The following is a 53,322-nucleotide window of genomic DNA, read 5'->3' as shown; positions in this document are numbered from 1 at the left end:
CGTCGCCAAGGGCTGATTTCGGTTTTTCCTGTTCTTTACAAATCTTCAAATAGAAAAGCGGAAAGTCAGTTGATGTCGCTGGTCATGAACCTGACGTAGGCGAAGGCAAAGGGCAGGAATAGCATGACCAGCAGTATCGCCAGGTTGTTGAAGCCGTAGGTGAAGGAGTCTCCAAGGGGGAGGTAGTAGTTGAGGAATCTGTCGCCTCCGAAGATGTACTGAACGAGCTGGGCGTAGTGGTGTGCGGGGTTCAGGAAGTGGAGCCTCGCCATCCATGTGTTCACGGTTTCCCGCCAGACCTCATGGGCGCTCGTCCCCCAAGGCGGCTCTGGTCCTGCAAGCTTTGGTGCCACGATCTCCACCACAATGCCGTAGAAGACCGTGAGGAAAATCGCCAGACCAACTGTGGCGAGCATCGAGGTCTCAGGCTTTTTGAAGAGCGTTGAGAACAGCACTCCAATTGAGAGGAATACCAGCGTGTAAAGCATCGTCGCCAGGATCGCCAGGAACCCTCTAAGGAGCGAGTCCCCATCAACGGGTATTCCCAGTATGAGCATCACGGCGATGATGGCAACGTATACCACCAGGTTCGTCAGTACTATCAGGGCCCCCATTCCAAGGAACTTGCCGTTGATGACCTCGTCCCTGTAAACTGGGTGGCCCAGGAGAACCTTGGCCGTTCCGGTTTCAACCTCCCGGTTTATTGCGTCCGATCCGAGGGCGGCTCCGAGGACCGCCCCAATGACGGTGATTATCATCATGTTTATCATGAAGAGCATCGCAAGGGGGGTCATGTAAACCTCACCCGTGGTTCCCCACAGGCCGAACTCGTTGGATTCGACGCCTGGAACGCCCATCTGAATCAGGTAGTCCTTGATGCCGTAGACCGCGAGGCCAAAAATAAGGAGATAGAGGCCCATGATGACGATGAACCTCTTGCTCTTCACCGAGGTGTATAGCTCCTTGAGAGCTATGTTCCAGGCGGGGTTCATCTCCTACCGACCCTCCTCATCAGCCATATCACGATGCCGAAGACGACCACGAGCAGGATGATTCCGAGATAAGCGCTGCTTGAGCCCTGCGTAACCCTGACCGTTATCACGGTTTCTGCCTTTGCCTGGTCACCGGTGGCGGTTACGGTGATGGTGTAGGTCCCCGCGGGGGCTGACTTGGGAACCTTGATCCTCAACTCAAACTGGCTGGGACCCTCGCTGACCACAACGTTTCCCTTTCTGGTCGGTCCTACGCGCGGTATGCTGCTGGGAACCGCCTCAACTTCCCATCCGCTGGGGGCCTGGGCGGTTATCTTGATGTTGGTGACCGTGGTCCCCATGCTGTCAATCCACACCGTGGTGGCCGTTGAGCCCCCTGCCTTGACCGTGAGCGCCGGATAATCAGCGTTGAGGGAGAGTGCGGCAGGGTTCTCGACTTTGATTATGACTGGGATTTCAACCTTGGTGCTCTTCCCGGTGATGATGAGCCTGGCATTTATATCTCCGGACACTGCGTTGAACGGGGCTATAACAACGAGGTACGCGCTGGCACTCTCTCCGGGGCCTGCTTTCATTGTGCCGATAGGCGTTGCGCCGGTGGGATCCCGGCTGATCACGTAGCTCCACTCGGGTTCGAGACCCTCCAGCGTGACATGGTACTCGTCCTCTTTGGAGCCGAGGTTGGTTATCGTTATCTCCGTGCTGGCACTCGCCCCCGCTGTCACTGTAAGAACGTCGTTCTTGAGCCTGGCCTCGAAGTAGTAGGGCGCCTTTGTTAGGGCTATATTGAGGGTCTTCTCCTCGCCGTCCCCCAGTTTTACAGCTTCCTCTATTGGGACCGCCCCAGGAGCGCCGGCGGCGATTCTATACTCTCCCGCTGGGAGCTCAACGGTAACGCTGCCAACTGCCGACGTCGTAACGTTCTTTCCGCCGATGCTGACCCATCCCTTCAATGGATTCCCGCTCCCGTCGGTCAGGATCACCGTCAGCTTCGCGGGCTGGCCGAGGTACGTCTTGTATACGTGAACCGTCAGGCCGTATTCCTTCCCGTTTATGGTGAAGCTCAGCCTGTGGTCGCCAAGGGTCGCGTTCCTGGGTATCTCGATGAACAGGGTGGCGCTGAAGGTTCCCGAAACGGTAAAGCTCCTGAGCCTGTACTGGCCGTCCGTCAGGTACATCGTCCATCCTGCCGGGACGTCAGTTGCCTGGAACTCCACGGCGCCGCTTCCCGTGAAGGTTATTGGAACCGCGAGTTTCTGCCCCGCCTCTGCGTCTAGGCCCAGATACGGAATTGAGACACCGATGGCAGCGGCCTCTATCTGAACGCTTCCCGGAAGGTCTCCAATGGAGAATCTGAGGGTTCCGCTACCGGCAGGCTCAATGTGAAGGCTGACCGTTACCGAACCCTTGGGGGGAAGCGTTATCTCCTCGACCTCGATACCACCGTACAGGAAGCTTGCCCTCCACCCTTCCGGCATCGAGGTGACCCTGAGGGGCAGTCTGAGCTCCGAGTTCGAGGCGCTGGTTATCGTTATCGGCACATCAACGGGCCCGGAGACCCTTATCTTCCCGTAAGGGTAGAACACCGAGTATTCCATGCTGACCGTTTCCGAGGCGGGTTCCGCGGCGTATACTTTTATCTCCTTTCCATCGTACTCCAGGGCTATGAGGTCAACGATGGCACTTCCGTTAACCTCCAGAGTCCTCGCAACACCGTTCACGGAGACGTCTACGGTCCTGTTGCCCGCTGCGATAACGCGGACAACGTTCCCATTGAAAACTGCCTTGGCACCGACTTCGGGTTTTAGGGACGTAACGAACTCTGGCTTCACGGACACGACTATGAAGCCTCCCTGCGCGGTGTAGCTCCCCATGAGTATCCTGAGGCCGTCACGCTCTATTTCGGTTCCAAAGGCGAAGGGCTTCAGTTCCAGTATCCTGCTTCCGTTCCTCAGCATCAGGTAGTAGCTCCCGTCGGCGGCCTGGACCACCGTTATCGTGTAGTTCCCAACCGCGATCGTCTGCCCCACGGAGATCCTGTCCTCGAACACCGTCACGTAAGGCTGAGCCGCAACGAGTGAGGACAGAAGAACGAAGGAAAGCAGAACCACCAGGAGTTTTCTCATTCCCCATCCCTCCCGTAGATAGTCCGGAGGAAAACGTCCTCCAGGCTGGGTTCTTCAACATCGAGCTTCAGGATCGTGAGGCCTTTTTCGGAGAGGTACTTGGAGAGGTCTTCCCTTATGTCGGTTCTGGCAAATATTATGGCCCTGTTCGGTCCGACCGGCTCGACCCTCGTTATCTCGGAATGCTCTATCTCCGGCAGCGGCTCCTTGGTCTCAACCTTTATCTCGTAGCCCTCAAGCTCCATGAACTGCCTCTTTATCTCCCCGAGGGTTCCGACGGCCTTCAGCTTCCCTTTCACTATTATACCGACCCTGTCGCTGAGCTCCTCGACCTCGCTGAGCACGTGGGATGAAAAGAAGACGGTTCTGCCCTCGGCCTTTGCCTCCCTGATGAGCCTCTTGACGAGGTGAGCTCCCTCGGGGTCGAGGCCGCTCGTCGGCTCGTCGAGGATGAGCAGTTCGGGGTCGTTTATAAACGTCTGGGCTATCAGAAGTCTCTGCTTCATACCCTTGGAGAAGGTCTTCGCCTTTCTATAGCGAACCTCCCAGAGGCCGACCATCTTCAGGAGTTCGGTTATTCGCTTCTCCTTCTCAGCGTTCGACATCCTGTAAAAGTTTGCGAAGAACTCCAGGTTTTTCCATGCTGTCAGCTCGCCGTATATCGTAGCATTTTCCGGGAGGTACCCTATGCGCTCTTTTACCCCGATAGGGTTCCTGGACATGTCCATTCCCAGTATTTCCACCCTTCCCGTATCGGGGATTATGATGCCCAGCATGCTGAGTATTGTGGTCGTTTTTCCGGCACCGTTTGGCCCTAAAAAGCCGAACACCTCTCCCCTCTGAACCTCAAAACTTAGGCCGTTAACTGCCCGGAACTTTCCATACGATTTGGTAAGGTTTTCAACCAGTATTGCCTGAGTGGGCATATCATGCACCCCTCTATGAAGTAAGATCCTGATAATCTCAGGTGTAAGTGGGAGTCATGGTTTTAAACTTTACCGTCCCCATTAGAATGGGGAGCCACATGGGTGAGCTGACGCACGTTGATGAAAAGGGTGTTAAGATGGTAGAGGTTGGCCATAAGACGGAAGTTTTTAGGAAGGCCACCGCCAGGGGCAGGATAAAGCTGAAGCCCGAAACCATTGAGCTGATAAAGTCCGGGAAGACGAAGAAGGGCAACGTTATAGCCACCGCCCAGATAGCGGGAATCCTGGCCGTTAAGAAAACGCCCGAGCTGGTTCCGCTCTGCCACCCGATACCGCTCACAGGCGTTGACATCTCCTTCGAGTTCGGCGAGGACTACATAGAGGCGACCTGCGAGGTCAGGGCATATTACAAGACCGGCGTTGAAATGGAAGCTTTAACCGGCGTCACAGTTGCACTTCTGACGATATGGGACATGGTCAAGGCCGTTGAGAAGGACGAAAACGGTCAGTATCCGTCCACGAGGATTGAAGAGATTAGAGTCGTGGAGAAGGTCAAAGCTCACCCCTCGCAGTAGCCAAGCAGAAGATATTCGAAAAGCTTAGCTACCTCGTTGAGAACGAAACCCACGAATATCCAGGCAAAGCTGATGATGGGGTTGTCCCCGACCATTTTCATTATTTCAAAGATCACGAAGGCCCATATGACAAAGGGAGGAAGCTCAAGGAGCAGCCTCTCCTTCCATGAGATTCTGCTGAGGATTAACCGTTTCAGCCCGTTTTCATCACGGGCTATAAACTTCTTTGGGCTTTTCCAGTCCTTTCCTTCAAGGGGTTTCCCATGCCTTGCGATGAACGTTTTTCCCTTGAACTTCATGAGGTAGACGTACTCACCGTAGCTTGAAGACATGAAGGATTCAATCTCAAGTTCCGGGTCGAGTTCGTTAGACAGCAGAGTGATGTGAGCCCCTCTCCGTTTAAATGCCTCGACTATCTTGTCGGGTTCAAACTTCTGGAGTTCAAGAACCGCGACGTGGTAACTGGGATGAAGTATTCTCCCGATCACCATCTACCTCACCCGATGACATTGTCCAGATGTTACTCCATAAGCTTATAAAATTTGCCGTTCTCGGGCTTCAGGTAACTTTTTTTAGTCCTTTGCCCATTTCCTTAGCGATGACGCTCAAGCTGAACCCCGAGGCTAAAGCGATATACCGCGCAATCAGGGAGGAGATAAAGAGGTGGCTAGTCCTCCCTGGGAGTTCGGTCTTTCTCGATAGGTTTGAACCCACCTCCGAGCGGGATGAAATTCTTCGCAGGCGGGACTATTTCCGGAAAAACCTCCCCAAAATCCGGGCCGAGCTGAGGGAGCAGATAGCCAAAGTCAAGCCGATAAAATTCCGCCGCGATTACCTCCACGACAGGATCCTTATAGTTGACGAAAGCGAACTCGAAAGGGCCCAGAGCCTGGGACTCTGCGAGGTCTCGACGGGTTTAGAGGAGGCGGAGGGCTATCAGCTGGTGCTCAGCACCGTTGGCTACGGGATTGACGTCGAGCTAACGCCGTCCCAGATAGCACCGGAACTCTACATCATGCCCCTATGGGAGAATAAGGAAACCCTTGAGGCCCTAGCCAAAATCGGCGAGCTAACCGGCGAAGGCAGCGTCGCCTCAGAAATCCTCCGGGAGCTGAACGAACTTGGGGAGGTCATGGGAAAGCGGAAGCTCCTCGATGGCCTGGAGGAGCTAATAGCCGAGAAAGAGCGCGAGCTCAACGAGGAAATAGCAGAGAAACTTGAGAAGTTCAGCCTGACGCTGAGCGGGAAGGAATTGCTCGACTTCCTCGGAGAGCTCAAGGCCGGGAACTACGAGGCCATATTCAGGCACTTTGGAGAGGTTGAGGGTGAAATTATTGACTTAATCAACGAAACCGAGAACGAGCTGAGCGAAATGCTCGGCATAACCGTTGAGCTCTTCTCCCGCGAGGAGCTGTATCCTGTGGCCGTGCCTCCGGAGAGGGTGGAGATGCTCCGCGAGGAGCTCGATAGGGAGCTTAAGGTCGAACTGTACATCAGGAGCAGGGAGGTGCTTGAGAGGATAATGCCACTTCTCCCCAAGCTCAAGGAGGAACTCGGCAGGGTTTATGAGCTTGACTTCCTGCTGGCGGTGAAAGACTTCACCGAGGGCTTTTCCTTTCCGGAGCTCTGGAAGGGTGGAATAGCGTTTATCAACGGGAGGCACCTCTTCATAGAAAACCCCCAGCCGGTCAGCTATGCAGTCGGAAAAACGCCCGATGAGTTCTCAGTCCCGGGAGCCGGAGATATAGGCGGCGAGAGGGTGGTTATCCTCACCGGTGCCAACAGCGGCGGAAAGACGAGCCTCCTGGAGCTGATGACCCAGATAACGATCCTCTTCCATATGGGCCTTCCCGTGCCGGCCGAGAAGGCCTGGGTTGAGCCCCTCGATGAGCTGTTCTTCTTCAGGAGGAAGAGGAGCGCCTACGGTGCTGGGGCCTTTGAGACCGCCCTCCGCTCATTCGTCCGTGCGTTGAAGGGTTCGGGCAGAAAGCTCATCCTCATAGACGAGTTCGAGGCCATAACCGAGCCGGGCGCGGCGGTGAAGATAATCGGTGAGCTCCTCAAAATTGCCCACGAGAAGGGCTTTTACGTTGTCATAGTCTCCCACCTGGGAGAGGATTTGAAGAAAGAACTCCCCTTTGCCAGAGTCGATGGAATAGAAGCCAAAGGCCTTGATGAGAACCTCAACCTCATCGTGGACAGGCAGCCGGTCTTCGGAAAGCTCGGGCGTAGCACCCCCGAGCTAATAGTGGAGAGCCTCGCGAGGAGGAAGCGCGGGAAGGAGAGGGAGATATTCGAGAGGATCCTCAGAGCCTTCAGGCAGGAGTGAGTTCTGCACTCGTCCCTGAGCGGTGACGGAATGCATGCATATCGTCCTCACGTGGGGACAAGGTTTATAAAGAAACGACGCGCAGGGGTATCATGGAGGACAGAATATTAACTTCCCTGGTAGCAACGAGCCGGCGGTTGATGGCGTGGGCGAAAAAATTTCCAAAGAAGCGCTTTCTTTACCCGGAACTAAAAAGGATAGACGAGGAATACTACGTCGGCATCAAGGGACTTCGGGGCGTTGGCAAAACGGTTCTAATGCTCCAGCTTGCCATGGAAACGAAGAAGAGCATATATTTCTCTGCGGATTCCACGCTTATAAAGCCCTTTTCCCTCTACGAGGTTGTCAAGGCTCTCTCCAGCCTCGGATACAGGAACGTCTTCATCGACGAAATCCATAGAAAACCCGACTGGGCGGAAGACGTAAAAACTCTGTACGACGAGCATGAAGTCAGGATATTCTTTTCAGGGTCATCTGCCGTTGATATCCTTCACTCCGGAGCGGACCTGTCCCGTAGGGTCGTGCTGAAGGAACTGCCGCCGGCATCGTTTAGGGAGTGGCTGAACATTCGAAAGGGTATGGATATCCCCGTCCACTCAATGGAAGAAGTGATTTCCAGACCGTTTGACATGACAGAGATGTACATGGAACTTCACGCCCTCTGGACGGAGTACATGGAGCGGGGTGGTGCCCTCTACCCGGAGAGCGGGTTCTACGATGCCCTCGAAAACTCCATCAGAAAGGTTATACTCGAGGACCTATCCGCGCTGAGGGAAATCAGCGTGAAGTACGAGACAGATGCATACCACCTGCTCTATCTCGTGGCTAAATCTGCTCCCTTTGAGGTGAATTATTCCTCAATAGCCAAGGAGCTGGGCGTCTCAAAGAACATGGCCATAAGGCTCGTTGAGGACCTCTCCAAGGCAGGTTTGCTATACACCCTCCAGCCCTGCGGTAGCGTAAGAAAGGAGCCAAAGCTCTACCTTACAGTTCCACTCAGAATGTTCTTTGCCAAAAAGGGCTTCAGCATTCACCGGGGTGCCTTGAGGGAGGAGTTCTTCGTGAACCACGTGAGGTGGATCTCCCAGCCGTGCTACCTAAAGGGAAAGCGGGGTGAAAAAACCGCGGACTTTAAAGTTGGAGACTGGATAATAGAAGTTAGTGGTGAGAAGAAGAGGAGATATCAGAGGCCGGATTACATAGCCGTGGACGGACTGCTGACCGGAAACGGCAGGATTCCGCTCTTCCTTTTTGGCTTGATATATTGAACTTACCCGACCCAGCTCCTCTCCCTGTACCTTCCCCTGCTCTCGATTTCTTCTATCTTTTCTCTGATTTCTCCAGCCCTCTCTTCACCGCGAACCTCTGCGTAGCCCTCCAGAACCGCCTCAAACCCCTCCTCGAACCACGTGTAGTGCGTGCTCTCCATGGCCCGCTTTAGGAGATGCAGATCGACGCCCTGGGCCTCCAGGGTGGGGTCAAAGTCCGCCAAACCGAAGTCTATCAGGTAAATCCTTCCTCCGCGGAGTATCATGTTGGAGGTCGTTAAGTCACCGTGAACTATCCCCGCCTCGTGAAGTTTTCCAACCTGCCTGCCTATCTCGCGGCAGAGGGAAAGCCTTTCCTCCACTGGAACCTCCTCGAGGTGCTCCTTCAGCCTCTTTCCGTCGATGAACTCCATTGCGATTACCATGTCCCTCAGATTGACCTCGTAAACGTGAGGACAGTTCACGCCGAACTCTTTGGCACGGTGGAGGACCCGGGCTTCTCTCACCGTCCTCTCCTTCCTCAGCTTCTCATCTATCTCCCTTATGCGGTAGCGCTTCGGAATTCTGTGCTTGATGATGACTCTTTCCTTGGGGAGCAGGTCCGCGCCGAAGTACTCGCCGAATTCTACGAGGTATATCTTGGCCTCCGCACCCTGCTTTATCAGCTCCATGAAATCACCCCTGGTTAAGCGCGAAATCCTCAATCAGCATTGAGTAGTCCTTTATTGCAACCCTTATCTCAACGACGTTCTCCATTTTGATAACAATCACTCCCCCTCTATCCCGTACAACTAAAACGGCCTTATCAACGTTTCCATTGTCTAGAATTCTGCGCGCGTATTGGAGCTTTTCGGCATTGGAGTATAGCATATCATCCAGAATAGAGGCGGCGTTGTCAACGTCCACACTTATAACGCCGTAGTCCTCTATGACGTCAAGAATGCTCAGGACTTTCTCTGGGGTCAACGGGTATATCACAGGTTCCATCACTCCCACCAGCGGTGCCTTGGTTCTAAAGGTTTTAGCCCTTTCCTCCGCATCTTCGGTCGGTTCCTGTCTATTGTTCAAATTTATCCGGATTTTTTGAAATTTTTGAACAAAAACTTTTTATAGAGCGCTGACGAAGCGTTTCTGCAAAAAGCAATTTGGTAGGAGGAATGTTAAATGGCACAGCTCAGCGGACAGCCGGTTGTTATTCTGCCCGAGGGAACCCAGAGGTACGTTGGAAGGGACGCCCAGAGGCTCAACATTCTCGCCGCGAGGATAATCGCGGAGACTGTTAGAACGACCCTTGGACCCAAGGGAATGGACAAGATGCTTGTGGACAGCCTCGGTGACGTCGTTGTCACCAACGATGGAGCCACTATACTCGACAGGATCGACCTCCAGCACCCCGCTGCCAAGATGATGGTTGAGGTTGCCAAGACCCAGGACAAAGAAGCCGGTGACGGTACCACCACCGCCGTCGTCATCGCCGGTGAGCTTCTCAGGAAGGCCGAAGAACTGCTCGACCAGAACATTCACCCGAGCATCATCGTTAAGGGCTACACCATGGCCGCCGAGAAGGCCCAGGAAATACTCGAGGATATCGCCATAGAGGTCACCCCGGACGACGAGGAGACCCTCATGAAGATAGCCATGACGTCCATAACTGGCAAGAACGCCGAGAGCCACAAGGAGCTCTTTGCCAGGCTCGCCGTTGACGCCGTCAGGCAGGTCGCCGAGAAGAAGGACGGGAAGTACGTTGTTGACATCGACAACATCAAGATCGAGAAGAAGGCTGGCGAGAGCGTCGAGGAGAGCGAGCTCGTTCGCGGCGTCGTCATCGACAAGGAGCGCGTCCACCCCAGGATGCCGAAGAGGGTCGAGAACGCCAAGATAGCGCTCATCAACGAGGCCCTTGAGGTCAAGAAGACCGAGACCGACGCGAAGATAAACATCACCAGCCCGGACCAGCTCATGAGCTTCCTTGAGCAGGAGGAGAAGATGCTCAAGGAGATGGTCGACCAGATCGCCGCCACCGGTGCGAACGTCCTCTTTGTCCAGAAGGCCATCGATGACCTCGCCCAGCACTACCTCGCCAAGTACGGAATCCTCGCCGTCAGGCGTGTCAAGAAGAGCGACATGGAGAAGCTCGCGAAAGCTACTGGCGCTAAGGTCGTTACCAACGTTAAGGACCTCACTGCCGAGGACCTCGGCCACGCCGACCTCGTCGAGGAGCGCAAGATCGCCGGCGAGAGCATGATCTTCGTTGAGGGCTGCAAGAACCCGAAGGCCGTCACCATACTCATCAGGGGCGGCACCGAGCACGTCATCGACGAGGTTGAGCGCGCCCTTGAGGACGCCATCAAGGTCGTCAAGGACGTCATGGAGGACGGCTACATCCTCCCGGCCGGCGGTGCTCCGGAGATCGAGCTGGCTATAAGGCTCGACGAGTACGCCAAGCAGGTTGGCGGCAAGGAGGCCCTCGCTATAGAGAACTTCGCCGAGGCCCTCAAGATAATCCCGAAGACCCTCGCCGAGAACGCCGGTCTTGACACCGTTGAAATGCTTGTCAAGGCCATCAGCGAGCACAAGAACAGGGGCAGGGCCATAGGCATCGACGTCTTCGCCGGCGAGCCGGCTGACATGCTCGCCAAGGGCATCATCGAGCCGTTGAGGGTTAAGAAGCAGGCCATCAAGAGCGCCAGCGAGGCCGCGATAATGATACTTCGCATTGACGACGTCATCGCCGCCAAGATAAGCAAGCCCGAGGGCGGCCAGGGCGGTGGAATGCCCGGCGGTATGGGCGGAATGGGCGGCATGGACATGGGCATGTGATGCCCCTTTTTTATTCTACTTTCCAGAAGACGATATCCAACTGACTGCCAGATTCTCGGCGGGTGGTGGCATGTACGCTGTGAAGAAGAGCAGAGCTGGTTACATCTTTGACCTTCCTCGCGAGAGGATAGCCTTTCTATTCAAAGATGACGGAACCTACATCATGTACCACGACGAGAGGGTTCTCTGCTATTCCCTTGAGCCCCTGCCCGTAACCATCGAGGAAGTTGAGAACTTCGAGAGAACGAGCGAGCTTCCGGCGCTTATCAGAGAGATAAAGTCCGGCCGCTTTCCGGAGTCCTGCGTCGTTAAGGAGCTCCCGCCCGTAGATGAGGACCTCATGCCCTTCAACCCAGACAGGAAGTGCGTCGTGGCCTTCACCGGCTTCCAGGATACCGTCATAGACTACATGGAGTGCGGTGGCAAGACCTTTGCGGTGGCAAGGCTTGTAGATGACCCTTCAAATGCCTGCAGGTTTGTTGGGAAAGGCAACTACAAAGTTGCGGCCGTTAACCTGAGAAAAGGTAAAAACTGCCTTGGCAGGGAGGAGTTCTTGTCTAGGCTGAGGGAATGCACCGAAAGCTTTTAGTACCAATCGGTTATTTTAACTTCTCTGGGGGGTGAAAAGATGGGACTGCTGATGTGGCTGAGAACCGGCCTGCTCATGGCCATACTGACGGGATTGCTAATGGCCATCGGCTACGTCTTCGGCGGGCCGAACGTAGCCTTCCTAATGTTCCTGTTCTCGCTGGCCTTCAACTTCATAACCTACTGGTACAGCGATAGAATCGTCCTGAGCTGGTACCGCGCGAGGATCGTGGATGAGTTTGAGGCCCCTGAGCTCTACGCGATAGTCAGAAAGCTTGCCGAGAACGCCGGCTTGCCGATGCCTAAAGTTGCAATAATCCCGAGCGAGACGCCTAACGCCTTCGCCACGGGGAGGGATCCGAAGCACGCCGTCGTGGCAGTCACGACCGGACTTCTCAGGCTTCTCGACAGGGATGAACTTGAAGGTGTCATAGGCCATGAGCTGACCCACGTAAAGAACAGGGACATCCTCATAGGGACGATAGCTGCCGCAATGGCCGGGGCCATAATCCAGCTCGCCTACTGGGCAAGGTGGATAGCCATCTTCGGCGGCTTCGGCAGGGACGAGGACGACGCCGGCAACGTGCTTGTTGCTATACTGATAGCGGTCCTGGCCCCAATAGCGGCGATGCTGATACAGGCCGCGGTGAGCCGTTCACGGGAGTTCTTAGCCGATGAAGGTGGAGCAAAGATAAGCGGCAAGCCCCACGCGCTGGCCAGCGCGCTGATGAAGATAGAGGGGGCGGTTCGCTACAGACCGATGAGGGAAGGGAACCCAGCAACGGCCCACATGTTCATCGTGAACCCGTTCAGAGGTGTCAGCGTCGCGGAGCTCTTCTCGACACACCCGCCAACGGAGAAGAGAATCGAAAGGCTCAGGAAGATCGCCGAGGAGATGGGAATCTACTTCTGAGGTTCTTTTCTGTTTCTATCTTGCCTTTGCCGATAGGTGGATATTGCGGAGTTCTGGAATCCCATAATTATCTAATTCTGCAATTAAATCATCGACAGGCATTTAAGCGTTCGGGCGGACTCTTAAGCGGTGACGACCATGAAGGCCGTTAAAGCCACCATTCTCTACGACGGTCTGGGGAACGTTCTCAGGGATGTGTACGTCGTTTTTGATAGGAACATAGTTGATGTAACGAAGGAAAAGCCGAAGGAAGCCGAAGTTATAGCCGAGGGCGTTGTTACACCCGCGTTCATAGACGGCCATAGCCACATAGGAATGGAGCGCTACGGAGAGCCCTACCAGGAGGGCGAAGCCAACGAGCAGATGGACGTGGTTCTTCCGCTCGTTGATGCCCTCTACTCGATCTACATGGACGACAAGGCCTTCAAACACTCGATAGAGTTCGGTGTTCTCTACTCGTCAGTTCTGCCGGGAAGCGGAAACATAATCGGCGGAAAGGCGGTCTTCATAAGGAACTACGGACGCGACATCGAGGAGGCTTTCATCCAGTACGCCGGCGTCAAAGCGGCTTTCGGCTACAACCCGCGTTCCACCAAGGAGTGGAAGGGGACGAGGCCAAGCACGAGGATGGGTGCAATAGGGATACTCCTCAGCTGGCTCATAAAGACCAGGAACACCATAGCGCTCCTTGAGAAGGGCAAGAAGGAGCCGGAGGAGGTCGAGCCTACGGTTGAGGCCCTCATACCAGTCCTCAAGGGCGAAGTCCCGCTCCGCGTCCACGTCCACAAGGAGGACGACATCGCGGCGCTCCTCATGATAAAGAGGAAGTTCGGACTGCGGATTACAATCGAGCATGCCGGCGACGTCCACAGCAGGGAGACTTTCGAGAAGATAAAGAGGGAAGGCGTTCCAATCGTTTACGGCCCCTTTGACAGCCTGCCTTACAAAGTCGAACTCAAGCACGAGGACTGGAAGAACGCCCGCTACCTGCTCGAGGTCAAGCCCCTCTTTGGCCTCATGAGCGACCACCCCGTCACGCTCCAGGCCAACCTCTACCTCCAGCTCAGGCACTTCATAAGGCTCGGCATGAGCAAGGGGGAGGCTATAAGGGTCATCACCCACAACAACGCGAAAATCCTCGGCGTTGACGACAGGCTCGGAAGCATAGAGAAGGGCAAGTGGGCTTCCCTTGTCGTCTGGAACGGCGACCCCTTCAGCCTTGAGAACTATCCGACGCACGTCTTCGCGGAGGGCGAGCTGATTCACGAGGCGGAGCTTTAGTCTTCCAGCTTTTCATACTTTTCCACGAGCTTTATAACAATCTCATACAGCTCATCAATTCTGCTGAGGCCCTCCCTCACAGCATCGAGGTTAAGTCTGTCGTACTTGTGAACAATGGCATTTCTAAGTCCGTTGTACGCCCTCAAAAGTCCGGCTTCATCTTCGGAGATAACTTTTGCTTTTCTAAGCCGATCGATGTTTGTATAATCATCTTCAACGGTCATGCCCAAGTCCTTAACAAGCATTGCTGCAAGATCCATAGTTATATCGACACAGAGCTGAAGGGAGTAGAAGAGGGCCCTCTGGGTAACATCGTCCTTCATTTCATGGCTCTTTATGAACTCGTATTCCTCCTCAAACCGCTCAAGCTTCTCTAAGTACCTGTGCCTTCTCACGGGCACGCCTCCTGAGTCTTATCTTCTCCCTCACGCTCTCAAACCGGTTCTCCTTTATCCTGTGCTCCATGTCCCTCCACAGCTTTCGGAAGCGGTAGAAGTACTCTGACAGTTCAACCTCGTCGCCGTAAATTACTTTGTGGTTCCCGATAACCTCAATCTGGATGTAGAGGGGAAGCTCCTCGAAGACTTTGATATCGTACTTTCCACCGAGTTTTTGGAGAACTTCCCCATATACGCCGGGCTTTGGCTTAACGAGGCATACATCGATGTCGCTTCTGCTTGTAGCCTCTCCCTTAGCGTGAGATCCGTAGAGGAGAATCCCCATGCATGAGTCTTTGAACTCTCGGAAGTCCCTGCGGAGCCCTGCCATGAGTTTCATTGAACCACCAGAGAGGTTGGGATGAGGAAAAGATAAGCCTTTCGTCAGCTCACCTTAAACTCAAACCCCCTCGCGAAGGTATAGGCTTCCCTAAGCTCCGGTCTCTCTTTGAGGAAGCGGAGGATGTACTGGCCGCAGTTCGAGCCGATGAGATTCTCTCTGGTGTCGCCGACGGAGATGATGACTTCGTAGCCGAGCCTTCTGAGGTCATCAACAAACTTCCTGTGCTTCATCGGAAGGCCTGTCTCAAGGTCAACGTCGTTGGTGAGCTTGTTCTTTAGGGCACTCACCGTCGGGTTGAGCGGCGTTATTTTGATGAGGAAGTATTCCCTTGGGAAGTACTCGGCTATGACTTCAGCATCGGCCTCGTTCTCCCTCGCAAGGGCGAAGTTGAGCGTAATCTTCTTACCGCCCTCGTCGTAGAAAGCTTTACCGTACTCGGCTATCCTCTCGAAGTCCCACTTTCTAACGGGGATTATCTCGTCCCTCTGCTCAGGACTGGTGGAGTGTATCGAGAACTGCAGCTGGAAGTTGGTCGGGAAGGCCTCCTTCTTCAGCTCCAGCAGTGCCTCGAAGAACTTATCGGTTCCTATCGGGGCAACGGTGGAGAGCGACGGGTGGAAGTTCTCGTAACGCTCGCCCAAAAGCCGCATCGCCTCTATCACTGCCATGTTGAAGCTCGGCTCGCCCATTCTTGCGAATTGCACCTTGAATTTCCTGGTTTTTGGCTTCCCGTTCCAGCGCTTCTGGATTGGATACTCTATCTGCTCCATCAGTTCATCGAGGTCCAGCCTTCCCTTGTAGAAGAAGCCCGCGTCACACATCTTGCAGCCGACCGGACAGCCGTTGAGCGATGAAACTATGAGAACCCACTTTTCTTGCGGATTGTAGGTCGGAATCGATTCGACGAACTCGACGATGTTCCCCTTGGAAGTCTTTCCTATATAAACCACCGCAACGTTGGGGTCGCCAACCTCACTCAGTATCTCCATACCTCTCCCTCCTCCATATCACCATCGCGGTTTTGATTCCATCGGCTATGGCCAGGGCCGTTTGCCTGTAGATTCCGTTCTTAACGTCCCCGACCAGGAAAAGGTTATCGTCCTCGATGTCCTGAACCAGCTCGATGTTTGGAACCCTGCCGATGGCCCCGAGCACTAACTCTACCTCAAAGTCGCCAGCGCTCGTTCTGGCTAAAAGCTTTCCCTTCCCGTTTATGGGCCTTATTTCCCGAACTTGTCCCATCAGCGTCCTGATGTTTGAGCGCTTTTTCACAAGCCCCTGGAGATAGGGCAAGGCCTTCGGCTCGCTCCTCATTAGGATTATTACCTCGTCGCTGGTCTCGCTCATCGTCAGCGCGTAGTCAAAGGCCACATCGCCGCCGCCGATTATGAGAACCCTTCCGTAGTGCCGCCTCGGGACTTCAGAGACGTGGTAGACTATCCCCTCGAAGGGAAGCTTTCTCGGCCTCGTCCCCGTCGCAACCACGAGGTACTTGAAGCGGTAAGTTCCTTCCTCTGTTTCGACTTCAAACAGCTCGCCGGTCTTTCTCACGGCCTTGACTTCCTCGTAGAGGATTTTCAGGCCATACCTCCTCACGTACTCCTCAAGGATTTCGACGACTTTCTCGCCCTTGATTCCGTCTGGGAAGAACATCGTGTTCTCCACGGAGTAGGCGTTCCTTATGAGCCCACCTATCCGGCCGCGCTCAAATATCACGCTCCCTATCCCGTAGCGCTTGAGCTGGACGGCCGCTGCAATGCCCCCTATTCCCGCCCCGATTATTCCGACGAGAGCCATTCAAGCACCTCCTTTAACAGGGGCGTAACCGCGAAGCCGTGGGAGAGGTTTCTGAGCGTTGCCTCATGGAAGAGCCTGTTCTGGGTCAGCGTCCCATCGACGGGGAAGACGACGTTGAAGCCCCTGACGAAGGCCTCTCTGGCAGTGGTTTCACAGCAGAGGTGGGTCATGACGCCGGTTACGATGACCGTCTCGACTCCAAGCCCCCTCAGCAGGCCCTCGAGGTTAGTGCCGTGAAAGGCGTCGTAGGTCTTCTTCTCAATGACGGTTCCGGCGAAGGGCTTGAACTCTTCGAGAAGTTCGTTCAACGGGTCGTTATTCGGCATGTCTCCGCCCCACCAGCGGGTCATGATGTCGTTCTGGTGGAAATGACGGGTGAAGATTAGCGGAACGCCGAGCCTCTCCGCTTCCACGTAGAACTCCACCAGCTTCGGAATGAAGCGCGGCGCCGAGGGCAGGAACGCCCTGCTCTCTGGCCTGAGGAAATACGCCTGAAGGTCTATCGCCAGAACCGCCGCCTTCCGGAACGGCCTAATCTTTCTCCATTTGCTCGGCCTGAAGTACCTCTCCCCCATCTCCGCTATGAATTCCCCGGTTAGGTAGTCCTCCTTCATGGGTGTGGGAAGGGAGGGCGGCCTTAAATGTCTATCCCCCTCGTCATCGCGCCGTCTATGACCACCGTCGAGCCGAGCATGTATTCCGCTCCCTCGCTCAGGAGAAAAGCCACGAGCGAGCCGAGTTCTTCCCACCTCCCAGTCCTGTGGAGGGGCGTTCTGGCCAGAACCTCCCGCTCCCAGGTTTCCTCAAAGGGTTCTCCCCTAGACTCGGCAACGGCCTTAAGGTTCTCCCTCGCTCCCGGCGTGTCAAAGCTACCAAGGAGGATGGAGTAGGCCCTTATTCCGTGCTTTCCGTAGGTTCTCGAAACGCTCTTAGCTAACTGAACAAGGCCGGCTCTCGTAACATCCGCCAGAACCAGTGGCGGCATTGGCTCCTTTATCGAGACTGAGTTGAGGTAAACGAGAATGCCCTTCCTTTTTCTCTCGAGCCACGCCTGAACGAGGAGGGTCGTTAGATAACCAGGGGCTACCGTGTGGAGGGCAGAAGCTTCTATCCAGTCTGTGTAGCTCGCCTCGTGAAGGAGGCACGGCTCACAGCGGACGTTTCCCGCGTTCCATACGAGGGCATCAACCTCACCCAAAAGCTCCCAGCTTTTTTTGACGAGGTTCTCAAGGTCTTTCTGGTCGAAGAGGTTTGTCCTGACGGAATAAACCTCACCGTAGCTCGAAAGCTCATCCAGGGCTTTCTTTAGGTTCCCCTCGCTCCGCGAGCTTATGACGACCCTTGCGTTCCTCTTCAGCAGCTCCTTTGCAATGTTGAAGCCTATGCCTCGCGATGATGCCGTGACTATGACCCCGAGGCCGTTCAGATCTATCTTCACCGGCATGTGGGAGAGTTGGGGAATGGAAATAAAACGCTTTCCCAAAACTTTATACGTCCACCCTCGTAGTGCCAACCATGACCGAGCCGAAGGACATCGTGCTAAAGGAGAGCGAAGAGGTCGAGGGCCTTCCAATCGAGGGGCCCTGGCCCGACGAGGTTTCGAGCCTTGAGGAGGTTTTGGATTATTACGAGCGCATAGGCTTTCAGGCGGCGCACCTCGGAAGGGCGATAGAGATATGGCGGAAGGTAGAGGAGAAGCGCGCTAAGGGGGGTGAAGTCAGGGTCTTCCTCGGCTACACTTCCAACATAATCTCTTCCGGCTTAAGGGAGCTAATCGCGTGGCTCGTCAAGGAAGGCAAGGTAGACGTCATTGTAACTACCGCCGGCGGAATAGAAGAGGACTTCATAAAGGCCCTTAAGCCCTTTGTCCTCGGCGACTGGCATGTGAACGACGTCCTGATGCGCGAGAAGGGAATCAACAGAATCGGCAACATCTTCGTGCCCAATGACCGCTACATCGAGTTCGAGAAGTACATGATCCCCTTCTTCGAGCGGGTTCTTGAGATGGAAAGGAAGCGCGGTAAACCTCTGACGGCGAGCGAGTTTATCCACGAGATGGGTCGTTACATGGACGAGAAGCTGGGGAAGGAGAAGGAGCGCTCGGTAATCTACTGGGCCTACAGGCGGAACGTCCCGATATTCTGTCCCGCTATAACCGACGGCTCGATAGGGGACATGCTCTACTTCTTCAAGGAGGAGCGCGGTGACAGGGAGCTTGTCATAGACATCGCCAACGATATAGTCAAGCTCAACAACCTCGCGGTTACCGCCGAGGAGACCGCCTCGATAATTCTCGGAGGATCTCTACCCAAGCACGCGATTATCAACGCCAACCTCTTCAGGGGTGGAACGGACTACGCGATTTACATCACCACTGCCATCCCCTGGGACGGCTCTCTGAGCGGTGCTCCACCGAGCGAAGGTGTCAGCTGGGGCAAGATAAGGGCTAAGGCCGACTACGTTGAAATCTGGGCAGATGCAACGCTCGTCTTCCCGCTGCTGGTGTGGAAGGTGATGAGGGGATAGGGTTATATCTAATGAACCCCAAATTAAGAGCGGTGGGAGTATGGAAGAGGTAACCCTTCGCGTGAAACTACCCGGTAAGGTTAGTGAGGAGACCAAACGGACCATTGAAAGAGAGCTTGAGCTTGAAGCCCTTCGAATCTACCTTGAATTAAAATTAAAGAAAAAACGTAAGAAACTTCCCGTTGAGAGCTACATGGGAATACTCGGAAAGGCTTCCGTTGAGGAGCTTGACACCTACGCTCTGGAGGCTGAGGGCTTTGAGGACATACATTGACGCCAACATCATCTACAACTTTCTTTTCACGACGTCCTTAACTCCAAGAGCGAGGGACATACTGACTTCAGAAGACGAGCTGGTCATTTCTCCGATTTCAATCAACGAAGCAGTTTACGTCTCTTTTAGGAAGCTCGCCAAAGAGAAACACGGAATTTCTAACATCTACGATGTAAAGCGATTCGTCAAGACTACAGATGGTTTAAAACTGATTGAAACGGCGTTTTCCATGGTCTTAGGTCTCATCGGGGATGCTGGGATTTATATCCTCCCCGATGAAGATAGAGCCGAAATAATAAAAGAGGTTGCCGCCATGTACGGCCTCCTGCCAAGCGATGCAACGATTCTCGCGACCTGCATAAAGCACGGCATTCCAAGGATAGCGACTTTTGATTCTGACTTTGAGGGCATTAACGCGATTGAGGTCATTAGATAGATTGCATCCTCACTGCAAGCTCTTTTTAAATCCCTTTGCAGGGTGAATGCAAATCAATCAATGATAATCACCGTCATGATAATTGTGATTATCAATATCTTACTTCACAAAAGTCTCAAAATCCTCTCCTCCCCACCCGGCAGCACCAGCGGCCTCGACAGGTGCTTCCTCGCGTCTGGCGGCACTTCGTAGATTTTCATCTCCAGCTCGCGCGGGACTTCAACCGGAATGAGCTTCTTCGGCATCTTATAGCCGCAGCGCTTGCACTTCAAATAGTCGCCCTTGCTCTTCATCGTTCCCCCGCACTTTGGACACTTGGGCTTCTGATATTCGATTTTGGAGACGAGCTTCACCGGATAGAACTTTTCGAGGTTGAGCGTCAGAACGCCCTCGTGCTCCTTAACACCGCCGGCTGCGATAATTTCATCTCCTGGCAAAAGCTTCCTGACCCAGTTCCGGAACTTCTTCGTCGGCTCGAAGGCCGCGACACGGATTCTACCGGTTTCATCTTTAAGCTCGAAGAAGACGTGCCTCCCGCGCTCCCAGTAAGGGCTTGCAATCCTGCCCCTAACTACCGCGCTGTCGTAGAGCTTCAGCTCGCCGATTTTCTTTGGGGTAAGGTGGTCGTCGGTGTTCTGGTTCGTCTTGTAGAGCTGGTAAAAGGCGACAGGCTCCTCGAACTCAACCCTCTCGAAGGTCTGGAGGACTTTCCCGGCATCAATCCCGCGGATTCCAACGAGAACGGGGTCTTTGCCGTGTGGCGTTATGAGGACGCTCCTCTTGTATGGGTCAACGTTGTCGTAGGTGAAGGGGTAGCTCCAGCGGTCGGCGGCGAAAACACTCTTCGCATCGACCTTTCTCGGCGTCCCCCAGTTCTCGGGCTCGCGGTAGGCCAACAGCTCGTAGGTGAAGCGTTCGAGCGGGTAGCCGATTGAAGCTAAGGCGCCAATTATTCCCCTGCCGAGCTTGAACTTGAAGACCTCCGCCCCGACATCTTTCGCGACCCTTTCGGCATCTTCGATCTTAACGTGCTCCCTCAGAGCTTTAAGCGAAAACTCGCGGAGCTCTTCTGGAATATCCCCCTCCAAGAAGACAACTCCCGGGTTGGTGTTCTCGTGGGTGAAATCTGCCAGCTGGTTTACGTAGAAAAGGACGGTATCTTTGATTTCTGGGATCAACTCCTCCTCGACCTCGAAGGTCATCGCGACCGCTCCGTTTCCCCTCGTTTTGTAGGGGATGTTCGGGTTGAGTCTGATAAGCCTCGGCAGGTCTATGGGCTCCGCTAGACTGGAAAGCTCCCTGTAAAGGAGGGCACCGAGGTATGTGGTGCACATGCCGTTGGGTGAGTCGGTGTCGTCGATTCCGATGTGGAGGAGCATGGTTGAAGAAATGGGAAGGGGTTTAAAAATCAACCGCCGAAGAGCCAGAGCACCGCGTCCGGAAAGCGCCTCGACCAGTAGTACTCGTTGTGTGTGGCTCCTTCGTCCTCGATGACGAGAAGGTTTTCGCCCTCCACGTAGCCCTTTTCCGTCAGTACATTCACCATCTTTCTGTTGGTCTCTATCATTCCGGCCGGGTCACTGCCCTCAAGGGTCCCCCAGTCGATGTAGATTTTCTCCGGGCCCTCCGGGGCGTTCCTCACGAAGTCGTAGATCTCCGGGTTGAACCAGAAGGCTGAACTCATGGCCCCAACGTAGCGGAAGGTCTCCGGGTATGCGAAGCCAGCGTAGATCGAGATGAGTCCTCCAAGGGAGGAGCCCATTATCCCCGTCTCGTTCGGGATGGTTCTGTAATGGGAGTCGATGTAGGGCTTAAGCGTTTCGACGATGAAGCGGACGTAGGCGTCTCCCTCCCCGCCCCTTCCGTAGTCCTCGTTCCTCCACGGCGAGTACTCGTCTATCCTCCTCTCGCCGCCGTTGTCTATGCCGACAACTATGATCGAGAAGTTTCTCTCCCGGAAGAGTTTCTCCAGGGCCTCGTCCACCCCCCATTCGCCGGCGAAGGAGGTTGCCCGGTCAAAGAGATTCTGGCCGTCGTGCATGTAGAGGACGGGGTATCTTCTGTCGCTCTTCCCGTAATCTGGCGGCAAGTATATCCAGATTCTCCTCGTCTCCTTGAGCTGAGGCATGAACATCTTGAAAGTCGTCACGTTCCCGACTATCGTGTGCATGCCGACCCCTACTTCCTCCACGTAATCGCGCCAGTGATAAACCGTGAACTCGTACCTCCCGCTTTCCTCCAGCACCAGGGCCCTGTTCGGAATCTCCTCACCGTTTCTGCCCTTCTCAACGGTCTCCCACGAGCCGCGGGTGAACTTGAACTCGATCCTGGTCCCTTTCTTGAACTCCAGCGTTATCTCCCACTTCCCGTCGTCGCGCTTCCTGAGCCTGTAGTTTTCATCACCCGGATTCCAGCCGTTGAAGTCACCTGCGATATAAACCGCGTCATTTCCCGGTGTGTAATCGGGGACTGAGACGATGAACGTGACCTTGACCACCCCATAGGTTTCCGCAGCGGTGGAGGTCGTTTCATTGTCCCTCTTGGGCACTTCAGTGCTTGGTGTTTCTGTTGTTGAAGCGGAGTTCGTTGGCACTGGGGTGGTCTGTGAAGAACCGATCGTCTCACTGGTCTGGAAAGCGGTACTCTCGTTGGACTGTCCTGAGGCCGTCTGTGTGGCTCCACCGCTGTTGAGACATCCCGCGGAGAGGATGAGCATTCCCGCGAGCAGCACAACGAGGAGTCGGATTCGACCGTTTCCAGCCATTATTCCACCTCCGGGCGGCTTTCATGTCCCCTACTTGGAGTGGTTTTCGGTGTTCTCCCGGAACCGCTCGTAGCAGAGCACATCAACGAAGCCTTCCCCTGGGACGTACTGGTGTTTCTTCCAGCGGCCGGCGAGGGTGAAGCCGTTCTTCTCAAGAACCCTTATCGATGCGATGTTTGTCTCGAAGACGTGGGCATAGACCTTCCGCAGGTTGAGCCACTCGAAGGCGTATTCAAGGGCAAGCTTTACGGCCTCGCTGGCATAGCCATGGCCCCAGTGCCTTTTGGCCAGGAAGTATCCCAGCTCGGCGCGTCCGTTGTGGTGGTCTATCCTGTGCAGTCCCACAAGTCCAACGAGGGAGCGCGAGGAGTTCTCCATGATCGCAAATACCTTTTCGTGCTTCTTCTCCCGCCTCAGAGCCTCATACCACTCCAGCTCATCCTCGTAGAAAAATATCTCCTCCGGGAACGAGAGGTACTTCCTGACGTCGCGGTCGTTGTACCAGAGCCAGACCTGCCGCAGGTCGTCCTTCAGAAGCATGCCTATCGACACGAGACTTCCCCTGAGTATGATCGGCCTCATAGCGACACCTTAACTTTATATAAGTTGTTTGCGTATTTAAGGGTGATGGACAGGGAAAGGCTCATACGGACGGTTGAGGCGATACTAAGGGGCACGGGGTATAAAACGGCGCGTATGGAGTTTAAGGGCTCGTGCTTTGACATAGTGGCGAGCAGGTTATTCCTCCTGCTCTTCATAAAGGTGGCCACCAACATAGACACCGTCACCGGGGAGCAGGCGGAGGATCTAAAGAGGCTGGCCCGCTTCTTCAAGGCTTCGCCCCTGATCGTCGGCCTAAAGACGAAAAACGCCGAGCTTGAGGAGGGCGTCGTTTACGAGAGGTTTGGAATCTACGCCCTCAGACCCGAGACCCTCTACGATGTTCTTGTCGAGAACGAGATGCCGGCAATATTCGCCGAGCGCGGCGGCTTTTATGTGAGGATAAACGGCGGTCTGTTGAGGAAGCTGAGGGAGAGGTACGGGTACTCAATAAACGAGCTGGCGCAGCTCCTCGGCATCTCCAGGAAGAGCCTCACCAACTATGAGCGCGGTGAGCAGGCGGTCTCGCTTGAGGTCGCCATCCGCCTTGAGGAGCTCTTCGACGAGCCCCTTGCAGAGCCTATCGACGTTCTCCACTCGACCGTTGAGGCCAACCTCGACGTTACTCCTGAGACACCGCTTGAGAGGGAGATATTCGACCGCCTCAAGGAACTTGGCCTCGGCGTTGTCAAGGTCAAGAAGGCTCCCTTCAACGCCGTCTCTAGGGAGGACGAGTTCAGGATCCTGACGGGCATAGACGAGCGCAAGACCCGCTCCACAGTCAAGCGCGCCGAGATGGTGGCGGAGGTCGGCAGGATAATAAACAGCGACGGTGTCTTCATACTCGAGAAGACCAGGACCGAGGTCGTTGGAGAGGTTCCCCTTATACCGAAGGACAGCCTCGACGAGGTGAGGGACGCCGACGAACTCATAGACCTCATAGAGGAGCTGAAGAAGGAAATAAAGAAGCAGCTCTTCGGCTGATCGCGTTCCGGCGCCCCTTCAGCTGAACAGCACCTTTCTCCAGGTCTCCCGCAGCTTGGGTACGTACTCTCCCGGTGACGCTATTAGGACGGCCCAGCGCGGCGTCTGGCGCCTTTTCAGGGCGTTGGCGAGCGGAGTAACCTTTGTCAGTGGTTGAAGGTCGCCATTGTCAAGGAGAACGTTTATCTCCGTTGCCTTAAGCCTCGGCTCGCTGAGCATGAGGTCCGCTATGCTGAACTCCAGGATTACTTCCCCTTCCCTGGCACCAACCGCATCGGCGAGTGCCCTTTCTATCTCCTGCCTCCTTTTGACGTTCCTGTACGCCGTCAGCAGCTCCCTCTTTTCCTCGGTACTCAGTTCGTCGGCGTTTGCCAGAACCGCGGCCTTGTAAAGCTCCCTGTACTTCACGCGCCGCACCATCTCTGCGGGGAAGCCCTCGAGATCCTCAAGCTCCACAAGAACGCGGCAGTCGGTCATCTTCCAGAAGTCCCAGAGGTGGCCCTCCTCAAGGGCGAACTCCAGGGCCCTAGTAAGCATACCCTCCGCTATCTTCACGGTGTGGTGGAAGTAAACGCGGGAGTACATGAGGGAGCGGGCGACCATCATGCCCTCAACTGCCTCGATGCCCTTCTCATCGACAACGAGCTCGCCGTCGTGAATCCTGAGAACCTTCATGAGCCTCTCCAGGTCGATTATGCCGTGGGCGACGCCGGTGTAGTGCGCGTCCCTGATGAGGTAGTCTAACTGATCAACGTCAACATCGCCGTGCAGCATCTGGCCGAGATAACGCTTTTCGTGTTTGCCGAGGATGAGGTTGGCCACGTCCGCCGGTTCGAAGTCATAGCCGTAATCTCCAATTATCTCGGGAATCCTGCCGCCGTTCTCGCTCTCGGTTATGTTGACCCTGCCGAGAACTATATCCTGTCCGAGCCGCATGTGGTCGTGCTCTTTAACGTAGTGCTTGTATATGGTCTCGAACGTGTGGCTGAAAGGCCCGTGTCCGATGTCATGGAGCAGGGCCCCAACCTGGAGGAGCATGCTTTCATCCTTGCTCAGCCCAACTTCCGCGGCGAGTCTTCGGGCTATGCTCCACGCGCCGAGGGAGTGCTCGAACCTGCTGTGGTTGGCACCGGGGTAAACGAGGTACGCGAGGCCGAGCTGTCTTATATTCCTGAGGCGCTGGAACTCGGGGGTTTTGACGAGGTCAAGGATGAGTCCCGTGAGCTTCATGCTGCCGTGGATACCGTCGTGAATAATTTTCCCATTCATCGCTATCACCGCTGAAAATTTGAGAACAGGCTTAAATAAATTTTCGGCATTGTGACAACGACGGAATAAAATAGTGGGAGGGGAGGCTCAGAGGTCTTTTCCCACTATATATATCCTCTTGGTTTTTCCGAGCCTCTTCGGGAGGTCCGCCCTGAGCTTCTCCAGCGGAACCGCCACTATCTCCAGTTCCGCCTGCTGGGACTCTTCCACCTCGTACCGGACGGGATTGTTGGCCTCATAGAGCAGTTCCCTGACTTCTTCCTCTATCCCCGCGGGCTTCTTCTCCCCGTATGCGATGCGTATCGTTGCCTTTGGTTTCGGGTTTTCGGGCGAGAGCGGGTGGTATATTATCACGAAATCAAGGAGGTCCGGATGGTCGTACACTATCTCCATCACCTGATCGATGTGGAGCTTCGCTCCAGCGAGGGTCACGACGTCCTTGATGCGGATGATGTTCCTGACCTCACCGTTCTCGATCCTCGCCAGGTCCCCAATGTCGTAGTTGAAGAGCGGCAGTCCGGTGAGTTCACCGTTCCTCATCACCTTGGTTATGTAGATGCGCTTGTAGTCGTCGTAGCCGTCCCCGCTGTCCTTGAGGACCACTATGGATTCCCCAAAGTTAAACTTCGTGGCCTTCTTCCTTGTGATGACGCGGTAGCCGGTTACCGCATCCTCCGTTGAACCGAAGTTATCTATTATCACTGCGTTCTCAAACAGCTCCAGAGTTGCCCTTGCGAGCTCGGGAGTCAGGGTTTCGCCGCCGACGACTATGGTCTGTATGTCCTTCTTTATGGACTCGGGCAGAGTAAGGCCGAGGTTGTACGCCGTCGCTGTGAGGCAGAAGATGGAGGTTGGCTTTATGTCCTGAAGCTCCCGCAGGAGCATCTCTCTGTCCAGGAGGTACTGAATGGGCACCTGATAGTAGGCGGTTTTTGCATTGATGGCCTCAAACCCGCCAAAAGCAAACATGCCGGATGACGAGGGAAGCGGAGGGAAGAACGACGCGATTCTGTCGCCTCTATCCATGTACTCCCGTATCCACGGCTCGAGCTGGCGCCCGCTCCTCATGCGGTCGTCCCGGGTGTAAGGCACCCTCTTGGGACGGCCAGTGGTCCCGCTGGTCCTCATCACGGTATAGAAAATCTTGGGATCCCGGATGTAGTCGGGCCATATCTCGGAGGTTCGGTACAGGTCGTGGGGTTCGATGGTCACCCGGTCGGTCAATTCTGCCAGGTCTTTGGGCGTTATTTCCTCTGCGTTCACCCCCGAGAACCTTTCTTTCCAGAATTCCGTCGTTTCCAGGGCCTTTTCCAGTGTGTACCTGAAATCTTCTACCCCGCTCCTGTCAACCCTGCCAACTATTAATCCCATTGAACATCCACCCAATTACACATGCACTTTTTCCTATTTAATGTTTGGCATTTATTTAATTACATTGAAACGGTATTGGATTTGAAAAAGCTTTTATACTGTTTGGTTAAAACATTCAGTATGAACTATGAAATCCTGTTGGAGAACCTGCAGGAACACCCACTGGGTGTTAAGGAAACCTGGATACGGGAATACCTGAGGGAGATATTTGAATTTCATTTTGAGAGAACTCCCTACTGGAGGAACGTCACTGAGAGGCTGAAGCCAGACCTCGATGAAATCTTTCAGGGAACTATCACTGAGGTCTTTGAGGAGATATTCAACCTGGGCCTTACGGTGGACGAGGATTACCTCCGTGCCAACTGGCTTGAATTTGTTCCCGAAGGGTACCGCGGTAGAATACGCTTCTACCAGTCCTCCGGAACTACACGTGAGAGGGCCATCGGGCACTGGGACGCCCGCTACATGGATGCCCTTCACGCGTACCTGCGTGCAGCCCTGGATGAGATCTACGGGCTGGCGGACGTTTATCACGATGACCACCAGATGCGTGCCATCTCCCACGGCCCCTACGGCTGGTACCAGGACGAGATAAGTCAGCTCGTCTGGAGCTACGGGGGGATTCTTTACTTCATAGGCATGGAAACCGATGGCCTGAAAAAAGTCCTCCGCGAGAAAGGCCCCGAGGCTGTGCTGAAGATCCTGGATCCACTGGTGAGGTACACAAAGCGCGTCATGGAGACAGACAGGATAAACACAGTCCGCTCAGCTCCCCCGTTGATGTCCCTCTTTGAACCATATAGCGAGTCCATTGAGACTGCGATAATAAGTGGAGTCGGGATAAACAGGGATTTCCTGGAGTACGTCTCTAACACCTTCGATGGCACAAAACTCATTCCCCTCTATGGATACTATCTCTTTGGAGACCTGGTTGGAATCTCCCGCCACGGGGAGTTCTGGTACTACCCCAACTACCCCACAACCCTCATGTTCCCCATGAAACTGGTGGATGGGGTGCACAGGATAGTCCGGTATGGGGAGAGGGGAAGAGTAGCATTTATAATCGCCAGACCTGAAGTTTTAGTTGTCAAATTCGAGGATGAGACAGCACTTCGAGTTCCACCGGAGGGACCGTTTAAATGGGATGGGTTCGGTGAGCCCAGCAGATAGATGAGGTGAGGTTGTTGGACGGCATCCAGGCACTCCTGCTAGTAGAGGCCGCACTGGTGCTGATCGCGGATGCGGTGGCCGCGACGTGGATATTCAGAATATACCTACGCAACAGAAGGAAATCTGCCCTGGCGTTCTCGATAGCGTGGGTATTCGATTTCCTAACGATCCTCTTTACGATGCAGCAGAGCGTTACCATCCAGCTGGCGGGACTCCTGTGCCTCTCGACGTTCGCAGGCTTCATTTTCTATGGCTCTGTGAAGTTCCTTGAGGAGGAGTCCATAAACGCCAGGCACAGAACCCTTACCATCCTTTCCGTTATGCCCGTTGCGTTCATGGTGTACATGCTGGGCGTGTACTTCTACACGGGGGATGCCTCCTGGACGGCCACGAGCGCGGCGGCACTTGGGATAAGCGGGGTCTTTGTGGTGGCGGGTGGACTGCTCCTGATGGGAGTTGAGGAGATTTATAAGAGTGCTATCAGATACCTCTCCATCAGCATACTTCTGTTCGGGGTTCACCTCGTCCCAGCAGCCCTCTTTGGCCTCTACTCCTGGTACGAAGCGATAGGCTTCACGTTCTCATCGATACTCATTGTCTTCATGGTGTGGGCGATGGTCAAGCTGACGTCATCCAAGACATTCATGCCCTCAAAAGAAACGGCCCCCCAGCAGCCGGACCTCAAACCGGGTACACTCCTTGTCGGGATAAACGAATACAAGAAGCTCAAGGAGAAACTCCGCGACATGCCCGTGCTGGCCTTCGTCAGGGACGTCTCGGATATACCCGAGGGATGGGAGTGCTACTTCGTGACCACCATACCCTTCCAGGGCACTTTCAAGAACACAATAAACCCCACCAACCTCGCTAGGATGACCGAGATAGCCTACCAGTACCTCGAGACGTTTGCCAAGTCGGGAAAGCATGGTATCATAGTGATTGACTGTTTTGAGTACCTCACGGTGTACAACTCATGGGATAGTCTCATGAAGTTCATTTCAAAACTGAGGGACTTCACCATCGTGAACAACGGCACTTTGGTGGTTGTCCTGGAAAAGGAGAGTCTGGAGCCGAGGCTTTACTTCCAGCTAAGGAAGCTGACAGAGTGAGGCAGCTTTATATACCCTCTTTTTCAACGTGTTAATGCCCCCGCGCGAGGACTCCGGGGACGAATGAACCGGAGTGCGATGCGGGGGCCACAGCCCGGTCTTACAGCGAGGTCCCCGCGGGAGGGCCTTCCGCGTTACGGAGCACGATGGCCGCGGGAAACCCAGACCGGGCACAGACGGCCCGCCTGGGTTAGCCCGCCCGAGCCCGCCGTCTGGCATCGATGAGGGTGGGAGTTACGGGCGGGCCATAGCATCGTAACATCCCGTGGAGTAAGGTTTATTAGGTTCGTGTGGTAGTTCTACCGGGGATTTAGGTGGTAAGACAGAAAAAGGATCCTTGGGACGATGAAGAAGAAAAAATCAGGGCCGTTCTCCCATGGGGAAAGTCAGATTTTCTCAGTGATGTTATCGAGGAAAGAAGAAAGGAGCGCAGTGAAGCCCTTGAGATAGTGGAGAACCTCGTTGATCCAGACGACTTCCCGGATGATGTTAAGCTCATAATAAAAAAGCCGGATAAAAATGAGCTGATCGGGGAGTAGTGGTGTTTAGTACAGCACAACCTCAACCGTCTCCCCTTCTAGGTACCCCTCGCTGTCCTCTGGAATTTCTATGTACCCGTTGCTCTCCACGAGCGAGCTTATTATCCCGCTGCCCTTCTTCTTAATCGGCCTTGCCCTGCCGTTCTCGTACCACACCTTCACGAACTCGCGCCTTCCGAGCTGACTGGAAATTCTCTCAGTGAGCGTTGCTTTAACGCGAACCTCGTAGTTCTTAGCACCGACGAGCTTTGCCAGGGCGTGCTTGACGTAGAGGTGGAACTGGGCAAAGACAGCCACAGGATAACCGCTCATTATGAAGACCCTCTCGCCGTAGCCTATTGGCCTTCCGGGCTTTATCGTCGTGCCGTGAAACATGAGCCTGACAAAGCGGTGGGCGAAGTCCTTATCGCCGAAGGCAGAGCCGCCGGTGACGAGGACGAGATCGTTCTCATTCTTGGCCCTATCTATTGCGTCTCTTATGGCTTCCTCGTCATCGGGAAGGACGCCGTAGAAGACTGGCTCACCGAAATACTGCCTTACAAGTCCCTTTAGCATCACCGAGTTGCTTTCGAGGATTTTGCCTGCCTTCAGCGCGTCCTCATCAAACTCCTCAATCAGCTCGTCGCCGGTAACTATTATCCCGACGCGGGGCTTTCTCTTGACCTTAACGGTTCTAAAACCGATGCTCTTAAGCAGGGCCAGGTCCTGCGGCCTTAGAACCTGCCCCTTCCGCAGGATTATTTCCCCCTTCTTTACGTCCTCGCCGGCGAAGGCCACGTTTTGTCCGGGAGCAACGGGGCGAAGGACCCTTATAATGTCCCCCTCACGCTCGGCCATCTCCTGCATCAGGACGGCGTTTGCTCCTACTGGCATCTTTGAGCCGGTCATAAGCTTTACCACCGTTCCGGGTTCAACTCTTGCCTTGCTCTCCTCGCCGGCAACTATTTCATCAACCACCTTAAGCTCGACCGGGCTGTATTCCCTCGCATGGAATGTGTCCTCTGCCCTTAAAGCGTAGCCATCAACGGCGGAGCGGTCAAAGGGTGGGCTGTCAATTGGGGAAACGATATCCTCAGCTAAAACCCTTCCGAGAGCCTCGCTCAGGGGAAGCTCTTCAATTTCGTTAAGCTCACTCAGGTCATCGAGGAGTAACCTTAGAGCTTCGCGGTAGGGTATTAAGCGCTTGAACTCCATCATTTTCAAACCCCCATTGTTTTTAGAAAATCGACCCTCTTGAAGTCGGAATCAAACGTGGCTATTTTTTCGATGCCATAGTTCTTGCAGGTTAGAGCTATTTGAGCGTCGGAAGGCATCAAGCGATACTTTTTCATGATACTCCTGAGTTCACTTGTGCCCTGGAAATCCTGAAGCACGACAATGTCGCCCTCTCTGATTAGGCCATCTAATGCTTCCACAACTGGCTCAAATTTGGCCCACCCATTTTTCCTTATGAACTTTCGCAGACTGTGCTTGCCTTTTATTCCAAACTTTTCACGCCCGAACGCCATTGCAAGTGCCCCGAGTGATTCGCGATAGACTATTGTCGAGGTCACGTTGGTCGAAGAAGCACTTAGAACGATTTCTGCAAAATCTGCCTTTGGCCCGTTCAGAAGGTACTCGACTATAATAGAGGTATCGATAAAAACGACGTCTTTCAAATCTCCTCAGCCTCCTCAATGGCCCACTGTATCGTCTTTTCATCAAACGTCCCGAGGATTCCCCTGAACTTACGGATGCCTTTGAGCTTTCCCTCTCCCTGCTCCGCCAAGGCACCTTTCGTCTTATTGAGGTTCTCCACACTCGTCACCTCTCAACCTTTTTTAGACCCTAAGAGGATTTAAGTTTACTCCCTCCCGTGCTTGAGGACGTGGCCGGCCTCCTTGAGGATGATCTTTACTCCCGTCTTCGCCGCGCCGAGGCTTCCCGGCAGGCAGAAGATTGCCATCGCCCTTCCCGAGCTCCTGATTATGCCGGCGGTTGCCCTCGTCATGACCGCAGCAGTTCCAATCTCCTCGTAGCTGAGAAGCCTGAAAATCTCACCGAATCCCGTCAGCTCCTTATCAAACAATGGCCTAATGCTCTCTATCGTAACGTCCCTGCTCGCTATTCCGGTTCCGCCGGAGGTAACGACAACTTCAGCTCCCCTCTCAAAGGCCTCGACAACGGCGCCAATTATCTCTATCTTCTCGTCGGGGACGATTTTGTAGAGCACCCTCTCATGCCCGGCCTTTTTAAGCTCCTCAACGAGGAACTTCCCGCTCTTATCCTCCTTCTCGCCCCTGCTCGCGGTGTCGCTCACAGTTATGACCGCGAACTTGAACTTCTTTGGAGCCCTTCTCTTGTGTTCCTCCGCTCCCATATTACCACCCGATTAAGCTTGTTTCTGAACTTAATAACCTTTCAGCAAACAGAAGCGTTTAACGGGAAGGGTTATATTCTGAGAAGCCGATGAGGGAGTCATGGAGTTTGAGCACCTTATACGTCCCTTCAACGAGCCGATGCTGGCTCTAAGCAACGCGCCCTACAGGGGAGGATTAACCAAAGCCAACGGCTTCTTCTTCATGATGGTGCACAAGGATTATGCGGGGGATTACAAAGCTGACTGCCATGCCTTTGAGATGGAACATGGGCTCAAAAACTTCGTCGGCTTCATGACGGCCGCTGACGTGGGGAAGGTTTTATCGGTGGCGAAGAACGGGAGCGTTAGGGCCTACATCACGGCTGGGATAACGAACCCTGCAATAGCGGGCGAAGTCCCTCCTCCCTGGAAACTGGGAACTATAAACCTTGCCCTTGTCATCGAGGACGGCCTGACCGTCGGTGCTATGGCCAACGCGATAATGACGGCAACGGAGGCGAAAACATACACCCTTCTAAAGCTCGGTTACAACGCCACCGGAACGACGAGCGACGGCATCGGCGTCTTCGCTTTCGAAGGCGAAATCGAGTGGGCGGGAACGGCAACGGAGCTGGGGATAAACATCGGGAAAGCCGTTAGGGAGGCACTTGAGGAGAGTTTGAGGAAGTGGGAAGCGACAAAGGTTAAATAGCTTCAGCCCCTATTAACGCTGGTGAGAGAATGGAGGACGTTGAGAGCCAGGTTGAAAGGCTCTTCCTTGATGCACAGAATCTCCTGTTGAAAATACGGTTAAAGGAACTTCGGAAGAGCAGGGTTACCCTTGAAGAGCTCATTCAACTTGCGGAAGAGGAGACTGAGTACACGGAAGACGTAGAGGACATAACCGAGATGGTACGGGAGATGAGGGAGAGGAACTATGACTACTGACCTCGTCCTCGACACGAGCGTCTTCGTGAAGGGCTTTGTTCCACCAAAGCGGAAGAAAAGGGACGAAGTTTACTACTCCCGGCTCGCGCTTCACAGAAAAGCGAAGTCCATTCTTGATGAAGTGACCATGGGTAGGATACTGCTACACGAGCCGGTTGCTATGCTTGTGGAGACGGCTTCCGTTGTCTCACGCCTCTCCAACAATCCTGCCCTTTCCAGGCTTGCGGTTAGTTTTATTACCGAACATTCCTTACTGTACTCGGACGTTTATCTCCTTGAAATCGCCATTGACCTTGGAATTACTACAAAGGCAAGCGGTTTTGACGTCCTTTTCCTAGCATGTGCAAAAAGAGCCGGTGCCAAGCTGATAACCGACGACAAAAAGATGTACGAAAAAGCGGTAAAAGCCGGGATAGAGGCTGAACTGCTCAGGGGGACGACTTCATCTCCATAAGCCTTCCGTAAAGCTCCTCGACCTTTTTGCTGACTTCTTCTGGCGAGAAGCCGGCTTTAACGGCCAGCCACGTCGCCCCTCCCGCTCCAACTCCTTCCTTGACGTAGCCGCGCTCGTAGTCTCTCAGTCCTTTAAACTCGCTCTTTGAGAAGTCAAGGTCGGCCGAATAAGTTATTATTCCGATTTCCCTCGCCGTTTCGAGGAAGGTTGCGCTCTTATCATTGACCACCCACTTCGTCGTTGCAATCATGAACCTGTTTAAATCCTCGCCGAGGGCCTTTAGGAGCGCTGAGATGGCCAGCATCTGCGTTCCTCCAGCCAGGACGACGTTCTTCCTGAAGCCGAGGGAAATACCTATCACCGTTGCCAGCATAGGGTCGCCGAACTGCCTTAGAGCTTCGAGCGGATTGTCTCTGAGCTGGCCCTTCTCAATTCCGGCCCTCTTGAAGGCCTCGCTGATTACCTTCTCCTTCAGGCTTTGAGGGTTATTGGGCGAGGCCGAACTCGTCTTAGCTTCATACCCGAGCGCCCACAGAACGGTCTGGGCAGTTGTAGTTCCGCCGGGAGTGGATTCGCCGATGACGAGTTCCTTGATTGGCATCTTGTTCAGCTCCTCGCCGAGGAGCTTGGCACGCCTGATTATCTCCCCAAACTCCGGCAGTGCAGGTTCTTTCCTAAAGTCCCTCCCGACGGCGTTGCTGATGTGGATATGGGGGACGAGCGGAGCGAGATATGTTCCACCCCTGACAACTAGAACCGGGAAGTTCGCAAGCTCCTTCGCCGCTTTGGTGATTATAGCCGGCGTCGGGTGGCCTTCAGGGGTTACGGGGATTACGTCAATAGTCAGGGGCTTCTCGTGGAAGAGGTACTCCGCATCGGCTACTGGGGTGAGTCTGGTAAGTTCGGGTGTAGCCCCGGCCACACTTATTCCCGGGACTGTGCTTATCTCCGTGTTACCCAAAACCAGCAGGAAGAGGCTCTCCATTTCAACCACCGCTGGACTTTTTATCCAAGGGTTTATATGTCCTTCGGCCAACTCCGAACGGTGGGAGAATGGGAGATGCCTTGATGGTCTTAGGAACCTCGTCCGGAGCTGGCAAGTCGCTCCTCGTCACGGCACTATGCCAGATTTTCTCGAACCTCGGCTACGACGTCGTTCCATTCAAGAGCCAGAACATGAGCCTGAACGCAGCGCCGAGCATCGAAGGGGGCGAGATAAGCAGGGCGCAGTATTTGCAGGCGATAGCGTGCAGAAAAAAGCCCAGCGTTAAGTTCAACCCGATTCTGCTCAAGCCTGAGGGCAACATGAGAAGCCAGGTCGTCTTCATGGGGAAGCCAGTGGGAAGCGTTTCGGCCAGAGACTACATGCTGTCCAAGAAGGAGGAGCTCTTCAGGAAAGCGATGACCGTTCTCAACGAGCTGAAGGAGAAGCACGACCTCGTTATAATTGAAGGCGCCGGCAGTCCGGTCGAAATCAACCTCAAGGACTACGACATAGCGAACACGAGGGTGATGCTCCACGCAAAGGCAAAGGGAATCCTCGTTACAGACATAGACCGGGGCGGGAGCTTTGCCTCGATAGTGGGCACGATGGAGCTTTTGAATGAACGCGAGAGGGAAGCGATAATCGGCTTCGTCTTCAACAGGTTCCGGGGGGATGCATCGCTCCTAAAGCCCGGCTTCGAGTACCTTGAAAAGCGCTACGGGAAGCCCACCTTGGGCGTTATCCCGTACGTCGAGCACCGCTTACCGGAGGAGGACTCCTTAGCAGAGTTTCCAAAAGTCAGAGGCGAGCTCCACATACAGGTAATCAAGCTGCCCCACATAAGCAACTTCACCGACTTTGAGCCCCTCCACTGGGCCAACGGCGTTGATTACGTCACCAAAGCGGAGGAAATCAAAGGTGATGTTATCATAGTCCCCGGGAGCAAAAACACCGTTGAGGATTTGCTCTGGATGAGGGAGAACGGAATTGAGGAGGCCGTCTTGGAGGCCCACCGCGAGGGTTCTTTCGTCGTCGGGATCTGCGGCGGCTTTCAGATGCTGGGTGAGAAGATAATAGATACTGTTGAGTCGAAGCGCGGTGAGGTAAAGGGCATCGGCCTCCTGCCTGCCAAGACAGTCTTCGAGAAAACCAAGAGGACGAACCACTTAACCGCTAAAGTTCTGTGGGGGCCGGCAAAGGGAACGGCGGTTGAGGGCTACGAGATACGCTTCGGCAGGAGCACCTCTGAGAGGCCTTTCTCAGTTATAACCGCCATCAACGGGGCGAAAACTTTCGAGCCTGAAGGTGCGATTGGCAAGAGAGCCTTTGGGACTTACCTCCACGGCATCTTCCACAACTTTATCTTCACAGAGCGCTTCCTTAACTTTCTGAGGTCTGAGAAGGGCCTTGAGCCGGTTTCGATTGAGCGGTGGAGCATAGAGGAGGAAATTGAGAGGTTCGCGGGGATTGTTGAGAGGAACCTCGACGTGGAAAGGATTTTGGGGGAGCTGGGGCTCTAAAAGTAGTCTTCCGGCCCCTCAAGCTCCTTGGGTGGGTGTCTCTTCGCCCACCAGAGCCTCAGGCGGACGTAGAGGTAGAAGCCGAGGAAAAGGAGCAGACCGGTGAGGGTTAGAACCACTGCAAAGAGCAGGAAGCCGAAGACGAACAGTCCAGCGATGATCATGAAGAGAACGAAGGCTATTGCACCCTTAAGTTCCTTGCCCCTCATCTTCCCACCAGCCTCGCTATCCCCTCGGCGAGCTTTAACTCTTCCGGTGTGTTCACGTTGAGAGCCAACAGCGGGTTGCTCAGCTCGAAAAATCGCTCTCCCTCAGTTCCGACGGCGTTGAGGCCGACTATCGCGTAGCCCCGATAAACAACAGGTCTTAAGTCCTTCGGAACGAGCTTTGGGGGAAGGACCCCCGTCAGGCTCTTCCTCCCGTCAAAGGCCTTCTCGATGGCCACTACATCACTCGCCTTCAGGAAGGGCAGATCGGCGGAAACGCTGACGAAAGGCCCGAATTCGCGAAGGAGGTAAATCAGGTCCTCAACGTAGCCGTTCCCCGGCGTCTCAACAAAGGAAATCCCCTCGCGGAGGCAGAGCTCCTTCGTTCTGGGAGTATTCCTGGAGACGGCAACGAGAACTTCTCCAACTTTTTCGGTCTCCTCGTAAACGCGCAGGAGCATCGGTCTATTTCCGACTTCCAGGACGGGCTTCTCCCGGCCCATTCTGCTCGACTTTCCGCCGGCCATGATGATTATCATGGGAGTTGATAGCGGGCAACGGTTAAAAGGCCTTCCGCCCAACTATCTCTATGCGGCTCCTCGGCATACTCCTCTCGCTCCTCATAGTTTTGGCCTCTGCCTGTCTCTCAAACGCCCCAACAGAGAAAACCAGCACGACTTTATTCCCGTCTTCTTCTCGCCCCATACCTGAGACGAGGTCTTCTCCTTTTCAGACATCGCACACCTCCTCCCCGGTTTTGTCTAATGTAACCTCTCCCAAAATGGCCCAGCAAAACGTGACATCAACGATCCAGACCACTCCAAAAGGCGAAAACTCAAGCCAAATCCAGGTTAAGGGAAGGCTGAACATTTCCTCAATTAGGAGCTGGGCGTACTGGCTCCAGAACGCGAGTCCGGAGGTTATAGCGAAGAGCGGCTTCGACTTAGTCGTCATGGACTACTCAAGGGACGGGAGCGATGAGAGGGCCTACACGCGGGAAGAAATCGAGATGATTAAGAGGACTGGGGTAATCCCCATAGCCTACATCAGCATCGGCGAGGCCGAGAATTACCGCTTCTACTGGAAAGAGGGGTGGAAAGAGAACCCTCCCGCGTGGCTCGGGCCGGAGAATCCGGACTGGGAGGGCAACTACGCCGTCAAGTACTGGGAGGAGGGCTGGAAGCAAATCATCTTTAAGTACCTAGACAAAATCATCGCGCAGGGTTTTTCGGGCGTTTATCTCGACAAGGTCGATGAGTACTGGTTCTGGGCCAAGAAATATGGGGAGAGCTGGACGGCCAGGCAGATGATTGAGTTTATCCTGGAAATAGCGAACTACACACGCTCCAAGGCAGGACCGAGCTTCATAATAATTCCCCAGAATGGGGAGTATCTGCTCGAATACGACAATGGAACGCTCCTTGAGACGGTTTCGGGCTGGGCGAGCGAGGACGTTTTTTACAACGGTCTTGAGCCGAGCCCCTGGACGGACGAAAAGGTTTCACTCCTCGACAGGGTTGTTAAGGCCGGAAAAGTTGTCTTAGCTGTGGACTACGCTGACGACGGGACGAAGAGTCAGGAGGACATGGCGAGAATCCTCGACTTTATAGAAAAGGCCCAGGATAGGGGATACCTGCCTTATGCGGCCCTCGAGGACAGGGAGCTCGATAGACTCGATGTGATTCCGGGGATTCAGCCTCCCACGTAAGCCCAAGCAAAAGCCATGACCAAAAGCGTTCCGGCCCTCGTTATCTCCGCAACCGCTCCAAGGCAGTCGCCGTTTATCCCGCCGAAGTTGCCGAGGGCAACTTTGATGGCGTAGCCCCCGAAGGCCAGACCGAGGAGCGAGACCAGGGCATTTTGCTCGTAGACAACTACAGGGGCGAGGAGGATGGCGTAGAAGATGAGCCCGCCGAGGAGCTGGCCGCTGTTCATCTTCTCCATGAAGTAGGCCCCAAGCCCTTGGCCGAGCGGTTTCTTTGTTGCCAGAGCGAGGAGCATGGCGAGCTTTGAGTTCAGCTCGGCTAACAAGAGCGCGTAGAAATGAACGAGCCCGAGCGAGTAAACCTGCAGGAGCAGAACCATTACCACGGCAAAGAGGCCGGCTATACCTGTGTTTACGTCCTTCATGGCCTTTATCTTCCTCTCCCGCTCGCCCTTGACCATCACTCCGTCGGCAAAGTCCGCCAAGCCGTCGAGGTGAAGGAGGCCAATGGTGAAGTAAAGCGCGATAACCGCTAGGACGTTCGAGAGGGGAAGCCCTAAGTAGAGGACGAGCGTTGGGAGCGCTGAACTAACCAATGCAACGAGTGGAAAGGCCCAGAACTCCTCGCGGGCTTTTTCGAAGTCGCCCTTGATTGGCACCCGTGTCAAGAACGGCAGGAGGTTCCTCATGGCCAGTCCGCCTCCGATTCGAAGAGCCTCGTCATGCAGCCCGCTATAAAGCCTCCGATGGCATCGTCCAAAAAGGGTGGTAGCTCCGCCAGAATCCCGGGCTTCCTTGTGTCGTAGTAGAAGAAGTTGAAGAGCGCCATCTTTCCGCCTATGTATTCGGCGATGTTTATTCCAATCAGCTCGTCCGCCACTAAATTCACGGGGTCGCCTTCGACCGTGAAGTTCTCCTCAAGCAGGAGAGCTGAAAGAATTAATGCCTGAACGTTGATGTCGCTCAAATACTTCAGCATCAGCTCATGAAGTTCTTCTTGAATCTTTTCCCGCTCCTCACCTATGTAGAGCTCCAGAGCCGTGTCGAGCAGGGAGTCGAGGGTTATGCCTTTTGATTCGATTTTTTTGAGGATTTCTTCAGCCCTCATTCTCCCACCAGCCTAAACTTTAACCAGTAATACCTCTCGCTTTCCTCAGTTGAGAACACCTCAAGGACGAAGCGTTCCTGGAAGAGAGGAGCTCTCAAAACGACCGTGTGGAACTCTCCCATCTCTCCGATCGGGTCAACACTGGGATTTGAATCGAGGAAAAGCTCTAAATCCCTAACCGAGCGGAAGGTGTAGCCAAGCCACGCTCTGTCGAGCTTCTCCTTGTTGACCGCGATCATCGCGTATTCAAAGCCAGCCTCAAGCATTTCAACGGCGAGCTCCTCCGTGTCCCGTTCCCAGAGGGGTTCAAATGGAGTCACACCGGCCTTACGGGCGAGACGCTCAACCCATCTCAGGTGATCCTCAAGCAGAACGTCTCCCGCTATGATGTAATCCACGCCGAGAGAGCCTATAAACTCCGCCAAAGCATCGCTTCCCTTTGCCATGTCAAAAGTGAGCAGTTTTTTCCCTATTGCTCCGGCGAGTGTTTCTAAAGCTCCGAGATTTTCCCTGTGGGGTGAGAGGCCTATTGTGGTTTTCAGCGTGAGCAGATAGGGGATTTTAATCCCTTTTCTCTCCGCAAGATGGACTGCGTAAAGCCCGTCCTTTCCACCGGAAAAGAATGCAATTCCCTCTTCGTGAGACATCGAACCACCAAACCTATAAACCCTCTGGACTTTTTATCCATTATGCTCCTGCCGTTTGAGAACCTCAAAAAGGTCGGTGGGGTCTACACAAACCCCGCCAATCTTAAAGTAATTCCGTTAGCCCTCCGCGACTGGAGGGATTTCCTGAGCTTGGACGAGAAGACCTACGGGGTCTACGCGAGAACGATATACAACCCCGGTGAGCGTTTCCTCGTCGTGAACAGGGAAGACGAAAGAACAGCCCGGGAGCTGGGAGGCCTCTACCAGGAGCTTCTCAAAGACCCCCTGAGGTTCTGCCGCGAGGAATACCACCGCTATCAGCTCAGGGTGGGCGAGTTTGAAGGCCTTCCCTTCGCCAACGGCTGGCCCGGCTCGGGGGTTGCCCTCGTTGGAGAGGCACCGGGAAGGAAGGGCTGTGGAAAGACCGGGATATGCTTCTACCGCGACGCATCGGGAATGCTGCTGAGGAAGACGCTCTTCACTCTGGGTATCAACCCGGACTTTGTCTACATAACCAACGTCGTGAAGTGCAACCCTCCGGGCAATAAGCTGAAGGGTTTTGGCAAAGGGGAGCTCGAACTCTTGGAGAAGGAGCTTGAAATTTTGAGGCCTAAATCAATTTTCGCCATCGGCAGAACCGCAGAGAAGGCCCTGAAACGGCTCGGCTTTGAGTTCAGGTACCTCAAACATCCGGCATGGTACGTGAGGAGGGGGATCAGAGAGCCGAACGAGGAGATGCTGGAGGAGTATTCTGCCATAGGGGAGGTTTTCGGAGAATGGAGGTTCTGACGGTTTTTCTTCTGGCTTTGCTATGGGACCTACTCCTTGGGGAACCGCCAGCACTAGCTCATCCCGTGGTGTGGTTCGGAAAGATGGCGGGCTTTCTTGACAAAAGGTGGAAAAGAAAAAGCCCTCTCCCCGATTTTATCGCCGGAACACTGGTTGCCCTCATCGTTGTCATCTTCGCCTTAGCTCTCTCGCTTATTCCTCCTTACCTCCCCTCCCCGCTGGGCTACGCCCTTGCGGTTTACCTCCTCAAGAGCTCCTTTGCGATAAGAAGCCTTCATGAGCACGTCGTGAGGACGATAACTGGGGACATCGGGGAGAAGCGGAAGGCCGTCTCGATGATAGTGAGCAGAGACACCAGAGCCCTCAACGAGGCCCACCTCAACTCTGCAGCGATAGAAAGCCTCGCCGAGAACCTCAACGACTCAGTAATCGCCCCGCTGCTCTACTTCCTCCTCTTTGGCCTTCCGGGAGCTCTGCTCTACCGTGCGGTGAACACGCTCGATGCGATGCTAGGTTATCGGAACGAGCGCTATGAATATTTTGGAAAGTTTTCCGCCAGGTTGGATGACCTCCTCAACTTCATCCCGGCCCGCTTGACGGTTCTCCTCTACATCCTCCTTGGTGGAAGGAGGGTTTTGAAGTATTACCGCCTTGCGCGCTTTAAACTCAACTCCGACAAGCCGATGGCTGCCATGAGTGCAGTTCTCGGTGTCTGGCTTGAGAAGCCGGGCGTTTACCGGTTCCCGGGGAGGGAACCGGGGAACGAAGACATAGTGCGTGCTTTGAGGGTTTACTGGTTGGTCGTTTCGGAATGGGTAATTACCATAGCCCTACTCCTTGCAACGGGGGTGGTTCCATGCTTGAGCCCGTGAGGTTCTCGACATACCACGGCGGTGCCAGGGAAGAAGGTTTGCTGGACTTCTCGGCATCACTAAACCATTATCCACCGGAGTGGCTCGACGAGATGTTCGAGCGTGCCAGGGGGATAAGCAACCGCTATCCCTACTACGCGGGGCTTGAGGAGGGATTAGGAGAGCTCCTCGGTGAACCCCTTACCGTAACGGCTGGAATCACCGAGGCGCTCTACCTCCTCGGCATCCTCACGCTCCGCGGGAGAAAGGTCGTAATCCCGCGTCACACCTACGGCGAGTACGAGAGAGTGGCGAGAATTTTTGGAGCAGAGGTCATCAAAGGCCCGAACGAGCCTGAGAAACTCGCGGAACTCGTCGAGAGAAACTCCGTTGTATTTTTCTGCAACCCCAACAATCCCGACGGAAGATTCTACCGCGTCAGAGAGCTTAGACCCCTTCTCGACGCTGTGGAGGATAGAAAAGCCCTCCTCGTTCTCGACGAGGCCTTCATAGACTTCGTTGAAAAGCCGGAAAGTCCCGAAGGAGAGAACGTTGTAAAACTCAGAACCTTCACCAAGAGCTACGGTCTGCCCGGAATAAGGGTGGGCTACGTCCTTGGTTTTAAAGAGGCCTTCGGGAGCGTCAGAATGCCCTGGGGCATAGGCTCGACGGGGGTTGCCTTCCTTGAGTTTCTCCTCAAAGACGGCTTCGAACACTTAAGAAAGACCATGCCCCTAATCTGGCGGGAGAAGGAGAGGATTGAGCGGGAGCTGGGCGTTAAGAGTGACGCCAACTTCTTCATAAAAAACGTCGGCAATGCAGGGGTAACCGTCGAACGGCTGAAAGAGAGGGGGATCCTCGTAAGGAACTGTGAGAGCTTTGGCTTACCAGAGTTCGTTCGCTTTTCGGTCAGAAGGTCAGAAGAGAACGATAAACTGATTGAGGCCTTCCGAGAGTTGGAGGTAGAATTTTAAACCTGAACCTACATTCATTTTTGGTGGTGCGATGCACGAGCTCTACACAGTTCTGGCGGAGTATTACGATACCATCTACCGTCGAAGGGCCGAGCGGGTTAGAGATGAGATTGACTTTATGGAGGAGCTCTTCAGGAAAGAGGCTGAACGGGAGGTAAAGAAAATCCTCGACCTCGCCTGCGGAACCGGAATCCCGACGCTCGAACTGGCGAGGCGCGGTTATAACGTGGTCGGTCTCGACCTCCACGAAGAGATGCTGACCGTCGCGAGAAGAAAGGCCGAAAGGGAAGGGCTTAGCGTCGAGTTCATTCAGGGGGACGCGCTTGAGAGTGATTTTGAGGAAGAGTTCGACGCGATAACGATGTTTTTCTCCTCAATTACCTACTTCGATGATTCCACAATTCATGAATTATTCAATTCTGTAAAACGAGGCCTGAAACCGGGCGGGCTTTTCATCGCCGACTTCCCGTGCTGGCACTATGGCGGAAGCTCTCCGGTAGTATGGGACGAGCGGAAGGGCGATGAGCGGTTAATCATAACCGACTGGCGCGAGGTCGAGCCTGCTTTTCAAAAGCTCCGCTTCAAGAGGCTGGTTCAAATAGTTAAGCCCGACGGGAGCGTTAGGGCCTTCATGGTGGACGATGAGCTCAACATCTACACTCCGAGGGAGATGAGGCTTTTGGCGGGGAAGCACTTCAGAAAGGTCAAAATCTACGGAGATGGACACGAGCTGAGGCCCAACGACAGAAGGTACTGGCTGGTGGCGGTTAAGTAGCCAAAACTTTTTAAACCCCTGGCTCATTTCTATACCCTGGTGGTGCCTATCGTCCACCGTAACGCCGATTTCGACCCATGAATTTCATGCGTTCCGCGCTTCTTGGTTAGTCCTTACTCCGGCACCACCGGCGTTGCTAAGATTTTTAAGCCGCCCTTCTGAGGGTAACCCATCTTCAAAAAACAGAAAGGGTGATGCCTATGCTTCCCAAGACCTACGACCCGAACGAGATTGAGCCGAAGTGGCAGAAGTTCTGGCTTGATGAGAAAATCTACAAGTACGAGCTCGACGAGAAGAGGCCGAGCTATGCGATAGACACTCCGCCCCCGTTCACAAGCGGAACGCTCCACCTTGGTCACGTGCTCAGCCACACCTGGATTGATATCATAGCGCGCTACAAGAGAATGACCGGCTACAACGTGCTCTTCCCCCAGGGCTTTGACAACCACGGCCTCCCGACCGAGCTGAAGGTTGAAAAGGAGTTCGGAATCAGCAAAGATCAGCCAGAGAAGTTCCTCCAGAAGTGCGTCGAGTGGACCTGGCAGGCCATCGAGGCGATGAGAAACCAGTTCATCAGGATAGGCTATTCCGCTGACTGGGATCTGGAGTACCACACGATGGATGACTGGTACAAGGCTGCCGTTCAGAAGTCCCTCCTTGAGTTCTACGAGAAGGGCATGCTCTACCGCGACAAGCACCCGGTCTACTGGTGTCCGCGCTGCAGGACGAGTCTGGCTAAGGCTGAAGTCGGCTATGTTGAGGAGGACGGTTACCTCTACTACATCAAGCTCCCGCTGGCGGATGGAAGCGGCTATGTGCCAATAGCAACCACGAGGCCCGAGCTGATGCCGGCCTGTGTTGCTGTCTTCGTCCACCCGGAGGACGAGCGCTATAAAGATGTAGTCGGCAAGAAGGTAAAGCTCCCGATATTCGAGAGGGAAGTGCCTGTTATAGCCGATGGGGACGTTGACCCCGAATTTGGAACCGGTGCGGTCTACAACTGTACCTACGGCGACGAGCAGGACGTCGTCTGGCAGAAGCGCTACAACCTGCCGGTTATCATAGCAATCAACGAGGACGGCACGATGAACGAAAACGCCGGCCCCTATGCCGGCCTTAAGACGGAAGAGGTCAGAAAGAAAATCGCCGAAGACCTCGAAAAGATGGGTCTGCTCTACGACAAGAAGAAGGTCCACCACCGCGTGCTGAGGCACACCGAGAGGAGCTCCTGCATGGCACCCATCGAGCTGCTCCCCAAGACCCAGTGGTTCATCAAGGTGAAGGACTTCACGGACGAGATAGTGAAGGTCGCCGAGGAGATAAACTGGTATCCAAGCGATATGTTCCTCCGCCTGAAGGACTGGGCCGAGAGTATGGACTGGGACTGGGTCATCAGCAGACAGAGGGTCTTTGGAACGACGCTCCCGTTCTGGGTCTGCAAGAACGGCCACGTGGTTCCGGCGAGGGAAGAAGACCTTCCGGTTGATCCGCGCTTCGACAAACCTCCAGTTGAGAAGTGCCCGGTCTGCGGTGCAGAGCTTGAGCCCGTAACTGACGTCCTCGACTGCTGGATAGACTCAAGCATAACCCCGCTCATCATAACCCGGTGGCACGAGGCCATGAAGGGCGACGAAGAGGCCAAGCGCTGGTTCGAGCACAACTTCCCGACCGCGCTCAGGCCGCAGGGAACGGACATCATAAGGACGTGGGCATTCTACACGATATTCAGAACCTATAAGCTAACCGGCGAGAAACCTTGGAATGATGTCCTCATCAACGGAATGGTCGCCGGCCCGGACGGCAGAAAGATGAGCAAGAGCTACGGCAACGTGGTTGCACCGGACGAGGTCATACCGAAGTACGGCGCCGATGCGCTCCGCCTCTGGACGGCCCTGGCACCGCCCGGCGAAGACCACCCGTTCAAGTGGGAGACGGTGGATTACAACTACCGCTTCCTCCAGAAGGTCTGGAACATCTACCGCTTCGCCGAGAGGCACCTTGAAGGCTTTGACCCCGCCAAAGCTCCGGAAGAGCTTGAGCCGATCGACCGCTGGATACTCAGCAGGCTCCACAGGCTGATAAAGTTCGCCACCGAGGAGATGGAGCGCTACCGCTTCAACCTGCTCACCAGAGAGCTGATGACCTTCGTCTGGCATGAGGTGGCCGACGATTACATCGAGATGATCAAGTACCGCCTCTACGGCGACAACGAGGAGAGCAAGCTGAAGGCGAAAGCGGCACTCTACGAGCTGCTCTACAACGTGATGCTCCTCCTCGCTCCGTTAGCCCCGCACATAACCGAGGAACTCTACCAGGAGATGTTCAAGAGGCACATCGGTGCCAAGAGCGTGCACCTCCTTGAGTGGCCGAAGTATGACGAGGGCAGGATAAGCGAGGAGGCTGAGAAGCTCGGAGAGCTGGCCAGGGAGATAGTCGGTGTCATGAGGCGCTACAAGAACAGTCACGGCCTCGCTCTGAACGCCAAGCTCAGACACGTGGCCATCTACGCCACCGACTCCTATGAGGCCCTGAAGGCCATCGAAAAGGACATCGCCGGAACCATGAACATCGAGAGGCTGGAGATAATCCAGGGCGAGCCGGAACTCGAGGAGCGCATCATTGAGATAAAGCCCAACTTCAGGACGGTTGGGCCGCGCTACGGCAAGCTCGTGCCGAAGATCACCGCCTACCTCAAGGAGAACGCGGAAGAGGTTGCAAGGGCCCTCAAGGAGGCCGGAAAGGTCAAGTTCGAGGTTGGCGGAGAAAAGGTCGAACTAAACAAGGACGACGTTGTCATCAGAAAGGCAGTGTTCAGCGAGGGCGAAGAGGTCGAGACGGCAGTTGTTGGGGATGCGGTGGTAGTGTTCTTCTGACCCCTTTCTTTTCATTCTCCGATTTCTACACAGGATAAAAGAAAGCCTCAGCAGTTATAGCACAGCATCGCGGCCTTTTTGAGCAGAATCACCCTGTAAAGCTTTCCGTTTATTATCCTTGCGTTGGAAATCTTGTTGAGGTGGTGTATCCTCTTCTTCTCAAGCGCTATTAAGTCCAGCTCCCTCAGCACCTTCACGAAGTCCTCCCAGCGGATCTTGAGCCATCTGGAGTATTCATCGAAAAGCTCCTTCTCGATGACCCTGTAGGTCTTGCCGTTCACTTTGTATCTGATCGCCCTCTTGGGTAGCTCCTTCCTCAGGCGCCAGCGGGCGTGGAGGGGTTCTTGAAACTCGTAAACTGCCTCGTCCATCGACTTCCCTTCCACCATCATCTTGAGGATTATCCCCAGAATCCGGTTTATCCTGTCGGGGACGCCGACGATGTCGCCTTTGAGAACGATCTTCCTTCTGCGGACCTTAATACCAGCCCTCTCAAGCTCTTCTCCTATCTTGGGCGTGGTCTTCTTCTTGTTCCCACCGGTGTCGACGATGCCGCCGATTATGAAGGCCCCCACGTCAAAATCCTTCTCGCTCAGAACCTCCTCCGCCCAGGGGTCAAGGAGAACAACCTCGTCGATGTCCTTTTCCTTCAAAAATTCTGCCGTCGGTCCGGCATAGGGGGTTATCCTGTCGATGGGACCCTTGAACATCCTTTTGAACTCGTCGTTCGCCCACGTTACGGCGAGCTCCCTTCCGGTGTAGTAGTCCCTCAGAAGGCCGTAGCTCTGACTCACTTGCAGGCAGACCTTGCCCTTCTCCTTCTGGGTGTGCTTGTCCCAGTGGTAGAGGTCAATTATGAAGTACGGCCACTCGGGGAGCTTTGAGCGGAGCTCCTCCGGCGAGAGAACCATCTCGAACTTCTCCGTCATGCACAGCGGGGCGTAGGCGTAATGAGAGCCCTCAACGCGGTTGCCGTTCAGGTCCCAGGCCACTGCAGTCTTCTCAGGAACGCGGAATACTGCCCCCTTCCCGTTGATTATCTCCACTGCCACGTCCTGGAGCTTGTTCTTTGACTTTCTAAAGCGCTTTGAGAGCACCCCGAAGCTCTCGATCCCCTTCTCCTTCAAGGCTTCCCTGAAAACCTCGGCGAGCGTTTTCATGGCCATCGATTGAGGGTCGGGCGGAGGTTTAAAAAGTTTGCCTAAAGAACTGCAGAATTCTGGTGCCCCGGCCGGGATTTGAACCCGGGGCGCGGGCTCGAAAGGCCCGCATGTTTGACCGGGCTACACCACCGGGGCTCGATATTAGGGAAGGGAGAGCGTTTAAAAATCTTTCGTTGGGGTAGTTTTTTAAATTCCTTCCCAAATCCCCTCCTGATGCTCGCGGTTAAAGTCCCCAAGCGGGAAGCTGAGAAAGTCAGAAGAAAACTGATCGAACTCGGCCTCTTGGCTAAAGGATACGCCGTCAGAAGAGAGGGCGAGTTCGTACTCTTCCCCGTCACAGAGCCGGTTGAGGGCTTCGAGCTCATTGAGGCTGACTTTGAAAGGCTTGAGAGAAGACCCCACAGCTACCGCGAGGTCGTTGAGGTTCCCGAGAATGTTAGACCGCTCCTCCCGAGCTCCTTCGACATAATCGGTGACGTAGCGATAATCGAGCTACCTGAAGAGCTGATGTCCTATGGAAAAGTTATTGGAGAGGCCATCCTCAAGGTTCACCGGCACATAAAGGCCGTCTTTGCCAAAGGGAGCAAGGTTTCCGGGGAATACCGCGTGAGGGAGCTGGTTCACCTCGCCGGCAGGAGGAGGACTGAAACCCTCCACCGCGAGAACGGGATAAGGCTCAAGCTCGACGTTGCCAGGGTTTACTTCTCCCCCCGCCTGGCCACGGAGCGGATGAGGATTTTCGAGAAGACCCGGCCGGGGGAGATTATATTTGATATGTTCGCCGGGGTCGGCCCGTACGCGGTGCTTCTGGCCAAGAAGGCAAAGCTCGTCTTCGCCTGCGACATCAACCCCTGGGCAATTCGCTACCTTGAGGAGAACATCAGACTGAACAAAGCCAACAACGTCGTGCCGATCCTCGGAGACGTGAGGAAAATAGCCGGAAAGCTCGAAGCTGACAGGGTGATAATGAACCTCCCCAAGTTCGCCGACCGTTTTCTGAGGGAGGCAATGCTGAGCGTTAAGCCTGGTGGAATTGTCCACTACTACGGCTTTGCTCCAGAGGAAGACCTGTTCTCGGAGCACGAGGCGAAGATAAAGGCGGCCGCAAAAGAGCTCGGCTTCACCGTCAAGTTCCTGGAGAAGAGGAAAGTCCGCCCCTACGCGCCGAGGCAGTTCAACATCGCGATTGACTTTAAAGTCATGAAGTAGTGTTTTGTGGGAAGAACAAGATTTTTAAAAGGAATGTTTTATACATAAAACATGATTGAGCGTGAAACGTGGGAAGAGATCATATCGGACTACCTTGAGCTCAGGGTTAAGTACGTTCCCAGGCAAATCGAAGTTAAACTCCCTAAAACTAGAGCTCTCGCCATCGTTGGGCCCCGAAGAGCTGGAAAGACGTACTTCCTGTTCCAGCTATGGGATGAGCTTGACGGGGAGAGGAGGAGAAGTCTCTATATCAACTTCGAGGACCCAAGGCTCGTCGGGGCAACTGCAAACGACCTCATGGAGATGCTGAGGGTTTACTACTCCCTCGCCAGCCTTCCAAAGGGGGAAAAGCTCATTTTTCTGCTCGATGAGATTCAGGCCGTTGATGGATGGGAACGCTTCGTTCGTTACCTCCTCGACAGGGGACATGGAGTTATCCTGACGGGCTCTTCCTCAAAGCTCCTCTCAAAGGAGATAGCGACCGTTCTGAGGGGCAGGGCAATAACGCTCCATCTTTACCCATTCTCCCTGGGAGAGCTCACAGGACTCAACATTGGTAGGGAGCTCCCAACCCTCGAAGTTCGGGGGAAAACTCTTGGCGTTTTAAGGGAGTGCCTTGAGTGGGGAGCTTACCCGGAGGTGGTTTTACAGCCCGAATTGAGAAGGGAAATCCTCCGCGAGATTCTCGACGTTACAATTTACCGGGACATCGTGGAGCGCTGGCGCGTTGACAACCTTAAAGCTCTCCGCTTCCTCTTCAAGCTCCTCGCGAAGTCGAGCCACACCTCTGTGACAAAGCTCCACTCCACAATGAAGAGCCTTGGACTCGCTGTGGGAAAGCCAACCCTGGCGAACTACGTTGAATACCTCAACGATGCCTTAGTTCTCTTCCCGCTCAGGGCCTACGTTAAATCTGAAAAGAAGAAGGAACTGCTTGGTTTCAAGCCGTACTTCGTGGACAATGGCCTGCTCGGCGTTCTGGGGGTTAAGGACAGGGGAAAACTCCTGGAGAACCTCGTTTTCACGGAGCTCTTAAAGGAAGGCCTCGAACCAAACGAGGACCTGTTCTTCTACGTCACAAAATCGGGACACGAGATTGACTTCATACTCCCCGAAGAGGAGCTGATTCAGGTAACGTGGAAGCTTTCCCCAGATAATGAGACGAGGGAGCTTTCACCCCTAATCGAGGCATCGTTCGAGACGGGAATCGAACGGCTAACGATGGTCACCTGGGAGAGAGGAAAAACGATCAAAATCAGAGGAAAAACGGTTCGCGTCGTTACCCTCGAAGAATGGGTGAAAGATAGGGAAAAGTAGTCACTTCCCAGCTATCTTTACGTTCTCGAACTTCACGAATGGTGTTATGATGGTGGTCATGAAAGGCATTACGGTCTGCTCCTTCGTTACCTCCGTGGCGCTCTTCAGCAGTTCGTAGACGTTGCCCGCAACGAGGAAGACGCTGGCGCCCTTTACTTCTCCGTCCTCGATGAGGAAGGCAGGGTTTGCGGTCACCGCGAAGTTTCCGTTGTCCGGGTTGCTCGAGTGCGCGCCCTGGAAGCCGTCCACGAAGTAGCCGTGCTCGATTTCCGCTATGACCTCCTCCAGCGGGCGCTTCCCCTTCTCGATGACCACGCTGTGGAAGCCTATGTTTATGCCACCGCTCCTTATGTCCCTCTTGCCGTTTCCGGTGCTCTCGGTGCCGTGGACTTTGGCCCAATAGTTGTCCCAGACAAAGCCCCTGAAGGTTCCGTTCTCGATGAGGACGTTTTTCCTCGTTGGAACACCTTCACCGTCCGCTATAACTGGCTCGATGGCCAGCTCGTGGAACGGGTCGTCGTATATCGTGAGCACGTCGCTGGCTATCTTCTCTCCTACCTTCCCTGCCAGCGGTGTCGTTTCCTTAACCAGGCGCTCACCGCTGAAGGCTGGGAAGAGAGCATAGCTGAAAAGTCCAGCAATCGCCCATGGGCCGAGGATTATTGGAACCTCCTCGTTTTTGCTGGCCTTGACGTTGTAGGCCCACTTGACCTTCTGGACGGCCCTTTCTACGACTCCCTCAACATCGAGCTCTAAGCTGCGCTTCGCGTCGAAGTCAAAGATGCCGGGCGTTACGACGTCACCTTTCCTGCCGACCAGCTCTAGGAACAGAAACGCCGCACCGCCCTCCTGGGAAACGTCTACCCCGTGGGAGTTGACGATGTGCCTCTCCTCCCACGAAACGCCGCCCTCTCCTCCTGCAACCACAACGTGCTCATCCTTCTCGCGGGCGAGCTTTATTGCCTTGACGAGCATCTCGACGAGCCCGTCTGGGGAAGCATCTTTCAGCTCGTAGTTCGGCTTCGGTTTCTCAAGGTATTTTCCTGGCTCTGGAAGCGAAACCCACTTCTCGTCCCTGCTGTTGAGCCTTGCCATTTTAGAGGCATGCTCAATGGCTTCCCTTATCTTGGTTGGCTCGTCGCTGTCCACTATAGCCAGGCCGAGGCGCTTGTCCTTGATTCCTCGGATTATCGTCAAAGCCCCGCTCCTCGTTGAGGCCATTGAAATCTCATTCAGCTCTACACTTGCGCTAACGTCACGGGAGCGGTAAAGGGCAATCTCCAGCTCGTCGAAAAACTTCTCACCGTACCTTATGAGTTCCTCCATAGTTAACCCTCCACCTCAGCAGTCTCAAACTTCAGACCGAGCTCCTTAATTCTCTTCAGCATCTCCCCGAGGAGAACTTCTCTGGCGCGCCATACCTCTATCCCCACGATGTTGCCCTTCTCATCGTAGTCAACCAGCAAATCCTCATCCAGCTCCACGGTCTCGGCGGCCTTTTCATGGGCCACCTCAATGTACAGGACATCCCCAACGGGGTCGTATCTGACCTTCATATCCCAACCCACCTGCCTCTTCTTAGGCGGTTCTCTATTTGAGCCTTTCTTGAGACCTTGTAAACGGTCACCACTTCCAGGCTTTGGCCGTAAACGTCGTAAACTATCACAGTCCACTTTCCGTTTTTCTTTATGGCTATAAAGTGTCCCGTTAGCGTATCGACTGCCCTGAGTTCGGCCTTTTCTATGGCGTCAATAACTTCCTCCGGGGTGATGTTCCTCTTTTTCATGGCTTCAATGGCATGTTCGGTGAAGTTAACCTCAGCCAATCAGTATTCCCCCGTCAAAGCGCATGTGCGGGCCGCCTGAGCTGACGAAGGCAGTCTGCCCCTTCCCGCAGAAGCCGACTTCGAGACCAAAGTCCTTGCCGACCGCTGAAATCTTCTTGAGGGCCTCAATGGCAACGCCCGTTATGGACGTGTCCCTTATCGGCTCTGCTATCTCACCGTTTCTGATGACGTAGCCCTCCTGGACACCAACCTGGAATGCTGAGTTAAGCTGGGCCTGTCCTCCTCTGAAGTCAACCACGTAGTAGCCGAACTTGATGTCCTCGATGAGCTCCTCGAAGGAGTGGTCGCCGGGCTCGAATATAGTGTTTCTCATTCTAATTATCGGTGGGTAGCGGTAGCTCTCGGCTCTGGCGTGGCCGTTTGGCTCCATGCCCCACTTGTGGGCGTATTCCCTGTTCAGCATTATCTCCTTGAGGATTCCGTTCTCGATGATGTGAATGTCCTTAACCGGGACGCCCTCGTCATCATAGCGGTCGTTCCCAAAGCCACCCTCAACGTAGCGCTCGCTCATCGTGACGTATTCAGGTGCAATCTGCTTCCCGATGAGGTCCTTGAAGGGCGAGTTTATCGTTAAGTCCGCCTCTGCAAGGTGGCCCAAAGCCTCGTGTGCTATGATTCCAACGACGATCGGGCCCGCAACGATTGGGAACTCGCCGCGCTTCGGGGCAACGCCCTTCAGCTGGCTGTGCATCTTTCTGAGGAGTCTCTCGGTGACCTTTTCGTTGGGTTCGTGCTCGGTAATGAGCTCCCAGCCGTAATCAACGGCTCCGATGCTGTCCCTCGCCATGGCGAGCTTACCATCTGCCTTTCCGGTGACGTAGGTTCCCTGGTAGAGGTAGTTGTAGTCCCACTCTATGTGCGTCCCTTCGTTGGTAAGGAGTATCTTCTCGCCGCTTCCGTCCTCGTAGCGTATCTGGACGCTCTTAACGGCGCTGTCTTCCTTGAGAAGCCCCTCCAGCTCCCTCAGGTGGGCAACCTTCTCCTCTATGTCGACGTCGCGGGGCTTGACCTTCATCCTGCTCTTCACGAAGTCTTCCACAGGCTTTATCTCGGCCAGCTGGATTTTCTCCTTCTTCGTCTGTGCGGCGGCTTTGGCTAACTTGTAGGCCTCCTCGATCTTCCTCTCAAGGTCGTTTAGATCGCTCGTCGAGGCGAACCCCCATGCTCCATCGGCCAAGACCCTTATCGCAACGCCTCTGTTCAGCTTTCCTGTAAAGCTGGTGAAAACGCCGTCTTTGAGGCCGAGCGTTGTCTTTCTTAGGTTTTCATAGCGGAGCTCTATGTACTCAGCCTTCAGATTCTCCTCCGCCCAGCGGAGGGCTTTCTCCAGCGCTTCCATGGTCACCACCGTTTCTACCTGTTCACCGATGAATCGCACGCCGGGTATAAAAGTCTTTTGAGCCTTTCGATATGGGTCGAAAGGATGATATTACTCGGTTATAAAACAAATGTATATCAACATTCATTGCTAAGTTCTTTTCCGAACGAAAGTGTTATATATGATGAGTGCAAAAAATAATGCAAGGATCCGTTGGGGGGTCGATGCAGAGGCGTGCACTGCTGGCCATGTTTGTGGTTTTGCTGTTGATCGGAGCCTACGGTGCTTGCATTGCAATCGAATGCCAATGGTGCGTGCAGAACAACTGCTTGGAACAGGGTTCCGAATGCCAAGGAGGATGGGCTCCCGGGCCGTAGGGGGAGGTACCATGAAGGCTGAAGAAACCGCCGTTATTCCATTTATCTTGATTTTTATCGGTCTGATGCTGTCGTTGCTTTGGGAAAAAGATGGCGGCTCAGTCAAGGAAAACGCAGAGCTTTCGTTTTATATCCTCCTCGCAATTCCGGTAGCGCTAGCAATGTGGAGGGCGATACATGAAGTATGGAAACACACATCCAACGCAGTAGTTTCCTGCCTGCTGGGGATTGCGGTTTTTATGGGGTTTGGCATCGCCTATGGAATCATGACGTTTGGCAGAGTTGATAAGCAGGGTCTCCTTGCGGGTCTGGTTATTGGAACGATCGCCGTTATCTCCGAATACTGGAAAAAGAAAAGCAGTGTTATCAATACCGGCAACTAATCAGACAGCTAATCAGAAAGTCTCCGGAGACGTAAAGAGACTTTCCGCACTCCCCCACGAGGAAGTGGTAGGTGTCACAAATGCAAACCAATAATGCCC

The 53,322-nt window shown here is 54.4% G+C and carries 61 protein-coding genes and 1 tRNA gene (2 of these 62 only partly in view); 29 read left to right on the top strand and 33 right to left on the bottom strand.

Translation table 11 applies throughout. The features are described from left to right. Window positions 1–16: the final stretch of an RtcB family protein gene (locus TIRI35C_RS05665; protein ID WP_188202082.1), read on the top strand. The gene continues 1,424 nt to the left of window position 1, outside the view; 16 of the gene's 1,440 nt are visible here — the last part of the coding sequence; the start codon falls outside the window, past its left edge; its stop codon occupies window positions 14–16. A 49-nt stretch (window positions 17–65) separates the two neighbouring features. Here the strand turns inward: TIRI35C_RS05665 and TIRI35C_RS05660 are convergent, their stop codons facing one another. The 3 genes from TIRI35C_RS05660 to TIRI35C_RS05650 are packed head-to-tail and all read right to left on the bottom strand — an operon-like array spanning window position 66 to window position 4,044. Beyond that, window positions 66–992: an ABC transporter permease gene (locus TIRI35C_RS05660; protein ID WP_188202081.1), complete on the bottom strand. Its 927-nt coding sequence runs from the start codon at window positions 990–992 to the stop codon at window positions 66–68. Continuing rightward, window positions 989–3,118, bottom strand: coding sequence for a COG1470 family protein (locus tag TIRI35C_RS05655; RefSeq protein WP_188202080.1), 2,130 nt, complete (start codon window positions 3,116–3,118; stop codon window positions 989–991). The genes TIRI35C_RS05660 and TIRI35C_RS05655 overlap by 4 nt, the downstream gene beginning before the upstream one ends. Next, window positions 3,115–4,044 carry an ABC transporter ATP-binding protein gene (locus TIRI35C_RS05650; protein WP_188202079.1) on the bottom strand — a complete coding sequence of 310 codons (930 nt, stop codon included), beginning with the start codon at window positions 4,042–4,044 and terminating at the stop codon, window positions 3,115–3,117. Before TIRI35C_RS05650 ends, TIRI35C_RS05655 begins: the two co-directional genes overlap by 4 nt. Window positions 4,045–4,142: 98 nt before the next feature. Between TIRI35C_RS05650 and moaC the strand changes: the two genes are divergently transcribed. Then, on the top strand, window positions 4,143–4,619 hold the full coding sequence (gene moaC / locus TIRI35C_RS05645) for a cyclic pyranopterin monophosphate synthase MoaC (protein ID WP_188202078.1): 477 nt from the start codon (window positions 4,143–4,145) through the stop codon (window positions 4,617–4,619). Here moaC and TIRI35C_RS05640 read toward each other — a convergent pair. Then, window positions 4,604–5,110: a hypothetical protein gene (locus TIRI35C_RS05640; protein WP_188202077.1), complete on the bottom strand. Its 507-nt coding sequence runs from the start codon at window positions 5,108–5,110 to the stop codon at window positions 4,604–4,606. The two genes, moaC and TIRI35C_RS05640, sit on opposite strands and share 16 nt — an antisense overlap. Before the next feature lie 107 nt (window positions 5,111–5,217). On the opposite strand from TIRI35C_RS05640, the gene TIRI35C_RS05635 reads away from it, so the two are divergent. Both TIRI35C_RS05635 and TIRI35C_RS05630 read left to right on the top strand, forming a co-directional pair. After that, entirely contained in the window at window positions 5,218–6,948 is a 1,731-nt protein-coding gene (locus TIRI35C_RS05635; RefSeq protein ID WP_188202076.1) for a P-loop NTPase family protein, read from the top strand. A gap of 92 nt (window positions 6,949–7,040) precedes the next feature. Further along, window positions 7,041–8,216 carry an ATP-binding protein gene (locus tag TIRI35C_RS05630; protein ID WP_188202075.1) on the top strand — a complete coding sequence of 392 codons (1,176 nt, stop codon included), beginning with the start codon at window positions 7,041–7,043 and terminating at the stop codon, window positions 8,214–8,216. 2 nt (window positions 8,217–8,218) lie between these two features. On the opposite strand, the gene TIRI35C_RS05625 is transcribed toward TIRI35C_RS05630, so the two are convergent. Beyond that, window positions 8,219–8,887, bottom strand: a complete 669-nt coding sequence (locus TIRI35C_RS05625) for a Kae1-associated kinase Bud32 (RefSeq protein ID WP_188202074.1) — start codon at window positions 8,885–8,887, stop codon at window positions 8,219–8,221. A 4-nt stretch (window positions 8,888–8,891) separates the two neighbouring features. Next, a complete protein-coding gene (locus tag TIRI35C_RS05620) occupies window positions 8,892–9,284 on the bottom strand; it encodes a hypothetical protein (RefSeq protein ID WP_246454691.1) in 393 nt (130 codons plus the stop codon). A 96-nt stretch (window positions 9,285–9,380) separates the two neighbouring features. Between TIRI35C_RS05620 and thsB the strand changes: the two genes are divergently transcribed. From thsB to TIRI35C_RS05600, 4 genes are all read left to right on the top strand, one after another. Beyond that, window positions 9,381–11,036 carry a thermosome subunit beta gene (gene thsB, locus TIRI35C_RS05615; RefSeq protein WP_188202073.1) on the top strand — a complete coding sequence of 552 codons (1,656 nt, stop codon included), beginning with the start codon at window positions 9,381–9,383 and terminating at the stop codon, window positions 11,034–11,036. Window positions 11,037–11,106: 70 nt separating this feature from the next. Beyond that, window positions 11,107–11,625, top strand: a complete 519-nt coding sequence (locus TIRI35C_RS05610; RefSeq protein WP_188202072.1) for a hypothetical protein — start codon at window positions 11,107–11,109, stop codon at window positions 11,623–11,625. A gap of 39 nt (window positions 11,626–11,664) precedes the next feature. Further along, window positions 11,665–12,537 (top strand): zinc metalloprotease HtpX, encoded by an 873-nt coding sequence (locus tag TIRI35C_RS05605; RefSeq protein WP_188202071.1) that lies wholly within the window; start codon window positions 11,665–11,667, stop codon window positions 12,535–12,537. A 138-nt stretch (window positions 12,538–12,675) separates the two neighbouring features. Further along, window positions 12,676–13,818 carry an amidohydrolase gene (locus tag TIRI35C_RS05600; RefSeq protein ID WP_188203062.1) on the top strand — a complete coding sequence of 381 codons (1,143 nt, stop codon included), beginning with the start codon at window positions 12,676–12,678 and terminating at the stop codon, window positions 13,816–13,818. Here TIRI35C_RS05600 and hepT read toward each other — a convergent pair. From hepT to TIRI35C_RS05570, 6 genes are read right to left on the bottom strand one after another with little or no spacing between them, the layout of a single operon-like run. Then, window positions 13,815–14,213: a type VII toxin-antitoxin system HepT family RNase toxin gene (gene hepT / locus TIRI35C_RS05595; RefSeq protein WP_188202070.1), complete on the bottom strand. Its 399-nt coding sequence runs from the start codon at window positions 14,211–14,213 to the stop codon at window positions 13,815–13,817. The genes TIRI35C_RS05600 and hepT overlap by 4 nt on opposite strands. Continuing rightward, window positions 14,182–14,595: a nucleotidyltransferase domain-containing protein gene (locus TIRI35C_RS05590; protein WP_188202069.1), complete on the bottom strand. Its 414-nt coding sequence runs from the start codon at window positions 14,593–14,595 to the stop codon at window positions 14,182–14,184. Before TIRI35C_RS05590 ends, hepT begins: the two co-directional genes overlap by 32 nt. Before the next feature lie 44 nt (window positions 14,596–14,639). Next, entirely contained in the window at window positions 14,640–15,587 is a 948-nt protein-coding gene (locus tag TIRI35C_RS05585) for a radical SAM protein (protein WP_188202068.1), read from the bottom strand. Continuing rightward, complete coding sequence (locus tag TIRI35C_RS05580) at window positions 15,571–16,395, bottom strand: NAD(P)/FAD-dependent oxidoreductase (RefSeq protein WP_188202067.1); 825 nt, start codon at window positions 16,393–16,395, stop codon at window positions 15,571–15,573. The genes TIRI35C_RS05585 and TIRI35C_RS05580 overlap by 17 nt, the downstream gene beginning before the upstream one ends. Next, entirely contained in the window at window positions 16,377–17,009 is a 633-nt protein-coding gene (locus tag TIRI35C_RS05575) for an isochorismatase family protein (RefSeq protein ID WP_188202066.1), read from the bottom strand. Before TIRI35C_RS05575 ends, TIRI35C_RS05580 begins: the two co-directional genes overlap by 19 nt. A 23-nt stretch (window positions 17,010–17,032) precedes the next feature. Next, window positions 17,033–17,839, bottom strand: coding sequence for an SDR family oxidoreductase (locus TIRI35C_RS05570; RefSeq protein WP_188202065.1), 807 nt, complete (start codon window positions 17,837–17,839; stop codon window positions 17,033–17,035). Between the two features lie 71 nt (window positions 17,840–17,910). Between TIRI35C_RS05570 and TIRI35C_RS05565 the strand changes: the two genes are divergently transcribed. The 3 genes from TIRI35C_RS05565 to TIRI35C_RS05555 are packed head-to-tail and all read left to right on the top strand — an operon-like array spanning window position 17,911 to window position 19,631. Further along, window positions 17,911–18,921: a deoxyhypusine synthase gene (locus TIRI35C_RS05565; protein WP_188202064.1), complete on the top strand. Its 1,011-nt coding sequence runs from the start codon at window positions 17,911–17,913 to the stop codon at window positions 18,919–18,921. A 40-nt stretch (window positions 18,922–18,961) separates the two neighbouring features. After that, window positions 18,962–19,195 carry a hypothetical protein gene (locus TIRI35C_RS05560; RefSeq protein WP_055429390.1) on the top strand — a complete coding sequence of 78 codons (234 nt, stop codon included), beginning with the start codon at window positions 18,962–18,964 and terminating at the stop codon, window positions 19,193–19,195. After that, window positions 19,179–19,631 (top strand): PIN domain-containing protein, encoded by a 453-nt coding sequence (locus TIRI35C_RS05555; protein WP_188202063.1) that lies wholly within the window; start codon window positions 19,179–19,181, stop codon window positions 19,629–19,631. Before TIRI35C_RS05560 ends, TIRI35C_RS05555 begins: the two co-directional genes overlap by 17 nt. Window positions 19,632–19,735: 104 nt before the next feature. Here the strand turns inward: TIRI35C_RS05555 and tiaS are convergent, their stop codons facing one another. Genes tiaS through TIRI35C_RS05540 form a run of 3 tightly spaced genes read right to left on the bottom strand, consistent with a single transcriptional unit; the run spans window position 19,736 to window position 22,977 of the window. Further along, the gene (tiaS, locus tag TIRI35C_RS05550; protein WP_188202062.1) at window positions 19,736–21,010 is read right to left on the bottom strand and encodes a tRNA(Ile2) 2-agmatinylcytidine synthetase TiaS; all 1,275 of its coding nucleotides are present in this window, start codon (window positions 21,008–21,010) and stop codon (window positions 19,736–19,738) included. A 29-nt stretch (window positions 21,011–21,039) separates the two neighbouring features. Then, window positions 21,040–22,395, bottom strand: a complete 1,356-nt coding sequence (locus TIRI35C_RS05545) for an alpha/beta hydrolase (protein ID WP_246454690.1) — start codon at window positions 22,393–22,395, stop codon at window positions 21,040–21,042. Between the two features lie 30 nt (window positions 22,396–22,425). Beyond that, the gene (locus tag TIRI35C_RS05540) at window positions 22,426–22,977 is read right to left on the bottom strand and encodes a GNAT family N-acetyltransferase (protein ID WP_188202061.1); all 552 of its coding nucleotides are present in this window, start codon (window positions 22,975–22,977) and stop codon (window positions 22,426–22,428) included. Window positions 22,978–23,022: 45 nt separating this feature from the next. Between TIRI35C_RS05540 and TIRI35C_RS05535 the strand changes: the two genes are divergently transcribed. Further along, complete coding sequence (locus tag TIRI35C_RS05535; RefSeq protein WP_188202060.1) at window positions 23,023–23,979, top strand: transcriptional regulator; 957 nt, start codon at window positions 23,023–23,025, stop codon at window positions 23,977–23,979. Window positions 23,980–23,997: 18 nt separating this feature from the next. Here the strand turns inward: TIRI35C_RS05535 and TIRI35C_RS05530 are convergent, their stop codons facing one another. Beyond that, complete coding sequence (locus TIRI35C_RS05530; protein WP_188203060.1) at window positions 23,998–25,248, bottom strand: HD domain-containing protein; 1,251 nt, start codon at window positions 25,246–25,248, stop codon at window positions 23,998–24,000. Between the two features lie 87 nt (window positions 25,249–25,335). Then, the gene (locus tag TIRI35C_RS05525; protein ID WP_188202059.1) at window positions 25,336–26,619 is read right to left on the bottom strand and encodes an AMP-binding protein; all 1,284 of its coding nucleotides are present in this window, start codon (window positions 26,617–26,619) and stop codon (window positions 25,336–25,338) included. Window positions 26,620–26,739: 120 nt separating this feature from the next. Here TIRI35C_RS05525 and TIRI35C_RS05520 point away from each other — a divergent pair, with 120 nt between their 5' ends. The 3 genes from TIRI35C_RS05520 (at window position 26,740) to TIRI35C_RS05510 (ending at window position 29,437) form a co-directional block, all read left to right on the top strand. Continuing rightward, entirely contained in the window at window positions 26,740–27,789 is a 1,050-nt protein-coding gene (locus TIRI35C_RS05520; protein ID WP_246454689.1) for a hypothetical protein, read from the top strand. 5 nt (window positions 27,790–27,794) lie between these two features. Continuing rightward, entirely contained in the window at window positions 27,795–28,898 is a 1,104-nt protein-coding gene (locus TIRI35C_RS05515; protein ID WP_394354750.1) for a DUF835 domain-containing protein, read from the top strand. A gap of 314 nt (window positions 28,899–29,212) precedes the next feature. After that, window positions 29,213–29,437, top strand: coding sequence for a hypothetical protein (locus tag TIRI35C_RS05510; protein ID WP_188202057.1), 225 nt, complete (start codon window positions 29,213–29,215; stop codon window positions 29,435–29,437). 6 nt (window positions 29,438–29,443) lie between these two features. Here the strand turns inward: TIRI35C_RS05510 and TIRI35C_RS05505 are convergent, their stop codons facing one another. From TIRI35C_RS05505 to TIRI35C_RS05490, 4 genes are read right to left on the bottom strand one after another with little or no spacing between them, the layout of a single operon-like run. Continuing rightward, window positions 29,444–30,634 (bottom strand): molybdopterin molybdotransferase MoeA, encoded by a 1,191-nt coding sequence (locus TIRI35C_RS05505; RefSeq protein WP_188202056.1) that lies wholly within the window; start codon window positions 30,632–30,634, stop codon window positions 29,444–29,446. A 2-nt stretch (window positions 30,635–30,636) separates the two neighbouring features. Then, window positions 30,637–31,095 (bottom strand): PIN domain-containing protein, encoded by a 459-nt coding sequence (locus TIRI35C_RS05500; RefSeq protein ID WP_188202055.1) that lies wholly within the window; start codon window positions 31,093–31,095, stop codon window positions 30,637–30,639. Next, complete coding sequence (locus tag TIRI35C_RS05495; RefSeq protein ID WP_188202054.1) at window positions 31,092–31,235, bottom strand: hypothetical protein; 144 nt, start codon at window positions 31,233–31,235, stop codon at window positions 31,092–31,094. Before TIRI35C_RS05495 ends, TIRI35C_RS05500 begins: the two co-directional genes overlap by 4 nt. Window positions 31,236–31,280: 45 nt before the next feature. Continuing rightward, complete coding sequence (locus tag TIRI35C_RS05490) at window positions 31,281–31,796, bottom strand: MogA/MoaB family molybdenum cofactor biosynthesis protein (RefSeq protein WP_188202053.1); 516 nt, start codon at window positions 31,794–31,796, stop codon at window positions 31,281–31,283. Window positions 31,797–31,896: 100 nt separating this feature from the next. Between TIRI35C_RS05490 and TIRI35C_RS05485 the strand changes: the two genes are divergently transcribed. Genes TIRI35C_RS05485 through TIRI35C_RS05475 form a run of 3 tightly spaced genes read left to right on the top strand, consistent with a single transcriptional unit; the run spans window position 31,897 to window position 33,177 of the window. Next, window positions 31,897–32,487, top strand: coding sequence for an adenosylcobinamide amidohydrolase (locus TIRI35C_RS05485; protein WP_188202052.1), 591 nt, complete (start codon window positions 31,897–31,899; stop codon window positions 32,485–32,487). A gap of 29 nt (window positions 32,488–32,516) precedes the next feature. Next, a complete protein-coding gene (locus TIRI35C_RS05480; RefSeq protein ID WP_188202051.1) occupies window positions 32,517–32,723 on the top strand; it encodes a hypothetical protein in 207 nt (68 codons plus the stop codon). After that, entirely contained in the window at window positions 32,713–33,177 is a 465-nt protein-coding gene (locus TIRI35C_RS05475; protein ID WP_188202050.1) for a type II toxin-antitoxin system VapC family toxin, read from the top strand. The genes TIRI35C_RS05480 and TIRI35C_RS05475 overlap by 11 nt, the downstream gene beginning before the upstream one ends. On the opposite strand, the gene cobT is transcribed toward TIRI35C_RS05475, so the two are convergent. After that, the gene (gene cobT, locus TIRI35C_RS05470) at window positions 33,152–34,162 is read right to left on the bottom strand and encodes a nicotinate mononucleotide-dependent phosphoribosyltransferase CobT (RefSeq protein ID WP_188203058.1); all 1,011 of its coding nucleotides are present in this window, start codon (window positions 34,160–34,162) and stop codon (window positions 33,152–33,154) included. The two genes, TIRI35C_RS05475 and cobT, sit on opposite strands and share 26 nt — an antisense overlap. Window positions 34,163–34,230: 68 nt before the next feature. Here cobT and TIRI35C_RS05465 point away from each other — a divergent pair, with 68 nt between their 5' ends. Continuing rightward, a complete protein-coding gene (locus TIRI35C_RS05465; protein WP_188202049.1) occupies window positions 34,231–35,682 on the top strand; it encodes a cobyric acid synthase in 1,452 nt (483 codons plus the stop codon). On the opposite strand, the gene TIRI35C_RS05460 is transcribed toward TIRI35C_RS05465, so the two are convergent. Together TIRI35C_RS05460 and TIRI35C_RS05455 are read right to left on the bottom strand one after the other, a co-directional pair. Beyond that, window positions 35,679–35,891, bottom strand: coding sequence for a hypothetical protein (locus tag TIRI35C_RS05460; RefSeq protein WP_188202048.1), 213 nt, complete (start codon window positions 35,889–35,891; stop codon window positions 35,679–35,681). The genes TIRI35C_RS05465 and TIRI35C_RS05460 overlap by 4 nt on opposite strands. Beyond that, complete coding sequence (locus TIRI35C_RS05455; protein ID WP_188202047.1) at window positions 35,888–36,427, bottom strand: NTP transferase domain-containing protein; 540 nt, start codon at window positions 36,425–36,427, stop codon at window positions 35,888–35,890. Before TIRI35C_RS05455 ends, TIRI35C_RS05460 begins: the two co-directional genes overlap by 4 nt. Before the next feature lie 50 nt (window positions 36,428–36,477). Here TIRI35C_RS05455 and TIRI35C_RS05450 point away from each other — a divergent pair, with 50 nt between their 5' ends. Next, complete coding sequence (locus TIRI35C_RS05450) at window positions 36,478–37,596, top strand: MJ1477/TM1410 family putative glycoside hydrolase (protein ID WP_188202046.1); 1,119 nt, start codon at window positions 36,478–36,480, stop codon at window positions 37,594–37,596. On the opposite strand, the gene cobS is transcribed toward TIRI35C_RS05450, so the two are convergent. From cobS to TIRI35C_RS05435, 3 genes are read right to left on the bottom strand one after another with little or no spacing between them, the layout of a single operon-like run. After that, window positions 37,581–38,282 (bottom strand): adenosylcobinamide-GDP ribazoletransferase, encoded by a 702-nt coding sequence (gene cobS / locus TIRI35C_RS05445; RefSeq protein ID WP_188202045.1) that lies wholly within the window; start codon window positions 38,280–38,282, stop codon window positions 37,581–37,583. The two genes, TIRI35C_RS05450 and cobS, sit on opposite strands and share 16 nt — an antisense overlap. Next, a complete protein-coding gene (gene cobZ / locus TIRI35C_RS05440) occupies window positions 38,279–38,701 on the bottom strand; it encodes an alpha-ribazole phosphatase CobZ (RefSeq protein ID WP_188202044.1) in 423 nt (140 codons plus the stop codon). The genes cobS and cobZ overlap by 4 nt, the downstream gene beginning before the upstream one ends. After that, window positions 38,698–39,348: a PAB0415 family putative ATP pyrophosphatase gene (locus TIRI35C_RS05435; RefSeq protein ID WP_188202043.1), complete on the bottom strand. Its 651-nt coding sequence runs from the start codon at window positions 39,346–39,348 to the stop codon at window positions 38,698–38,700. The genes cobZ and TIRI35C_RS05435 overlap by 4 nt, the downstream gene beginning before the upstream one ends. A gap of 42 nt (window positions 39,349–39,390) precedes the next feature. Here TIRI35C_RS05435 and TIRI35C_RS05430 point away from each other — a divergent pair, with 42 nt between their 5' ends. From TIRI35C_RS05430 to TIRI35C_RS05410, 5 genes are all read left to right on the top strand, one after another. Continuing rightward, on the top strand, window positions 39,391–40,137 hold the full coding sequence (locus tag TIRI35C_RS05430) for a uracil-DNA glycosylase family protein (RefSeq protein WP_188202042.1): 747 nt from the start codon (window positions 39,391–39,393) through the stop codon (window positions 40,135–40,137). Beyond that, the gene (gene cbiB / locus TIRI35C_RS05425) at window positions 40,125–41,009 is read left to right on the top strand and encodes an adenosylcobinamide-phosphate synthase CbiB (protein WP_188202041.1); all 885 of its coding nucleotides are present in this window, start codon (window positions 40,125–40,127) and stop codon (window positions 41,007–41,009) included. The genes TIRI35C_RS05430 and cbiB overlap by 13 nt, the downstream gene beginning before the upstream one ends. Next, on the top strand, window positions 40,994–41,962 hold the full coding sequence (locus tag TIRI35C_RS05420) for an aminotransferase class I/II-fold pyridoxal phosphate-dependent enzyme (protein WP_188202040.1): 969 nt from the start codon (window positions 40,994–40,996) through the stop codon (window positions 41,960–41,962). The genes cbiB and TIRI35C_RS05420 overlap by 16 nt, the downstream gene beginning before the upstream one ends. A gap of 31 nt (window positions 41,963–41,993) precedes the next feature. Continuing rightward, entirely contained in the window at window positions 41,994–42,737 is a 744-nt protein-coding gene (locus tag TIRI35C_RS05415) for a class I SAM-dependent methyltransferase (RefSeq protein ID WP_188202039.1), read from the top strand. A gap of 200 nt (window positions 42,738–42,937) precedes the next feature. Beyond that, the gene (locus tag TIRI35C_RS05410; protein ID WP_188203057.1) at window positions 42,938–45,610 is read left to right on the top strand and encodes a valine--tRNA ligase; all 2,673 of its coding nucleotides are present in this window, start codon (window positions 42,938–42,940) and stop codon (window positions 45,608–45,610) included. A 47-nt stretch (window positions 45,611–45,657) separates the two neighbouring features. On the opposite strand, the gene trm10 is transcribed toward TIRI35C_RS05410, so the two are convergent. Together trm10 and TIRI35C_RS05400 are read right to left on the bottom strand one after the other, a co-directional pair. Then, window positions 45,658–46,770: a tRNA (guanine(9)-/adenine(9)-N1)-methyltransferase gene (gene trm10, locus TIRI35C_RS05405; RefSeq protein WP_188203056.1), complete on the bottom strand. Its 1,113-nt coding sequence runs from the start codon at window positions 46,768–46,770 to the stop codon at window positions 45,658–45,660. A 60-nt stretch (window positions 46,771–46,830) separates the two neighbouring features. After that, window positions 46,831–46,908: transfer RNA gene (locus tag TIRI35C_RS05400), tRNA-Glu, on the bottom strand. Window positions 46,909–46,986: 78 nt separating this feature from the next. Between TIRI35C_RS05400 and trm5b the strand changes: the two genes are divergently transcribed. Together trm5b and TIRI35C_RS05390 are read left to right on the top strand one after the other, a co-directional pair. Then, a complete protein-coding gene (gene trm5b, locus TIRI35C_RS05395; RefSeq protein ID WP_281400522.1) occupies window positions 46,987–47,982 on the top strand; it encodes a tRNA (guanine(37)-N1)-methyltransferase Trm5b in 996 nt (331 codons plus the stop codon). A 51-nt stretch (window positions 47,983–48,033) separates the two neighbouring features. Then, window positions 48,034–49,299 (top strand): ATP-binding protein, encoded by a 1,266-nt coding sequence (locus TIRI35C_RS05390; RefSeq protein ID WP_188202038.1) that lies wholly within the window; start codon window positions 48,034–48,036, stop codon window positions 49,297–49,299. Here TIRI35C_RS05390 and TIRI35C_RS05385 read toward each other — a convergent pair whose 3' ends face one another. From TIRI35C_RS05385 to TIRI35C_RS05370, 4 genes are read right to left on the bottom strand one after another with little or no spacing between them, the layout of a single operon-like run. Then, window positions 49,300–50,625 (bottom strand): TldD/PmbA family protein, encoded by a 1,326-nt coding sequence (locus TIRI35C_RS05385; protein WP_188202037.1) that lies wholly within the window; start codon window positions 50,623–50,625, stop codon window positions 49,300–49,302. A 2-nt stretch (window positions 50,626–50,627) separates the two neighbouring features. Beyond that, complete coding sequence (locus TIRI35C_RS05380; protein WP_188202036.1) at window positions 50,628–50,855, bottom strand: DUF2283 domain-containing protein; 228 nt, start codon at window positions 50,853–50,855, stop codon at window positions 50,628–50,630. Beyond that, on the bottom strand, window positions 50,852–51,124 hold the full coding sequence (locus TIRI35C_RS05375) for a DUF4258 domain-containing protein (protein WP_188202035.1): 273 nt from the start codon (window positions 51,122–51,124) through the stop codon (window positions 50,852–50,854). Before TIRI35C_RS05375 ends, TIRI35C_RS05380 begins: the two co-directional genes overlap by 4 nt. Next, window positions 51,117–52,484, bottom strand: coding sequence for a TldD/PmbA family protein (locus TIRI35C_RS05370; protein WP_188202034.1), 1,368 nt, complete (start codon window positions 52,482–52,484; stop codon window positions 51,117–51,119). Before TIRI35C_RS05370 ends, TIRI35C_RS05375 begins: the two co-directional genes overlap by 8 nt. Window positions 52,485–52,851: 367 nt before the next feature. On the opposite strand from TIRI35C_RS05370, the gene TIRI35C_RS05365 reads away from it, so the two are divergent. Both TIRI35C_RS05365 and TIRI35C_RS05360 read left to right on the top strand, forming a co-directional pair. After that, complete coding sequence (locus tag TIRI35C_RS05365; protein WP_188202033.1) at window positions 52,852–53,223, top strand: hypothetical protein; 372 nt, start codon at window positions 52,852–52,854, stop codon at window positions 53,221–53,223. An 80-nt stretch (window positions 53,224–53,303) separates the two neighbouring features. Next, a protein-coding gene (locus TIRI35C_RS05360; RefSeq protein WP_188202032.1) for a hypothetical protein crosses the window boundary here: on the top strand, window positions 53,304–53,322 show its 5' end (the start). 215 nt of this gene lie beyond the right edge of the window; only the first 19 of its 234 coding nucleotides appear in the window; its start codon is at window positions 53,304–53,306; the stop codon falls past the right edge of the window.

It is taken from the genome of Thermococcus camini (genome assembly GCF_904067545.1).
Lineage (GTDB): Archaea > Methanobacteriota_B > Thermococci > Thermococcales > Thermococcaceae > Thermococcus > Thermococcus camini.
This window is presented reverse-complemented; position numbering and strand designations above follow the sequence as displayed.

Bases quoted from the DNA above. Each gene is read 5' to 3' on its own strand.
- TIRI35C_RS05640 (WP_188202077.1), bottom strand. From the start codon at position 5,110: ATGGTGATCGGGAGAATACTTCATCCCAGTTACCACGTCGCGGTTCTT.
- TIRI35C_RS05545 (WP_246454690.1), bottom strand. From the start codon at position 22,395: ATGGCTGGAAACGGTCGAATCCGACTCCTCGTTGTGCTGCTCGCGGGA.
- cobT (WP_188203058.1), bottom strand. From the start codon at position 34,162: ATGGAGAGCCTCTTCCTGCTGGTTTTGGGTAACACGGAGATAAGCACA.
- moaC (WP_188202078.1), top strand. From the start codon at position 4,143: ATGGGTGAGCTGACGCACGTTGATGAAAAGGGTGTTAAGATGGTAGAG.
- tiaS (WP_188202062.1), bottom strand. From the start codon at position 21,010: ATGCTCCTCCACATCGGAATCGACGACACCGACTCACCCAACGGCATG.
- TIRI35C_RS05475 (WP_188202050.1), top strand. From the start codon at position 32,713: ATGACTACTGACCTCGTCCTCGACACGAGCGTCTTCGTGAAGGGCTTT.
- TIRI35C_RS05630 (WP_188202075.1), top strand. From the start codon at position 7,041: ATGGAGGACAGAATATTAACTTCCCTGGTAGCAACGAGCCGGCGGTTG.
- thsB (WP_188202073.1), top strand. From the start codon at position 9,381: ATGGCACAGCTCAGCGGACAGCCGGTTGTTATTCTGCCCGAGGGAACC.
- TIRI35C_RS05365 (WP_188202033.1), top strand. From the start codon at position 52,852: ATGAAGGCTGAAGAAACCGCCGTTATTCCATTTATCTTGATTTTTATC.
- cbiB (WP_188202041.1), top strand. From the start codon at position 40,125: ATGGAGGTTCTGACGGTTTTTCTTCTGGCTTTGCTATGGGACCTACTC.
- TIRI35C_RS05605 (WP_188202071.1), top strand. From the start codon at position 11,665: ATGGGACTGCTGATGTGGCTGAGAACCGGCCTGCTCATGGCCATACTG.
- TIRI35C_RS05370 (WP_188202034.1), bottom strand. From the start codon at position 52,484: ATGGAAGCGCTGGAGAAAGCCCTCCGCTGGGCGGAGGAGAATCTGAAG.
- cobS (WP_188202045.1), bottom strand. From the start codon at position 38,282: ATGAGGAACCTCCTGCCGTTCTTGACACGGGTGCCAATCAAGGGCGAC.
- TIRI35C_RS05450 (WP_188202046.1), top strand. From the start codon at position 36,478: ATGCGGCTCCTCGGCATACTCCTCTCGCTCCTCATAGTTTTGGCCTCT.
- TIRI35C_RS05660 (WP_188202081.1), bottom strand. From the start codon at position 992: ATGAACCCCGCCTGGAACATAGCTCTCAAGGAGCTATACACCTCGGTG.
- TIRI35C_RS05520 (WP_246454689.1), top strand. From the start codon at position 26,740: ATGAACTATGAAATCCTGTTGGAGAACCTGCAGGAACACCCACTGGGT.
- TIRI35C_RS05485 (WP_188202052.1), top strand. From the start codon at position 31,897: ATGGAGTTTGAGCACCTTATACGTCCCTTCAACGAGCCGATGCTGGCT.
- TIRI35C_RS05430 (WP_188202042.1), top strand. From the start codon at position 39,391: ATGCTCCTGCCGTTTGAGAACCTCAAAAAGGTCGGTGGGGTCTACACA.
- TIRI35C_RS05410 (WP_188203057.1), top strand. From the start codon at position 42,938: ATGCTTCCCAAGACCTACGACCCGAACGAGATTGAGCCGAAGTGGCAG.
- TIRI35C_RS05540 (WP_188202061.1), bottom strand. From the start codon at position 22,977: ATGAGGCCGATCATACTCAGGGGAAGTCTCGTGTCGATAGGCATGCTT.
- TIRI35C_RS05420 (WP_188202040.1), top strand. From the start codon at position 40,994: ATGCTTGAGCCCGTGAGGTTCTCGACATACCACGGCGGTGCCAGGGAA.
- TIRI35C_RS05460 (WP_188202048.1), bottom strand. From the start codon at position 35,891: ATGAGGGGCAAGGAACTTAAGGGTGCAATAGCCTTCGTTCTCTTCATG.
- TIRI35C_RS05525 (WP_188202059.1), bottom strand. From the start codon at position 26,619: ATGGGATTAATAGTTGGCAGGGTTGACAGGAGCGGGGTAGAAGATTTC.
- TIRI35C_RS05625 (WP_188202074.1), bottom strand. From the start codon at position 8,887: ATGGAGCTGATAAAGCAGGGTGCGGAGGCCAAGATATACCTCGTAGAA.
- cobZ (WP_188202044.1), bottom strand. From the start codon at position 38,701: ATGAGGGCTGAAGAAATCCTCAAAAAAATCGAATCAAAAGGCATAACC.
- TIRI35C_RS05575 (WP_188202066.1), bottom strand. From the start codon at position 17,009: ATGAAGGAGGACTACCTAACCGGGGAATTCATAGCGGAGATGGGGGAG.
- TIRI35C_RS05610 (WP_188202072.1), top strand. From the start codon at position 11,107: ATGTACGCTGTGAAGAAGAGCAGAGCTGGTTACATCTTTGACCTTCCT.
- TIRI35C_RS05530 (WP_188203060.1), bottom strand. From the start codon at position 25,248: ATGAATGGGAAAATTATTCACGACGGTATCCACGGCAGCATGAAGCTC.
- trm5b (WP_281400522.1), top strand. From the start codon at position 46,987: ATGCTCGCGGTTAAAGTCCCCAAGCGGGAAGCTGAGAAAGTCAGAAGA.
- TIRI35C_RS05415 (WP_188202039.1), top strand. From the start codon at position 41,994: ATGCACGAGCTCTACACAGTTCTGGCGGAGTATTACGATACCATCTAC.
- TIRI35C_RS05560 (WP_055429390.1), top strand. From the start codon at position 18,962: ATGGAAGAGGTAACCCTTCGCGTGAAACTACCCGGTAAGGTTAGTGAG.
- TIRI35C_RS05465 (WP_188202049.1), top strand. From the start codon at position 34,231: ATGGGAGATGCCTTGATGGTCTTAGGAACCTCGTCCGGAGCTGGCAAG.
- TIRI35C_RS05600 (WP_188203062.1), top strand. From the start codon at position 12,676: ATGAAGGCCGTTAAAGCCACCATTCTCTACGACGGTCTGGGGAACGTT.
- TIRI35C_RS05635 (WP_188202076.1), top strand. From the start codon at position 5,218: ATGACGCTCAAGCTGAACCCCGAGGCTAAAGCGATATACCGCGCAATC.
- TIRI35C_RS05580 (WP_188202067.1), bottom strand. From the start codon at position 16,395: ATGGCTCTCGTCGGAATAATCGGGGCGGGAATAGGGGGCATTGCAGCG.
- TIRI35C_RS05490 (WP_188202053.1), bottom strand. From the start codon at position 31,796: ATGGGAGCGGAGGAACACAAGAGAAGGGCTCCAAAGAAGTTCAAGTTC.
- TIRI35C_RS05480 (WP_188202051.1), top strand. From the start codon at position 32,517: ATGGAGGACGTTGAGAGCCAGGTTGAAAGGCTCTTCCTTGATGCACAG.
- TIRI35C_RS05385 (WP_188202037.1), bottom strand. From the start codon at position 50,625: ATGGAGGAACTCATAAGGTACGGTGAGAAGTTTTTCGACGAGCTGGAG.
- TIRI35C_RS05590 (WP_188202069.1), bottom strand. From the start codon at position 14,595: ATGAAACTCATGGCAGGGCTCCGCAGGGACTTCCGAGAGTTCAAAGAC.
- TIRI35C_RS05455 (WP_188202047.1), bottom strand. From the start codon at position 36,427: ATGATAATCATCATGGCCGGCGGAAAGTCGAGCAGAATGGGCCGGGAG.
- TIRI35C_RS05585 (WP_188202068.1), bottom strand. From the start codon at position 15,587: ATGGAGATACTGAGTGAGGTTGGCGACCCCAACGTTGCGGTGGTTTAT.
- TIRI35C_RS05535 (WP_188202060.1), top strand. From the start codon at position 23,023: ATGGACAGGGAAAGGCTCATACGGACGGTTGAGGCGATACTAAGGGGC.
- TIRI35C_RS05435 (WP_188202043.1), bottom strand. From the start codon at position 39,348: ATGTCTCACGAAGAGGGAATTGCATTCTTTTCCGGTGGAAAGGACGGG.
- trm10 (WP_188203056.1), bottom strand. From the start codon at position 46,770: ATGAAAACGCTCGCCGAGGTTTTCAGGGAAGCCTTGAAGGAGAAGGGG.
- TIRI35C_RS05380 (WP_188202036.1), bottom strand. From the start codon at position 50,855: ATGAAGGTCAGATACGACCCCGTTGGGGATGTCCTGTACATTGAGGTG.
- TIRI35C_RS05570 (WP_188202065.1), bottom strand. From the start codon at position 17,839: ATGCCGGTGAAGATAGATCTGAACGGCCTCGGGGTCATAGTCACGGCA.
- TIRI35C_RS05390 (WP_188202038.1), top strand. From the start codon at position 48,034: ATGATTGAGCGTGAAACGTGGGAAGAGATCATATCGGACTACCTTGAG.
- TIRI35C_RS05505 (WP_188202056.1), bottom strand. From the start codon at position 30,634: ATGATGGAGTTCAAGCGCTTAATACCCTACCGCGAAGCTCTAAGGTTA.
- TIRI35C_RS05655 (WP_188202080.1), bottom strand. From the start codon at position 3,118: ATGAGAAAACTCCTGGTGGTTCTGCTTTCCTTCGTTCTTCTGTCCTCA.
- TIRI35C_RS05650 (WP_188202079.1), bottom strand. From the start codon at position 4,044: ATGCCCACTCAGGCAATACTGGTTGAAAACCTTACCAAATCGTATGGA.
- TIRI35C_RS05565 (WP_188202064.1), top strand. From the start codon at position 17,911: ATGACCGAGCCGAAGGACATCGTGCTAAAGGAGAGCGAAGAGGTCGAG.